We start from the raw sequence: 55,921 nt of genomic DNA on the forward strand, positions 1-55,921 counted from the left end.
TTCTTCGGTCACCTTCGTTCGCAAGGGTCTGATTGTGTTTCAGTTCGTGGTTTCGGTCTTTATGATTTTCAGCACGCTGGTCGTCTACCGGCAGATGCAGTTTTTTCAACGTAAAAACCTGGGCTTCGACCAGGAGCAACTGGTATCCGTCAGGCTCTACAACCAGGAAATGGGCGAAAAAGCGAACACGATCCGGAATGAATGGCTGAAGAACTCCGCCATTACCGACCTGGCGCTGATTTCCAATCTGCCGGGTGACCGGTTCAGCAATGAGGGCGTAACGCCGTTGGGGGCGCAGGAGAACAGCAGCACGATGCGTCATTTGTGGAGCGACGAAAACCTGTTGCGTACGCTCAGGATGAGCCTGAAAGAAGGCCATGATTTTACCGCCCAGTCCCTTGATGCCCCCCCTAAATTCCTGTTGAATCAGGAAGCTGTCAAGGCCCTCAAGCTGGAAGATCCCGTCGGCAAGCGGCTTATCGTCCGGGGCGATACCGGCGAGGTCGTGGGCATCGTCAACGATTTCAACTTTGCCTCCCTGCATTCGGTTATCGAACCGCTGATCATCATTCAGAATCCCCGTGAAACCGGCCATTTCCTGTTGAAGATCAAAGGCGATCAGATCCCCGACATTTTAGAATCAGCCCGTGCAACGCTCACGCGGATTTCGCCGGAAAGCCTGTTCATCCACACCTTTGTTGATGAAAAACTGGCGCTGCTCTACGAGTCGGAACAGCGGATGAGCGATGTCCTGAAGGTCTTCGCGGTTTTCGGGATACTCATCTCCTGCCTGGGGTTGTTCGGCCTGTCCAGCTACGCGGCTCAGATCCGCACCAAAGAGGTTGGCATTCGGAAAGTACTGGGGGCTACGATTCGGGGCATTGTCGTCTTGCTCTCCCGGGATTTTGTGGGGCTGGTCGTCCTGGCCGTTGGACTGGCTTCACCCCTGGCGTGGTGGGTGATGAACCATTGGCTCCAGGCTTTCGCCTATAAGATCGACATCGAGTGGTGGATGTTCGCCCTGACGGGCGTGATGTCGGTTGCCGTGGCCGTCCTAACCATCAGTTTCCAAAGCATCAAAGCGGCTTTGATGAACCCGGTGAAGAGCCTGCGCTCGGAATAAATTGCAGAGGGCATGGGGCAGAAGGTTTCTTTTGTCCCATGCCCCGCGCCCTCTGCCCAACACCCCTATGCAAAACAATACCCCACCCCGTTTCGCCGACCGACTGCTCCGTTTTTTTTGCGCTCCCCACCGGCTGGAGGAGGTGCAGGGCGATTTGCACGAGGAGTTTACGTATCAGGTTCGGCGGATGGGCGAACGGCGGGCCAAATGGTGGTACTGGTGGGAGGTGCTCTTGTTTTTAAAACCGTTCGCCATCAAACGCAAGTCAACAACGTATTATTCGTACTCTTCATTAAGCCCGGTTATGCTACGTAATTATTTCAAAACCGCCTGGCGGAATCTCCTGAACAACAAGGGCTATTCGGCCATCAACATCGGCGGGTTATCGGTCGGGATGGCCGTGGCGCTGCTCATTGGATTGTGGGTCTTCGACGAATTGTCGTTCAATCAATACCATCAAAATCACGACCGGATTGCGCAGGTACTGGAAAACCAAACCTTGGAGCAGGGCATCGAGACGTATGGCTCACTGCCCTTTCCGCTAAGCCGCGAACTGCGGACCAAATATCCGGACGACTTCAAATCCGTCGTGGCAAATTCCTGGTCGGAACAGATTCTGGCGTACAAGGACCAGAAATTTACCCGGCTCGGGAGTTTTGCCGAATCGGGTTTTCCGGAACTATTCACGCTGAAAATGCGCAGCGGCACGCGTTCGGGCCTGAACGATCCCGCTTCGGTTTTACTTTCCGAATCGGCCGCGAGAGCCCTTTTCGGCGACGTTGATCCGCTTCATAAGGTCATTAAAATCGGCAACAAGTACTCGGTGCAGGTGACGGGCGTCTACGAAGATTTGCCCCACAATACGTTGTTCAAAGACATGGCTTTTGTTGCGCCGATCGACCTGATTTTCTCCGAAGACAAAGAACGGGTGTATGTGAATAACTGGCGCAGCAGTTCCTTCGAGATTTATGCGCAACTCCAGCCGAACAGCCGTTTTGACGATGTTTCCCGGAAAATCGAGGACGTTTTTCGCCAACATACGGACAGTAAAGCGAAACCGGCGCTCTTCCTGCATCCGATGAGCCGTTGGCATCTGTATTCCGACTGGAAAAACGGCGTGAACACTGGCGGGCGCATTCAGTTTGTCTGGCTCTTTGGCATCATTGGCGTTTTTGTGCTGTTGCTGGCCTGCATCAATTTCATGAATCTGAGCACCGCGCGCTCGCAGAAACGGGCCAAAGAAGTCGGTATCCGGAAGGCCATGGGGTCACAGCGAAGCCAGATTATCGGTCAGTTTTTCAGCGAATCGTTCCTGGTCGTGGCGCTGTCGTTTGTGATCTCCTTACTGCTGGTGCAACTCACGCTGCCGGTTTTCAACGAAGTGGCCGATAAGCAGATGACAATGCTGTGGTCTGACGCCCGGTTCTGGTTGTTGAGCGTCGGTTTTAGCCTTTTCACGGGCCTCGTTGCGGGCAGTTATCCGGCGCTCTATCTGTCTTCGTTTCAGCCCATTAAAGTACTGAAGGGAACGTTCCGAATCGGCCGGCTGGCGTCCCTTCCGCGCAAAGTGCTGGTGGTGGTGCAATTTACAGTATCGGTGACGCTCATCGTCGGAACGATCATTGTTTTCCGGCAGATTCAATTCGCCAAAAACCGCCCGATTGGTTACAACTACGACGGGTTGGTCAACATCATGATGAATACGCCCGAACTGCAGGGGCGGTATGATGCGCTCCGCAACGAATTGCTGGCTACCGGGGCCGTGGCTAACATGGCCGAAGCGTCGAGCCCGGCTACGAACATTTGGTCGTCGGCCAATAACCTGGAATGGCGGGGCAAAGACCCGAACGGAACAGCCGCTTTTGGAACCATCTGCGTCACCCCGGAATTTGGAAAAGTCGTAGGCTGGAAAATCAAAGAAGGCCGCGAATTCTCCCGGCAGTTTTCGACGGATTCGATGACGTTTGTCTTAAACGAAGCGGCCGTGAAACTGACCGGACTCCAAAATCCGGTCGGCGAAACCATCCGCTGGCACGATCAGAACTGGAAAGTAATCGGAGTCGTGAAAGACATGGTCATGAAATCGCCTTTTGACCCGCCGATGCCGACGGTTTTTATGATGAACACCCACGAACGGACGCTCAATTACATATATATCAAACTGAATCCGGCGATGAGCGCCGGGAGGGCCCTGGAAAAGCTGGAGACGGTTTTCAAAAAAATCAACCCCGATGCGCCGTTCGAGTACAAATTTGCCGATCAGGAATTTGCGGCCAAGTTTGCGGCTGAAGAACGCATCGGCCAATTGGCGAGTTTCTTTGCGGGCTTAGCGATCTTTATCAGTTGTCTGGGGATTTTCGGTCTGGCTTCGTTCATGGCCGAACAGCGCACGAAAGAAATCGGTGTTCGGAAGGTGCTGGGTGCATCGGTTGCCAACATTTGGAGCCTGCTTTCGAAAGATTTTGTGGGGCTGGTCGTCGTTTCGTGTCTGCTTTCATCGCCCATCGCCTGGTATTTCCTAAACGACTGGTTGCAGAAATACGAATACCGGACCGAAATAAGCTGGTGGATTTTCCCGGCTGCCGGTTTGGGATCACTGTTCATCACCCTGTTAACCGTCAGTTTCCAGAGCATCAAAGCGGCTTTGATGAACCCGGTGAAATCACTTCGTTCGGAATGAACAATTGATATTGAATAATGAACGCTGAATAACGAATAACGAAGTGAGTGGCTTGAATTTTGGCTTTTGCCTTTCAGTATTCGATCGTGGAAAATATGGCATCTCCTCCTCATTTGGCCGACCGTCTGCTCAAATTCTTCTGCGCTCCGCACCGGCTGGAGGAGGTGCAGGGGGATTTGCACGAAGAATTTGCGCATCAAGTTCGGCGGGTGGGCGAACGGCGGGCGAAGTGGCGGTATTGGCGGGATGTACTGGGCTTTCTGAAACCCCGGTTTGTGGCCCGACCGAAACCAGCCGACGATTCGATAACCTTTCTATCAAACTCTTTTATGCTCCGGAATCATTTCAAAATCGCCTGGCGGAATCTCCAGAAAGACCGCCAATTCACGGCCCTCAACCTGATTGGTTTGTCGACGGGGCTGGCCTGTACGCTGCTGATTTACCTTTGGGTGAACGATGAACTACACATCGATACCTACAACGAGAAAGACGAGCAGCTTTATCAGGTCATGGCCCATCATTTCCGGGAAGACGGCGTGGAAACGATCAACCATACGCCCGGTCTGCTGGCGGATGCCCTGGCGGCCGATCTGCCGGAAGTGGAGCAGGCCGTGTCGGTGGTTCCGGCTTCCTGGTTTTCCAATCAGGGCGTGGTGTCGTTCGGGGAAACGAAGCTAAAGGCGGGTGGTCAGTTCGTTGGTAAAAATTTTTTCAAGGTTTTCACCTGTCCGTTTCTACAGGGAAATCCCACTAGTCTGTTCGCCGATCATCACACCATCGCGGTTTCGGAAGAGTTTGCGACCCGGCTTTTTGGCCATCCGTCCAACGCACTCGGGAAAGTGGTAAAATGGGATCTCGGTGAGTTTAGCGGCTTTTATCGGGTGGGCGGTATTTTTCAGAATAGTCCGGCTAATGCAACGGAGCCCTTTGATCTATTGTTCAACTTCGGCCTGTTTGTCGAAAAACGCCCCAGCATGAAGTCCTGGGGCAACAGCGATCCGAGCACGTTCCTGATTGTGCGCAAGGGTACCGATTTAAATCGCTTCAACGCCAAAATCAGGGATTATCTCAAGTCGAAAGATCGAAACCTGACTGCGCAGTTGTTCGCCATCCGGTTTTCGGACAAATACCTGCACGGGCAGTTTGAGAACGGTGTTCAGACCGGGGGGCGGATTGCGTACGTACAGCTTTTTTCCGTGATTGCCATCTTTATCCTGTTCATTGCCTGCATCAATTTCATGAACCTGTCGACGGCCAAGGCATCCGGTCGCATCAAGGAAGTTGGCATCAAGAAGGTAGTCGGGGCGCTGCGCAGTTCGCTCATTGTCCAATACCTGAGCGAATCCGTTCTCATGGCGTTTCTATCGCTGATCGGGGCGGTTTTGCTGGTCATGCTGCTGTTGCCGCAGTTCAATACCCTTACCGGAAAACAGATTCAGGTCGAAGTCAGCGGAACGCTGCTGGGGGCGGTTTTGGGCATCACCCTGCTGACGGGTCTGATTGCGGGCAGTTACCCGGCCCTGTACCTCTCCGGCTTCAACCCAACCACGGTTTTGAAAGGCAAACTTTTCACGTCGGTGGGCGAATTGCTGGTGCGCAAAGGGCTGGTCGTTTTTCAGTTTACGATATCGATTCTGTTCATTGTCGCGGTGCTGGTTATTTACCGCCAAATTGAATACATCCAGACCAAAAACCTGGGCTACAGCCGGGATCATATCATTCACTTTGAAATTCCGCTGGAAGAGGATTCGGTGAAACTGAAAACGGCAGAAGCGTTCCTGAACGAAATCCGAAACCTGCCGGGCGTGGTCAGCGCATCGAGTTATTACCACAACCTGACGGGAAGCCACGGCGCTATTTCCGGCTTTCAATGGCCGGGGAAACCACCGGGTCGCGACATCGAATTTGCCAATTTGGAGGTAGGCTATAATTTTATCGAAACGCTGGGCATGGAATTGAAGGAAGGCCGGAGTTTTTCCGGCAATGCAAACGCCCAAAACGAGATTATCTTCAACGAAGCAGCCATCAAGAGTATGGGCCTGAAGAATCCGATTGGCAAAACCGTCAAGTTCTGGGATCGGGAGCGGCAGATTGTGGGCGTGGTGAAAAACTTCAATTTTGAATCGCTGTACGAAACTGTCAAGCCCTGCTTTTTTCAGATTTACCCGATCATGCCCAACATTATGGTGAAGATGCAGGCCGGAACCGAGTCGCAAACGCTGGCCCGGATTCAGCAGACCTACGCAGCTTATCACCCCGGTTTGGTCTTCGATTACCAGTTTCTTGACGAAAACTACAAAGCTCTCTATGCGGCTGAACGCCGGATTGGTGTTCTGTCCCGGTATTTTGCGGGGCTGGCCATTCTGATTTGCTGCCTGGGCTTGTTCGGGCTGGCGGCTTTTACGGCCCAACGTCGCCAAAAGGAAATTGGCATCCGGAAGGTGGTGGGAGCTACGGTGGGCCACGTCGCCCTGCTGCTGTCGATGGATTTCCTGAAACTGTTGCTGATTGCGCTGGCGATTGCTTTTCCTATTATTGGCTGGCTGCTGAGCCGCTGGCTCGACAACTTTGCCTACCATGTGGAACTGGGCGTATCGGTTTTTGCCATCGCGGGCTTTTCGATCACCCTAATCACTTTACTGACCGTAGGGTACCAGGCCATCAAAGCCGCGTTGATGAATCCGGTGAAGAGCCTGCGGAGTGAGTAATGGTGTGAACTTGGATTACACGGATGAAAGGATTAAACTGGATTGCTACCGCAATATTTTACATCCTGTTTAATCCGTGTAATCCGGGTTCAGACTGTCCGGTTTTGGTACGTCAATTGTCCAAAAGCGGACACGTTATTCATCCTGTATTTTCTTAAACCTGCATTTTTACGCCATTCAGAGCCTTATTGGCTACTTGGCACCTCATTTGTTCGGCATTATCGTATAAAATCAATTGCGCCATGAAAAGGGCTTTTTTGGGGGAGTTTGAAGAAGTCGTTCTGTTGACGGTGGCCGTGCTGGACGAAAGCGCCTACGGGGTGACGGTTACACAGGAAATCGAGCAGAAAACCGGGCGGGCGGTAGGCTTTAGCACGGTTCATACGACGCTGCAGCGGCTGGAAGAGAAAGGCTATCTGTCGTCCCGCATGAGCGGAGCGACGGCCGAGCGCGGTGGTCGGCGGAAGCGGTTTTTTACCGTTACAGCCGCCGGACGCAGGGCTCTGGTCGAGGTCAAAAACATCCGGGAGCAACTGTGGGATGCGCTACCTCCGCAAACGCTCCAACTGATGGGCGGGTGAGGGGAGTTAAGAATTAAGAGTTATTTAACCCTGTTCACTATGGCAACTGATCATTTCCCGAACCTGACTGCTACCGATCAACTCATAATTCATAATTCATAACTCTAATGAAACCGCCCCGCTGGGTCACGTGGCTCCTGGAAACCTTCGGCCATCCCGACACGCGGGAGGAGGTGCTGGGCGATTTGCTGGAGTTATATGCTCATTGGGTTGAAACCGTGGGCGAGCGGGAGGCCCGCTGGCGGTATTGTTGGAGTGCCTTGAAATTGCTAAGACCATTTGCCAAACGAACAACCCCATACAATTCGAGACCCTTTTTTCTGAGTCCTGATATGATCCGAAATTACCTCAAAATTACCCTGCGAAACCTGGTGAAACACAAGGGCTATTCAGCCATCAACATCGGCGGGCTGGCCACCGGGATGGCCGTTGCCATGCTTATCGGTTTATGGATCTACGATGAATTGTCGTTCAATAAATACCACAAAAACTACGACCGCCTGGCGCAGGTGATGCAACGCCAGAGTTTCAACGGAAAAATTTATACCGGAACGGCTATGCCGTTTCCCCTGGGGAAAGAGCTTCAGGCGCAGTATGGCAGCAGCTTCAAATACATCGTTATGTCGTCCTGGGAGGGCGGTCACTTTCTGTCATTGGGCGAGAAAAAGGTTACCAAATCCGGGGCTTTTATGGATGTGGATGCGCCCCGGCTGCTCTCGCTGCACATGCTGAAGGGAACGTACGACGGGTTGAAAGAACCCAACTCCATTCTGCTTTCCGAATCCACCGCCCGGGCGCTTTTTGGCGACCGCGATCCGCTGAATCAACTGATCCGGATTGACAACAAACTGGACGTGAAAATAACCGGTGTGTACGAAGATGTGCCCTACAACGCCCAATTCCGCGATCTGATGTTCATTGCGCCCTGGGCGTTGTATGTTTCCTCGGAAAACTGGGTTAAACGGGCCCAGGACGAGTGGGGCAATAATTCGTTTCAGATTTTTGCGCAGTTGGCCGACAACACCGATTTTGAGGACGCTAATAGGCATATTCTTCTCTCGAAATTCAACCGGGTTCCGCCGGAAGACAAGAAATACAAGTCGGAAGTTTTCCTTCACCCCATGCGCGACTGGCGCCTGCGGTCGAATTGGGAGAACGGCGTACAAACCGGCGGGCTGATCGAATACGTCTGGTTGTTTGGGTTTATCGGCATTTTCGTGCTGCTGCTGGCCTGCATCAACTTCATGAACCTGAGCACGGCCCGCTCCGAAAAACGGGCCAAGGAAGTCGGCATTCGCAAGGCCATCGGCTCCGTCCGCAGCCAGTTGATCAGCCAGTTTTTCAACGAATCGTTGCTGGTGGTGACCTTTGCATTTGGGTTGGCGCTGTTGCTGGTGTGGCTCGTTTTGCCCTGGTTCAATGAGGTAGCCGCCAAGCGGATCACGATGATCTGGTATAGCCCGCTGTTCTGGCTGATTGGGATTGGCTTTACGTTGTTGACCGGTTTCATTGCCGGCAGTTACCCCGCCCTGTATCTGTCGTCGTTCCAGCCCGTCAAGGTTCTGAAAGGAACTTTCCGGGCGGGCCGGTTTGCTTCGTTACCCCGGCAAGTGCTGGTGGTGGTGCAGTTTACGGTGTCGCTGGCCCTGATCATCGGCACGATTATCGTCTACAACCAGATTCAGTACTCGAAAAACCGGCCCGTTGGCTACGACCGGGCCGGGCTGGTGATGATTCAAATGAAGTCGCCGGATTTTTACGGGAAGTTTGATTTGCTCCGGACAGAACTGAAAAACGCGGGTGCGATTCAGGAACTGGCCGAATCGTCCAGCCCGCTCACCGGGGTGTGGTCGAACAACGGCGGATTCCACTGGGCGGGCAAAGATCCCAACCTGGATGCCGACTTCGCGACGATCTGGGTCACCCACGACTTCGGTAAAACCGTCGGCTGGCAGTTTAAAGACGGGCGGGATTTTTCGCGGGAATTTACGACCGATTCTTCCTCGGTCGTCCTGAATGAAGCAGCGGTCAAATTCATGGGCATCAAGAACCCCATTGGTAGCATCCTTCGCTGGGGCGAAGGCAAAGACATGGATGAGTTCAAGGTGGTGGGGGTGATCAAAGACATGCTGATGCAGTCGCCGTATGAACCAGTCAAGCAGACCGTCTACCTGTTGAATTACGAACAGGTCAACTGGATCAACCTGAAACTGAATCCGGCCAAAAGTGCCAGCGAGTGTCTGACCACCATCGAAGCGGTTTTCAAAAAATACATTCCTTCCGCTCCGTTCGAATACGAATTTGCCGATGTCGAATTCGGGAAAAAGTTTGCGGCCGAAGAACGGGTCGGCAAGCTGGCGACCTTCTTTGCGGGCCTGGCGATCTTCATCAGTTGTCTGGGGTTATTCGGGCTGGCGTCGTTCGTGGCCGAGCAGCGCACCAAGGAAATCGGAATCCGAAAGGTGCTGGGTGCCAGTGTCTTAAACCTCTGGGGCTTACTATCGAAAGATTTCGTCATCCTGGTGGTCATCGCCTTTTGCATTGCGACACCGGCGGCCTGGTATTTTATGAACAACTGGCTGCAACAGTACGAGTACCGGTCCGACATCGGTTGGTGGGTGTTTGCGGTTTCGGGGGTCGGCGCTCTGCTCGTCACCCTGCTGACGGTGAGTTTTCAGAGCATCAAAGCGGCTCTGATCAACCCGGTGAAGAGTCTGCGGAGTGAGTAAAAAGGAATAATGAACACTGAATAGCGAATAACGAAGGGGTTGCTGATCAGCAAGGAGCAGGGATAGGCAGAGCTACTTCGCTATTCATTATTCGCTATTCAGTGTTCGCTATTAAAAAAACATGATGACCACCCCCCGACCGCCCCGCTGGGCTGAAACCTTGCTTTCGTGGTGGGGTCATCCCGACACGCTGGAAGAGGTGCAGGGCGACTTGCTCGAACTGTACGGCTATTGGGTCGAAACCGTCGGGGAGCGCAAGGCCCGCTGGCGGTATGGTCTGAGTGTGCTGAAGCTGCTGCGGCCCCTGGCCCGGCGAAAACAACCTGAGTATTCAACGCCTTTGTTTCTGAGTCCAGCCATGCTACAAAACTATCTTAAAATCGCTCTTCGGAATCTGATTCGCAACAAGGCGTACGCAGGCATTAACGTGCTGGGTCTGGCGCTGGGCATGACTGGCGGGATTCTGATTTTTACGCTGGTGAAATACCACCTGAGTTTCGATAATTTTCACGCGAACTCCGACCGGATTTACCGCTTCGTAACGGAACAGCACCGCGAAACCGTCAGTTATTCCGACAATGTGCCGAGTCCGCTGGGAAAGGCCTTCCGAAACGACTACATGTTTGGGGAGAAAGTAGCCCGCATTGCTACGTTTACGGACGTACTGATCACGGTTGAAAAAGGCCGGGAAATCCAGAAATTCAAGGAGGAAGAAGGCCTTGCTTTTACAGAACCGGAGTTCTTCGACATTTTCAATTTCCCGCTGCTGAAAGGTGATAAAGCAACGGCCTTGACGGAACCCAATACCGCGATTCTTACCGAGGATATGGCCCGGAAATTGTTTGGCGACGCCAATCCGATCAATCGAACGTTTCGGCTGGACAACAAAATTACATTTCGCATTACTGGTGTTCTTCGGAATTTACCCGCGAATACCGAACGCCAGACGCCCATCTACGTTTCGTACGCGACCCTGAAACAATACAATGAGTGGTTAGCCAGTGACGATAACTGGGGCGGTATTGTCAGCGCCATGCAATGCTTTGTTCGTCTTCAACCGGGGGTGTCGCCTGCACTGGTGGAAAAACTGTTACCGGCTTACGTCAGGAAATACCGCCCGACCAGCAAAAATATCCACCACTACAAGTTGCAACCCCTGGCCGACGTTCACTTTAATCCTCAATACGAAGGGCGAATGCCGAAGTCTATTTTGTGGGTATTGAGCCTGATTGGGGCCTTTTTGATCATTACCGCCTGTGTTAACTTCATCAATCTGGCGACGGCACAGGCCCTCAGGCGGTCGAAAGAAGTGGGCGTCCGCAAAGCGCTGGGGAGCGTTCGCGGGCAACTTTTCTGGCAATTCATCACCGAAACCGGACTCATTACCGTGACAGCCGTTGCCGTGGCCTTCGGCTGCGCGCTGCTTTTCCTGCCGGCGGTCAACGAATTATTCCGGATCAAGCTGACGATCAACCCGGTTACGGACGGTCAGTTAACGGTTTTTGTGGTTCTGTTGACCCTGTTGGTGACTTTGTTTGCCGGTTCGTATCCCGGGTTTATTCTGGCTCGGTTTCAGCCGGTTCTGGCCCTGAAAGGCAAAGTTTCGCAGCAAAATGTCGGCGGTTTCAACACCCGCCGGGCTCTGATCGTGGTGCAGTTCGCGATTTCGCAGATCCTGATCATTGGCGTGATTGTGATTGCCAGCCAGGTGCGGTATGCCACGCAGTCGGATTTGGGTTTTACGAAAGAGGCCGTGGTGATGGTTCCAATGGGGTCCGATTCGGAGGTTCAAACCATGAAGACCCTGCGGGAGCGGCTGCTGAAAGTGCCCGGCGTCAATCAGGTGTCGCTTTGCCGGGCGGCTCCAGCCACCGATAACAACTGGACGACGTCGTTTTGGTACGATAACCGGGCCGAAAGTGAGAATTTTGCCATCAATGTGAAATCCGCCGACGACCAGTACATGGACCTGTTTGGGCTGGAATTGGTCGCGGGTCGGAATCTATACCCGGCGGACACGGTGCGGGAGTTTGTCGTGAACGAAACCCTGGCCAAAAAACTCAATCTCAAGTCGCCCCAGGAACTCCTTGGGAAAACACTGAGCATGAATGGCGGCACCCTAAAGGGCCCGATTGTGGGGGTGGTTCGGGATTTTCACAACCGGTCGTTCCATGAAGCAATCAATCCCATTTGCATTTCTACCCGGAGCAGCGACTACAATGACTACGCCGTAAAAATCAACCTGGCGAACGCCCAAACGACCCTGGGAGCGTTGGAAAAAACCTGGAGTGAGATGCACCCTGATCAGATTTTTGAGTACCAGTTTCTGGATGAACAGATTGCCGAATTGTACCAGACTGAATCGCTCATGCTCCGGCTCATCGAGGCTTTTGCGGGCATTGCGATCTTCATTGGCTGTTTGGGGCTGTACGGTCTGGTGTCATTCATGGCGGCCCAGAAAACGAAAGAGATCGGGATTCGGAAGGTCCTGGGCAGCAGCGTTGGTCAGATTATCTGGATTTTCGCCAAAGAGTTTTCGCGCCTGATTGTGATTGCCTTCGTGGTGGCTGCGCCCGTGGCCTGGTACGCAATGTCGGCCTGGCTAAAAGGGTTTCAGTATCAGATCAGCCTGGGTGCGGGGGTTTTTGCCCTGACGGTTGCCGGTACCTTCCTGATCGCCCTGTTGACTGTCGGCTACCAATCCATCAAAGCCGCGTTGATGAACCCGGTTCGCTCGCTGCGCTCGGAATAGTCTTGAACTCGGATTATGCGGATTTAAGGATTAAGAGGACATAAAATAGATTGCAATAATCCTTTAATCCATGTAATCAGAGACACATCGGCAAACATATCCTCTTAATCTTTAAATCCGTGTAATCTCAGTTCAGATGATGAAACCGCCCCGCTTTGCCACCTGGCTCCTGGAACGCTTCGGCCATCCCGACACGCGGGAGGAAGTGCAGGGCGACTTGCTCGAACTGTACGCCTATTGGGTCCAAACTGTCGGGGAGCCTAAAGCCCGCTGGCGGTATAGCCTGAGTGTGCTGAAACTGCTGCGGCCGCTGGCCCGGCGAAAACAAACGGAATATTCAACCCCTTTTTTTCTGAGTTCTGACATGATTCAAAATTATCTTAAAATCGTTTTTCGGAATCTGATCCGCCACAAAGCCTACAGTACCCTCAACCTGCTGGGGTTGGCCGTCGGAATGAGCTGTGCCATCCTGCTGGGGCTGTACGTTTGGGACGAAACCACCTTCGACCGGTATCATCCCAACGCTGACCGGATTTACCGGGTCAACCTGCACATTAAATGGGCGGACAACGAATACCGGCTTGGCATCGCTTCTGCCCCGATGGGACCGGCGCTGCAACAGGAATACCCGGAGATTCAAAACGTGCTTCGGGTCAAAACCGCCAATGAAACCTTGTTTCGGGCCGGTGAAAAATCGCTGTACGCCAACGAGGTGATCTACGCCGATTCGACCTTGTTTGCGTTTTTCGCGTATGATTTTATCGAAGGAAGCGCCGAAACGGCGCTCGTGAATTCCAGCCGGATCGTGTTGACGGAAAAGCTGGCGATGAGCCTGTTTGGACAAACTGACGGCCTGATCGGCAAAACCGTGCTGGTGAAAGAAAACCTGCCGCTCACCATTGCGGGCATTATTCGGAATGCGCCGACCAATCATCACCTGGCGTTCGACGCCATTCTGCCGTACTCGAATCAGCAGGCCAGTGGTGTCAACCTGAGCAAATGGGATGGCTTCAACTCGAACGTGTATGTGCTGATGACGCCCGGAAGCGATCCGCAAAAGCTGGCAGGGAAGATGCCGGTTTTCTACAAAAAATACATCGCCAAGGCGATTGGCGACGATGGCGGCTCGAAGGTGAATTTTGACATTACGTTTCAGCCGTTGGTGGATATGCACCTGCGGTCGACGCACCTCATGGGCGAGGAAAACGGCGGCAACCTGGCGTATGTCTACACCTTTTCGGCCATCGGATTATTCATTCTCCTGATTGCGGTGGTCAATTACATCAACCTGGCCACGGCCCGCTCAGCCAGCCGGGCGAAGGAAATCGGCGTTCGAAAAGCCATCGGTTCGCTGCGGGTTCAGTTGATAGGACAGTTTTTGGCCGAGTCGCTGCTGCTGGCGGTTCTGGCTTTAGGGGTGAGTGTGGGGCTGCTGGTCGGTTTTCTGCCGGTTTTCAATCGGGTGGCCGACAAGAACGTAGGTCTTGAGTTGATGAGTTGGCCCACCGCCGGGTTACTGACCGGTTTTGCCCTCCTGATCGGCTTGATCAGCGGCTTGTATCCGGCCTTCGTGTTGTCGCGTTTCAAACCGGTCGCCGTGCTAAAGGGAGCCTTTTCGGTCAGCCGCAAAGGCGTTTTCCTGCGAAAGTCGCTGGTCGTGTTCCAGTTCACGATTTCGATGATTATGATCGTGGGGACGCTGGTCGTGTACCGACAACTGGACTACATGCGGCATAATCAGTTGGGTTTCAATCATGAACAGGTTCTGACCGTTCCACTCAAAGCACCGTCGGCCCAGAAAGCCGCGGCCGTGTTGAAAAACCGCTTGCTGCAAAATCCGGTTATCAAGGGCGTTAGCCTGACCGACGGCACCGTGGGGGGCGGAATGAACGACAAAACCACGTTCAGTTTTTACACCGGCGGCACCGAACAGCCCGTCAGTACGGAGTACTTCTCGGTGGATCATGACTTTCTGAATGTCCTGCAAATCAACCTGAAAGAAGGCCGTAATTTTTCGCCCGACCTCGCCAGCGACTCGGCCGGTGCGGTATTGGTCAACGAAGCGATGCTCCGGCGGCTGGGCTGGAAAAACCGCACCACCGGACTGGTGGAATTCGATACGAAAAAAATCCGGATCGCCGGGGTGATTCGGGATTTCCACCTGCGGTCGCTGCACAACAAAATCGAGCCGCTGGTGCTGGTTTTGCATCCCGACCGGGGCGATAACCTGCTCATTCGGGTGGCCCCCAAAAACATCCCGGCTGCACTGGCTTACGTGAAAACCGTTTATGAAGACGTTAATCCGAACCAGCCCTTCGAATACAATTTCCTGGACGAAACGTTTGCTGAACAATACCGGTCCGACGAACGAAAAAGCAACCTTTTCCTGGGTTTTTCGGGCATGGCGATCTTCATCGCCTGCCTGGGCCTGTTCGGGTTAGCCACCTTTACGGCCGAACAGCGGACGAAGGAAATCGGCGTTCGCAAGGTGCTGGGGGCATCGGTCACAAGCGTGGTCGGACTACTGTCCAAAGACTTCCTGAAACTGGTTGGCATTGCCATTTTGGTTGCCTCACCGATTGCGTGGTACCTCATGAACCGCTGGCTCCGGGACTTTGCCTATAAAATTGAACTGGAATGGTGGGTATTCGCCCTGGCCGGTTTGCTGTCGGTCGGGATTGCCTTGCTGACGGTCAGCTTCCAGAGCATCAAAGCGGCTTTGGTCAATCCGGTCAAGAGTCTGCGCAGTGAATAAAAAGGAATAATGAATAATGAACACTGAATAGCGAATAACGAAGGGTTTGCTGATCAGCAAGGAATCAGGGATAGGCAGAGCTACTTCGTTATTCAGTGTTCGTTATTGAAAAACGATCCGATGACTTCGACTCCTCAACCGCCCCGCTGGGCCACCTGGCTCCTGGAACGCTTCGGCCATCCCGACACGCGGGAGGAAGTGCAGGGCGACCTGCTGGAACTGTACGCCCATTGGGTCCAAACTGTCGGGGAGCCTAAAGCCCGCTGGCGGTATAGCCTGAGTGTGCTGAAACTGCTGCGGCCACTGGCCAGGCGAAAACAAACGGAATATTCTTCACCCTTATTATTGAGTCCCGTTATGATGTGGAATTATGTCAAAATCGCCTGGCGAAACCTGAGTCGAAATGCGGTTTTTGGAGCTATTAATCTTCTTGGCCTGGTGCTGGGTCTAACCTGTGCGCTCGTAATTTTTCTGGTTATCGCACACGAAACGAGCTACGATCGCTACCATTCGAAAGGAGACCGGATTTACCGGGTCGAAAACGAGAAACTGGCGGAAAATTACACCTATCCGGGGACGTACACCGGGATGGTAAACGTGTTACGGAACGAAGTGCCCGAAGCCGAACTGGTCGTGCCGATGCTCCGGACTTCGGGCAGCATTCTGTCCCTTCCGTCGTCTGACCAGCGGTTCAAGGAATCGTTGGTGTTTGCCGGAAACGAGCTGTTCCGGCTGCTTGATTACCGCTGGCTGGCCGGTGATGCCCGGACGGCGCTAGCGCAACCCAATACCGTTGTCCTGACCCGCGCGTATGCTGAGAAATATTTCGGCACCATCAATGTGGTTGGAAAAACCCTCCGGCTCGACAACAAGCAGGAGTTGCAAGTGGCGGGTGTGCTGGAGGATTTTCCGAAAACGACCAGTTTCTCGTTCAATCTGCTCGTTTCGTTGCCGACCCTCAAAAGCGTCAATCCCGATTACGACCTGAACCGGTGGAACGGTTGGAGCGATAATTTTCAGGTATTTGTTCTGCTGAAAAAAGGTGCAGAACCGGAACAGATTACCCAACGCTCGGCGTCCATTCTGGCCAAATACAAGGACAAAGAGTCGGCTCTCGGACAGCGTTTTGTTTTGAACCCGCTGGAAAAACTGCACTATTCCGGCAACCTGGGCGGGCGAACCGCCAACCTTAAATTGCTTAATGTGCTAGCGCTGATCGGCCTGTTCGTGCTGATGATCGGCTGCATAAATTTTATTAACCTGACCACGGCGCAGGCTTTCAAACGGGCCAAAGAAATTGGGATTCGGAAAGCCGTTGGCAGCAACCGCTGGTCGCTGGTCTACCAGTTTCTGACCGAAGCCGGGCTGGTTACGCTCACGGCAACCGGGCTGTCGGTGTTGGTGGTGTGGTTGGCCCTGCCGCTGGTGGTCGAGACGCTCGGAATACCCCTGAGTGCAAACGATCTTTTTTCGGGAAAAACCGCTGCGTTCCTGGCGACTCTTTTCGCCGGAACCACCTTGCTGGCGGGCGTGTATCCGGCCTTCCGCTTGTCGGGCCTGGCACCGATCTGGACTTTGAAGACCAACAAAATTCCGCAAAACCGGCGCGCCATTTCGTTGCGCCAGGGGCTGGTGGTGGTACAGTTTACGGTTTCGATGGTATTAATCAGCAGTACGTTACTGATCAATCAGCAACTGCGGTTTTTCCAAAATGCCGATCTGGGCTTTACGAAGTCCGCCATTGTCACGGTGGGAGTACCAGATAATAGTCCGTCGAAGCTACACGCCTTGCGTGAGCGGCTGTTGCAGTCGACCCAGGTGAAAGACGTCAGCTTCTCGTTCAACAGCGCATCGGCCGAGAGCAACTGGATGCAGGCGATGCAATTTCGGAACGGCGCGAAAGTGAGCGACATTAAAACTCAGCTAAAAATGGGGGATTCGCATTACCTGAATGTGTACGGGATTCAACTTCTGGCGGGCGAAGCGTTCCGGGAAGGGGATACCTTGCCCAAAGTGATTGCCAACGAGGTGTTTATCAGCCGGATGGGACTGACGCGCCCCGAAGATGCGATTGGGCAGCGGGTCTTCTTCGGCGACAGCCAGGAGTCGGTACCCATTGTGGGGGTGGTGAAGAACTTTCACGTGAACTCGCTGCATCAGAAAATTGATCCGACGCTGATTCAGGTCGTGCCCAAACACTTCTACCAGGCCGGTATCAAGCTGCAAGACGAGAAGCTGACTACCGAGTCTGTACAAGTAGCCCTGGCGGACCTTGAAAAAGCCTGGACAACCACGTACCCCGATCAGGTTTTCGAATACAATTTTCTGGATGACACCCTGGCGCAGGCCTACCAGGCCGAAACCCGAACCTCTAAGCTCATCACCACGGCCACGGTTTTAGCCATTTTGATTGCCTGCCTGGGCCTTTTTGGCTTAGCCACTTTTACGGCCGAGCAGCGCACGAAGGAAATCGGTGTCCGCAAGGTGCTGGGGGATTCGATCACGGGTGTTGTGCTGTTGCTTTCCAAAGATTTTCTGAAACCGGTCCTGATCGCTTTGTTGATTGCGTCGCCCATTGCCTGGTACGCAATGAACGAATGGCTCCAGAACTTTGAGTTTAAGGTGGGGCTGTCGTGGTGGGTTTTCGCGCTGGCGGGTGGCCTGGCGATTCTGATCGCCTTCCTAACCGTCAGTTTCCAAAGCATCAAAGCCGCTTTGATGAATCCGGTGAAAAGCCTGCGCAGTGAGTAATGAACAATCAATAATGAATAGCGAACACTGAATAGCGAATAACGAAAGGGCTGCTGTCGGCAAGGAATGGGATAGGCGAGGTGCCTTCGTTATTCAGTATTCGCTATTCAATGTTCGCTATTAAGACAATATGGCTTCGACCCCTCAACCGCCCCGCTGGGCTGAACGACTGCTCCGCTGGTGGGGCCATCCCGACACGCGGGAGGAAGTGCAGGGCGATTTGCTCGAACTGTACGCCCATTGGGTCCAAACCGTCGGGGAGCGCAAGGCCCGCTGGCGGTATAGCCTCAGTGTGCTGAAGCTGCTGCGGCCACTGGCCCGGCAGAAACAAACGGAATATTCAACGCCTTTCTTTCTGAGTCCTCCCATGCTACACAATTATCTCAAAATCGCGTTTCGGAATCTGGTCCGGCAAAAAGCCTATTCGCTGATCAACATTGGCGGACTGGCGGTCGGGATGGCCGTGGCCCTGCTGATCGGTCTGTGGATTTACGATGAACTATCGTTCAATACCTACCACCGGAACTACGACCGGATTGCGCAAATTGTGCTCAATCAATCCGTTAACGGCGAACTGCACACATCGAAGTCGCTGCCGTATCCCTTTGTTCACGAACTGAAAAGCAAGTACAGCAGTCCCTTCAAGCACATCGTAACGTCGACCCACCCCGACGATTGCATTTTAACGGCGGGTGAAACAAAGCTGTCGAAACGAGGACAATTCATGGACGCAAAAGCCCCGGAAATGCTGACCCTGAAGATGGTAAAAGGAACCTGGGCCGGTTTGCAGGACCCCCAGTCCATTCTGCTGTCAGCTTCAACGGCGAAAGCCCTGTTTGGTGACGCCGATCCGATGGGCAAGCCGCTGAAAATCAACACGGACAAGCTGCTGAAAGTGACGGGCGTGTACGAAGATTTTCCCCAAAATACCGAATTTCATGATACCCAGTTTGTGGCTTCCTGGGAATATTTTGTGGCAACGAACCAGTACATGAGGGAGAAAAAATGGGATAACCATGCCCTGTACATGTACGTGGAACTCAACCCAAATACCGATTTTGACAAAGCCACTGCGACCATCAAAGACGCCGAATTGAATGCGATCAGGAACCTGGAGAGTATGAAAGAAGAGGCCGCAACTCACCCACAACTATGGCTGCATCCGATGCGGGACTGGCATTTGTATTCTGATTTTAAAAATGGTGTGGTCGGAAAAGGACCGGTTCAATACGTCTGGATGGTGGGCCTGATTGGCTTTTTCGTCCTGCTGCTGGCCTGCATCAACTTCATGAATCTCTCGACGGCCCGCTCCGAAAAACGGGCCAAGGAAGTCGGTATCCGAAAAACCGTCGGTTCGCAGCGTTCCCAGCTTGTCGGGCAGTTTTTCAGTGAATCATTGCTGGTGGTGTTCCTGGCGTTTCTGATTGCTCTGTTGCTGGCAACGGTGTCGTTATCGTGGTTCAACGACCTGGCCGCCAAACAGATGCGGATGCCGTGGGACAAGGGGTATTTCTGGCTGTTTAGCCTCGGATTTATTGCACTGACCAGCGTGCTGGCGGGCAGCTACCCGGCTTTATACCTCACGTCTTTTCAACCCGTTAAGGTCCTGAAAGGAGCCGGACTCGGGCGGCTACCAATGGGGCGTCTGGCTTCTGTTCCCCGTAAGGTTTTGGTCGTTACGCAATTTACGGTTTCCATCTCGCTAATCATTTGCACGCTGGTCGTGTATCGTCAGATTCAGTTTGCCCGGAATCGCCCGGTCGGCTATAGTCGGGATGGTTTGTTGATGGTGCCGATGCAGTCAGGCGATTTTTACGAAAAAACCGCCTTGTTGCGACAGGAACTGAAAAACACCGGCGTCGTACTGGAAGTAGCCGAATCGCAAAGTCCGGTTACCGGCGTCTGGTCTTCCAATGAAGGTTTTAGCTGGAAGGGAATGCCGCCGGGTTTTACCGAGCGGTTTGCTACGCTGACGGTTTCGCCCGAATATGCCGAAACGGTTGGTTGGCAATTTATTGACGGCCGGAACTTCTCGAAAGAACTGGCGTCGGATTCGGCCGGGTTTGTCATCAACGAAACTGCCGCCAAACTGATGGGTTTCCGCCATCCCGTGGGCGAAACGGTTCGCTGGAAAAGCAAATGGATGACGGACAACATTGAGAAACAGTACCGGATTCTGGGTGTGGTAAAAGACATGGTGATGGAGTCGCCGTTTAAGCCGATCAAACCCACCGTTTTTTTCCTGTTTGGCTCGCCCAACTGGATCAACATCAAAATCAAGCCCGGCGTCGATGCGGGCAACGCGCTGTCTCAACTAGAAACCGTCTTCAAAAAGCTGATTCCGGCGGCACCGTTTGAGTACAAGTTTGCAGATCAGGAATACGACGCCAAGTTTCGGGCCGAAGAACGGATTGGTAAGCTGGCGACGTTCTTTGCGGTTCTGGCCGTTTTTATTTCCTGCCTGGGCTTGTTCGGGCTGGCGTCGTTCGTGGCCGAGCAGCGCACGAAAGAAATTGGCGTTCGGAAGGTGCTGGGCGCGTCGGTGCTCAATCTGTGGGGATTATTGTCGAAAGATTTTGTGGTTTTGGTTCTGATTGCCTTCGGAGTTGCCACGCCGATCGCTCACTATTTTCTCAGCAACTGGCTTCAGCAGTACCAATACCGAACCGAAATTTCCTGGTGGATTTTTGCCGCTGTCGGTTTTGCCGCGCTGTTGATCACATTGCTGACCGTCAGCTTCCAAAGCATCAAAGCCGCTTTGATGAATCCGGTTTGCTCGCTGCGCTCGGAATGAATGGCAGAGGGCTAAGGGCAGAGGGTTACTTTTTGACCCCATGCCCTTAGCCCTCTGCCATTCATTCAAAAATCCCTGCCAAGGACAGTTCGATGTTCAGATTGGGGTCTTTAAGAACATCGTCGTGGTGAAAAAACTGGTAGGAATTCGGCCGATCAAATACAAAAATGCCTTTGATACGAGGTTGCACAATCCAGCATGACTTGACTCCGAATGCAAAGTAACTATTGGCTTTATTAATCATTTCGTCAAGGCTCTGCGAAGGGGACTGAATTTCAATAGTAACCAACGGGGCATCAGACCGTTTCGCCGGATATTCAATGGTAAAGTCAACTTCAAAAAACGGATAAATCACAACGTCTGGCGTTGAGCCATTCGGAGGAGTATCCAGAGTGAGTTCCGATAAAATCCGGTATGCCTGACGATAGCGACTTTTTAATTCCACCACAAGATTAGCCTGGATAGCGGCATGGATGGTATCTGGCATGGGTTTGCCTCGTTCGAGTTCGTAGCTGGACGGTTGATCGACAGTTGCTTCCATAACAGTTGGTTGGCCGGAGCGAATACGGTTTTTTCCGGAACAGATCAAAGATAAAAAATTGGCGGTGAAATACATACGCCGGAAGTCGTTGGCCAGCCACACCAACGGGTGATCAACGCCGGAGGCCGAAAACCAACCGTTCAGACGGCTTCCCAAAAATAGCAGCGATTGACTCATTTATGACAGGCTTTCTCGGTCCTGAAGTTGACCTTTGATGCATCCAAAACGGAGAATCAAACTAAACTTTTAGCACCATGAAAACGATTCTGAATGTCCTGCTCGTTGTGTTTACGCTGACTCTGGCCTGTGTTTCGGTTTCTCAGGCTGACCCCCATAAACCCATCGGCCGACCCAAAAAAGTGGCGGCTTTCCAGAGTGGCATTTATACCACGGCCGAAGGAAAGCTTCAGATTGCGCTCGATAAAGAAAATGGCGGAACGGTTCTGGTGCAGTTGACCGACGAGGCTGGCAACGAACTTTTTGCCCAGAAATTCCACAAACGGCGGCAGGTGGTCCGGCTGCGGCTGGATGTTCGTGATCTGCCCGACGGCGTGTATCAGGTGGTCATTTCAAACGGACAGGAATCGACCGTTCAAACGTTTGCGATCAACACCCGGCAATCGGTGATCTCACCCCGCTCCCTCGTCATTCACTGACGCGGCTGGTCAAAACTGGCTTCGAAAACAGGCTGACTCCGGCGGGGTCAGCCTGTTTTTTTTAGAGGATAAAACCGCTGACGACCCGACAACCGGGTTAACAAAATCGTAATCAACAGAATCCCGCCAGTTTCCATACTTTTGAGCCATCTACCGTTTAACTCGCTATTAATCACTCACTATGAAGGACCTTTACTCGCGGAGTTGCTTGCTGTGTTTGCTGTTGATTTTGGTTGCCGGAACCAGCCGGGCACAAAACCGTACGACTTCTCACCAAACGGAGAATGTCATCCTGATTACGCTGGATGGGGTACGCTGGCAGGAAGTCTTTGCCGGAGCTGATTCGACGCTACTGTTCGACCCGGTTTACTCACCCGACACGGCCGACGCCCGCCGAAAGTTCTGGGCCCGGACGCCCACTGAACGGCGCAAACGGCTGATGCCTTTTTTCTGGAACATCCTAGTCACCCAGGGGCAACTGTACGGAAACCGGCTGAAAGACAGCAAAGTCAATGTGTCGAATCCGTACTGGTTCAGCTATCCGGGCTATAACGAGATATTGGCGGGTTATGCCGACGAGCGGATTAATTCGAACGACAAGAAAAACAACCCGAACACCACCGTGCTGGAGTTTCTGAACCAGCAGCCGGGGTTGAAAGGCAAAGTGGCGGTTTTTTCATCCTGGAACGTAATCGAAGCGGCTGTGAATGAGGAGCGAAGCGGGATTTATGCCAATTCAGCCCTGGAGCCCATTGCGCCCGTTCGGTCGGAAACGGATTCGCTGCTGAACCACATGATGAAAAATATTGAGTCGGATTTCGCCGGGGTCCGGCCCGATTTTCTGACCTATTACGCAGCCCTGAATTACCTCAAGCGGCAGCAACCCCGCGCCTTGTTTATCTCCTTCGATGAAACCGACGACCTGGCCCATGCCGGGCGCTACGCCGACCACCTGCGGATGCTCCAGACGCTCGACCGGCTGATGGGCGACCTCTGGACAACGCTTCAGCAACTGCCCCAGTACCGGAACAAAACTTCGCTGCTCATTACGACTGACCACGGCCGGGGGCATACGCCGAAAGCCCGCTGGAAAGACCACGGTACCAAAACACCGGATTCGTACCAGATGTGGCTGGCGGCTCTGGGGCCGGACACCCCGCCGACGGGCGAACAATCCGGTGGCCCGGTTCTTTTTCAGAACCAGATTGCCGCTACTTTAGCGCGGCTGATGGGCTACGAGTTCCGCTGTGAGCATCCGGTGGGCCCACCCATCCCGGCGGTTTTGAAACCGTAAAGGAATATTGAGCAAGTTGGTCGGCTAGGGGTTAGCCGCACACCGGACAAGGCTGACCCAATCGGTGATTTATCAGCCGAACGAACGAAATTTGCCGGAATGAATTGTTGTCCATTCATGGACAACAATTCGTCCGTTTCTGGACAGCTAAACTTACTTTTTAGGGCTTTGAGTACGCAAAAGCCAATTTTTCAGATCTGGCACCAGATTTGATTTAAGATATTGTATCTAATCAATCGGGTAGGCACGCATGAAAAAAACCGTATTGGGCGAATTGGAAGAGTTGGTCCTCTTGGTGGTGGCGTCCAGCCTTGAGGAGGTTTATGGCGTACCGGTGATGGAGCAACTTCGGGAGCAAATCGGTCGCGACTTTACCATCAGCGCGGTGCAAACTACGCTGTATCGACTCGAAGAAAAAGGCTTTTTGTCGTCCTCGGTGAGCGGAGCAACGGCTGAACGGGGCGGCCGACGGAAGCACCTGTTTGCCCTGACGGCGGCCGGGGGCCAGGCCTTGTTAGACATTCAGCAGATGCGCAACCGGCTCTGGCAGTCTATTCCGCAAAACAAGCTTCAGCAACTGGGCCTATCCACCCATTCCCTTTGAAATCCCATGAAACAACAACACCGCGGGCAATCGGACCGGCCAATCCAAAACCGCCCCGAATCGCCGGATTTCAACGACGGTTTATCCCAGCCGCCCCGCTGGGCCGATCGACTTCTGGAGTGGTTTGTGAATGCTGACCTGCTGGAGTATGTACAGGGCGACTTACACGAAACCTTTCACAAGCGGGTGGCCCAGGTAGGAGCGAGCCGTGCCCGGCGCGAGTATGTCTGGGCAGTTTTGCAGTGCCTGACGCCCTTTTTTGCGAAACGACGCATGCCTGCGCCTGGTTATGGCCAGGATCGCAACTCCCCCAAACCCTTATTTACTGCTATGCTCTCCAACTACCTGACGATTGCCTTCCGGAACCTTTGGCGTCAGAAAGCCTTTACAGCCATCAACATTGTCGGTCTGGCCGTGGGGCTGGCTACCTGCCTGCTGATAGTCCTTTTCGTGCTGCATGAACGGAGCTACGACCGCTACCACATCCATGCCGATCGGTTGTACCGAATGACCCTGCACAGCCGATTGGGTGAATCGGATTTCGACTATGCCTACACCAGCGAACCGGCCGCGCAGGCCCTGCTGGATGAATGTCCGGCGGTGGAGACGGTAACTCGACTGCGCAAAGAAGGTGACATGCTGGTGAAGAACGGTTCTGAAACCTTTAAAGAAGGAAAGGTGGCTTTTGTGGATTCCAATTTCTTCTCGGTTTTCAATATACCTCTGCTAAAAGGCCACCGGGTCGGGGCGCTTGCTGAACCCAATACGCTGGTACTGACGGAAACTACCGCCCGGAAATATTTTGGCGAAACCGACCCCATCGGAAAAACGCTGTCGATGGGCAATCTGGGCCTTTTCCGGGTGACCGGCGTCTGTGCCGATGTCCCTTCCAATACCCACTTTCATTTCGACTTTTTCGGCTCGATTCGGTCGCTGAAGCCGGGCGTGACCTGGGTGGCCAGCGGTGCTTACGTCTACCTTCGGCTTCGGGAGGGTACTTCCATTCAGCAGGTCGAAGCGCAAAGCCGGGGGTTCCTCAGCAAGTATGTGGCTCCGGAAATCAGGAAGTTTCTCGGGCTTACGCTGCCCGAATTTCTGCAAAAGGGAAACCGGCTGGGCTTTGGTTTTCAATCCGTTACGGATATTCATTTGCATTCCGATCTGGATGATGAATTAGAGGCCAACAGCGACAGCAAATACGTGTATATCTTTTCGGCGATTGCCCTGTTTATCCTCCTGCTGGCCTGCATCAATTTCATGAACCTATCCACCGCCGGATCCGTCGGACGCTCAAAAGAGGTAGGCATCCGAAAGGTATTGGGCTCCGTCCGAACGCAGTTGGTCAGTCAGTTCCTGACCGAATCGGTGCTGCTGACGGTGCTGGCGCTGGGTCTGGCGCTGGGGCTTGTCGTACTGCTGTTACCCAGCTTTAATGCCTTATCGGGTAAGCACTTTACGATGAGTGTCGTGTTCAATGGGCCGATGCTTGCCGGTGCGTTGATGATCTGTTTGGTAATTGGTTTACTGGCAGGAAGTTATCCGGCTTTTGTGCTATCCTCGTTCAAACCCATTACGGTTTTGAAAGGCCGGATGCAGGCCGGATTGCGCAGCGGGGGGCTGCGCAATGCGTTGGTGACGGGTCAGTTTGTGGTGTCGATTGGGATCATTATCGCGACCATCGTGGCCAATCAGCAGGTTCGTTTCATGCAAAACAAGAAAGTCGGTTTTGATAAAGAACAGGTACTGGTTTTACACGACACGCAGGGGCTGGGGGCAAAACTAAACGGGTTTCAGGCCGAACTGGCTAAGCTGGCATCCGTGGTCCGGGTGTCGCGGGCCGGTTTTTTACCCGCCGGAACCTCCCGCCAGAGTCAGGATGCTATTCAATTCCGGAACGGAGCCCGAACCGGTAATCACCTGTCGAAAAGCTATTTTGTAGACGAAGATTACCTGCCGACACTCGGAATTCGGCTGGTGCAGGGGCGCAATTTTTCGAAGACGTTTCCTTCCGATAGTTCGGCGGTTCTGCTCAACGAAGCGGCCGTTCGGGCGTATGGCTTCAAGAAACCGTTGGGTCAACAATTTTCCACAGTGGTTGATCCTTCCAAAACCTACACCGTCGTTGGGGTGGTGCAGGATTTTCATTTCGAAACCATGCACCAGCGCATCGCTCCGTTGATCATGTTTTATGGGGGCGACAATACGCAACTGGCCTTGCGCATCCGGACGGACGATATTCCCAGCCTGCTGACCATCCTCGAACAGCGATGGAAAGCCCAGACCGACAACCCGTTTGCGTATTCTTTTCTGAACGAGCGATTCAATACCATGTACCAATCTGAACAGCGAATCGGGCAACTGTTTGGGGTTTTCGCCGGTCTGGCCGTGCTGGTTTCCTGTCTGGGCCTGCTGGGGCTGGCGGCTTTTACGACCCATCAGCGAACCAAGGAAATTGGCGTCCGAAAGGTACTGGGCGGATCGGTCACCAGTATTGTTGCACTGTTACTGACCCATTATCTGAAGCTAATTCTGATTGCCCTCGTGATTGCTTCGCCCATTGCCGGTTACATCATGAGCCAGTGGCTGGGGGATTTTGCTTACCGGATCGACATTGCCTGGTGGGTTTTTGCCCTGGCAGGTGGCCTGGCTACCACAGTCGCGATTCTGACCGTCAGCTTTCAGGCCATGAAAGCCGCTTTGCTGAATCCCGTCAAAAGTTTACGAACCGAATGACAACAATCATAACCGTAAGTCGAAAAGCACCGCAGGAATTCGGTGCTTTTGTGAACAATCCGTTTTGTTCATCCACGGACAATCGGTTGTACGATTTCGGACAGATGATTTGTTATCTTCTAATTAACTGATTGATTGTCAGTGTGATATTAGGGTCGGCATGAAAATTGGTTAGGTGATTACACCTAACCGCTATCTTGTTGACCCTATGCTGCGCAACTACCTGACCATCGCCTGGCGGAATATTCGGAAGGACAAATTCTACAGCCTGATCAACATTCTGGGGTTGACCATTGGCGTCACCTGCGGGCTGTTGCTGCTGCTCTATGTGACCGACGAACTGAGTTTCGACCGGCATCATCAGAAAGCCGATCAGATTTACCGCATCGTCTCGTACATCACCGAACCCGACAAGATCAACAATTGGGCGAGTACGCAGCCCCCGCTGGCCAAATCGCTGAAACAGGACTACCCGTTCGTGGAAAACTACGTGCGGTTTTTTCCTAACGGCCGGGTGGCCTTTCGGCAGGGCGAGAAGCGGTTTTACGAAGAAGATGTCTACGCAGCCGACTCGACGGTGTTCGATGTTTTTACCCACAAGTTCCTTGAGGGTGATCCCAAAACGGCGCTGGCCCGGCCCGGCAGCGTGGTGCTGACCGAGAAAACCGCCCGGAAATTTTTCGGAGAAGGCAAGGCGCTGGGTCAGATGTTGCGAACCAACGACACGACCTCCTACCAGGTGACGGGCGTGATTGAAGACGTGCCCCGCAACTCGCATTTTACGTTTAATGCGCTCTTGTCGCTCAGTCCGAATGAGCGCCAGGCCAACGGCTGGGGCGGTTTTTACATCCTGAGCTACCTGGTTCTGCCGAAAGATTTCGATACAAACATTCTGGAGAGCAAGTTTCCGCAACTGTACGACAAAAACATGGCGTCCATCTTCAAACGGATGGGCATCAAGATCACCTACCGCTTGCAGCCGTTGACGAGCATTCACCTGCATTCGAAAATGGACGGTGAATCGGGTGGCGACATCAGTTACGTCTACATATTCAGCGCCGTCGCCTTCTTTATGTTGCTGATTGCCAGTATCAATTATATGAATCTCTCGACCGCGCGCTCGGCCAAACGGGCGAAGGAAGTCGGCCTGCGGAAAGTAATGGGCTCGCTCCGGAATGCGCTGATGGCCCAGTTTCTGACCGAATCGGTGCTGATGACGGTGCTGGCCCTCACGGCGAGTTTTGTGCTGGTAGCTCTGGCATTGCCGTTTTTCAATACGGTTTCGGGCAAAGAAATCTCGTTTTGGGAATTACTCCGGCCCCAGTTTCTGCTCATTGCGCTGGTGATTGTGGTCTTTACCGGTTTCATCAGCGGTAGCTACCCAGCTTTTTACCTATCGTCGTTTGAGCCCGCTACGGTTCTGAAAGGCTCATTCAACGCCAAAGGTGGAAGCTTTTTTCGGAAAACCCTGGTGGTGATCCAGTTTGCCATTTCGCTGATCATGCTGATTTGCACCTGGATTGTGTACGACCAATTGAATTACATGCGGGACAAGGATCTGGGGTATAACCGGGAGCAGGTGCTGACGATTGATTACCAGGATCGCCAGCCTCGCGATCGCTATAACCTGCTGCGCAACACGCTGTTGGCCAATCCGAACATCCGGAGCGTGGCCACGGCTTCGTCGCCCACCAGCAACATCGGTGGCCGGATCATTTTTGGCGTCGAATCCAATACCGGCCTGAAAGAAATGGGCTTCAAACCGATGGGCATCGACCACGATTACCTGCAAACGATGGGCATGAAGGTGGTGACCGGGCGCGATTTTTCGGATAAAATTCCCGCCGATACGGCCAACGGCGTGCTGGTGAACCAGGCCGCCGTCAAACGCATGGGCTGGAAAGAACCGCTGGGCAAAAAAGTGTTGCTGGGCGGGTTGCCGCAGGCCGGTCAGCCCGCTCCGCCGGAGGCCAAGGTGGTGGGCGTCGTCAAGGATTTTCACCAGCAGTCGCTCTACAGCCCCATCGAACCGATGATCATGCTGTATCGTCCGCATAATGGCGTGATTCACATTAAGATCGATGCGAAAAACGCTGACAAAACCGTGGAGTTCATTGGCCAGAAATGGCGCGAAACCTACCCCGACCGGCTATTTGAATACCGGTTTCTGGACCAGGACTTCGAGTCGGCTTACCGCGCCGATGAGCTTCGGGGCCGGATTTTTACGGCATTCTCGGCCCTGACGATTCTGATTGCCTGCCTGGGCCTGTTCGGGCTGGCGACGTTTACGACCGAGCAACGCGTAAAAGAAATCGGCGTGAGGAAGGTGCTGGGCGCATCGGTGTCGAGCGTAGTACTGTTGCTGTCGAAAGATTTTACCAAGCTGGTGTTGTTCTCGTTTCCGATTGCCATTCCGGTTGCCTGGTATTCGATGGACCGCTGGCTGCAGCATTTTCCGTACAAAACCGACATCGGCCTGGGCGTGTTCGTCGTGGCCTGTGTGCTCACGCTCCTGATCTGCTGGGCAACCGTCGTGTACCAATCCGTCAAAGCCGCCATTGCGAACCCGGTGAAAAGTCTCCGAAGTGAATAAAAGCCATCTGAACTGGGATTACGCAGATTAAAGGATTAACAGGATGTAAAAGGTTTTACAGTAGAATCGCGGCAGCAATCCCAGTTAATCCCGCTCCGGCGACCCGGTTTAATCTGCGTAATCCCAGTTCAGACAGTTTAGAAAGCGATCTTTATGCTTCACAATTACCTCAAAATTGCTTTCCGCACCTTGCTGCGGCACCGGACGTACAGTTTGCTCAACGTGATTGGGCTGGCGGTGGGGCTGGGCTGCGGCATTCTGATTTTTCTGGTGGTCGGGTTTCAACTCCGGTTTGATACGCACCACCGGAAAGCTGACCGGATTTACCGCATCGTGACGGAACTCACGCACGAAAACAGGACGTACTCGCGCGGAACGCCGAAAGCGTTGGCCGAGGTGTTGCGCCGGGAGTATCCATTCATCGAGACGGCCGCGCGGATCAAGCGGCTGCGGGGAAATATGCTGAGTGTTCCGAAGGCCGACGGCGGTTTTCTGCGAAAATTTCAGGAAGAGCGCACCATCTGTTTTGCCGATCCGGAATTGTTCGAAGTGTTTGATTTCCAGTGGAAAACCGGAACGCCCCAAACCGCCCTGACTGCGCCAAACGCGGTGGTGCTGACGGAAAAATACGCCCGCAAGTATTTCGGGGACGCCAACCCGGTGGGACAAACGCTGCGGCTGGATAACCAACTGAATCTGACGGTGACCGGTGTGCTGAACGATCATCCCGTAACCACCAACCTGAGCGATGAAGTCTACATTTCCTACAGTACCGTTGCGGGGTTGGATGAATCGGTCGCCCGGTCGTTTCAGGATTGGGAAAACCTCAACAGCGAGGAAATGACCTACGTAACGCTGCCGGAAGGAACGCCGGTCGGGCCATTGAATGCGGTTTTTCCGGCTATTATCCACAAGCATTATTCGGGCGAAAGCACTGGAATCTACCATTTTCAAGCCCAGCCCCTGCGCGACGTGCATTTTAACGTCAAGTACGGCGGGCGAATGCAGAAAAAGCTGCTGTACGCGATGGGCTTTGTCGGGCTGTTTCTGGTGCTGGCGGCCTGCATCAATTTTGTCAACATGGCCACGGCGCAGGCGCTCCGGCGTTCGAAAGAAGTGGGCGTCCGAAAAGCGATGGGCAGTACGCGGAGCCAGTTGTTCGGGCAGTTTATGACCGAAACCGCCCTGATTACACTGACGGCGGTGGTTGTAGCGCTGGGGATGGCGCAGGCCGGGCTTCCGGCGGTGAACCAGGCGATGGCGGTTTTCAGTTCGAACCTCTCGTTAACCGATTTATGGCAGCCCAAACCCCTGGCGTTGTTCGTCGGGCTGGTTGGCTGCGTGATTGCGCTGGCCGGTTTTTATCCGTCGCTGGTGTTGTCAGGCTTTAACCCCATCACGGCTTTGCGCCGGAACATGACGACGGCCCAGGTGGGCGGTATTTCGGTGCGCCGGGGGCTCGTCGTTGTGCAATTCTTTATCACCCAGCTCTTTGTGATCGGCGTATTGGTCATGATGTCGCAACTGCGCTACATCCGGAATGCGGATCTGGGTTTTACGAAAGAAACCGTGCTGACCATTCCGGTGCCGACGCCGGACCCGCTCAAGCAGGCAACGCTGCGAAACCGGCTCTTGCAAATCGGTGCCGTGCAGGACGTGGCTTTCGGGAATGCTCCGCCGGCGTCCTCCCAAATCAACGAAACGACGTTCACCTTTGACAACCGGGCTGAACCGGAGAAATTTGAAACCAGAACGAAGATTGGCGACCAGCGTTACGTGCCCCTGTTTGACCTGAAACTGCTGGCCGGGCGCAACTTCCTGACCAGCGATACGAGCGCGAAGGAAATCCTGGTCAACGAGACGATGGTGAAGCGGCTCGGACTAAAATCGCCGAACGCCATTCTCGGCAAACGCATCAACGTCTGGGAAGCCGACCGGACGGTGGTGGGCGTGGTCAAGGATTTCCACGTCAATTCGCTGCGGATGGCCGTAACGCCCACGGTTCTTTTCAAGGATCTTACCGAAAACCGCCTGGCTGCTCTGAAAGTGAGTCCGGCCCGATTGCCCGAAACGGTGAAGCAGGTCGAGGAAACCTGGAACGGTTTATTTCCCGAACTAGTCTTTCATTATCAGTTTATAGACGAAATTCTGGACCGGTTTTACACCGCCGAAACCATCATGCTGGGCTTTGCGCAGGTGTTTTCGGTGATTGCCATCCTGATCGGTTGTCTGGGACTCTATGGTTTGGTGTCGTATATGGCGGAATCCAGAATGAAGGAAATTGGCGTCCGGAAAGTGCTGGGGGCCAGCGTCGGGCAGATTCTCTGGCTGTTTGGCCGGGAGTTCGGTCGGCTGGTGTTGTGGGGTTTTGCGGTGGCCGCGCCGTTGGGCGGGTGGCTGATGAGTCTGTGGTTGCAGGATTATACGTATCGGATTCAGATCGAGTGGTGGGTATTTGCCGCCACCGCCGGACTGGCGACCCTCATCACCCTGGTCACGGTTTCGGTTCAATCCGCCAAAGCCGCGTTGATGAATCCGGTTACCTCACTTCGGTCGGAATGAAGAGTTAAGAGTTAAGAATTTAGAGTTGGCTGACGCATTAACTCTTCATTCATAACTCTTAGCTCTTAACTAAAAAGGTTATGTTCAACAACTACCTCAAAATCGCGCTCCGGAATCTGGCTAAAAACCGGTTTTATTCCGTCCTTAAGATTGCCGGGCTGGCGGTGGGGCTGGCGGCTGGCATTCTGATTGCCCTGTTTGTGTACGAGGATTTCTCGTACGACGGTTTTAACGAAAAGAAAGATCGGATTGTGCGCGTCCTGACCATCGATCAGGCCGAGGGCGTCAAGAGCAAGCTGGTCGGTGTGAGCTACCCCGGTTTGGCCCCGGCGATCCGGCGGGATCTGCCCGAAGTGGTCAACAGCGTCCGGATTTCGGAGCAGGGGCGGGTGCCGCTGAAGGTGGGGGAGACGCTCATCAGTTCGGAAGGGACGTTTCGGACCGAAAGCTCGTTCTTCGAGATTTTCGATTACAAAGTCCTGAGCGGGCCGTCGAAAGGCATTCTGGACGAGCCACAAACTGTCGTATTGACCGAAACGCTGGCGAAAAAACTGTTTGGCAACGCCGATCCGCTCGGCAAAACCGTTCAATCGGGAACGCAAAACTTCAAAGTCAAAGCCGTCATGGCCGATCCGCCGACCAACTCGCATTTGCGGTTCGACATGCTGCGGTCGATGGTGCCCGCGCCGGGCGATTCGAGTTACGCCCAGTTTCTGAATTCGTTCAGCGGCATCAGTGTCTACAGCTACCTCCTGCTGGACCGCGCCCGCGATCTGAACACGATCATTCCGAAGCTGAAACAGGTGGCAGATAAAAACCAGGGTTACGCCTTTTTTGTCCCGACCTTGCAGTACCTGAACGATGTGCACCTTAATTCCGGCGACATTCTTTTTGAACACAACACCAACAAAACCGATGCCGCCAACCTGTACGTGCTGGCCACGATTGCTCTGCTGGTGGTGTTGCTGGCTGCGGTCAACTTCATGAATCTGGTGACGGCGCACGCAACCGGGCGGGCCAAGGAAGTGGGGTTACGGAAAGTGGCCGGAGCGGTCCGAACGCAACTGATTGGCCAGCATTTGCTGGAATCGATCGTGGTGACGGTTCTTTCGGCCTTGCTGGCGATTGGGCTGGCGGTCGTGATGTTGCCGGTTCTAAACAACATTTACCAGCGAAACGCCCGGTTGGATACGCTGTTGAATCCCGTCGTGCTGCTGGGCATGGCCGCTTTCGTGCTCGTGCTTGGTTTGCTGGCGGGGAGTTACCCGGCTTTTGTGCTGTCGAAATTCCGGCCCGTCACGGTTTTGAAAGGCGCGTTCAAAAATACCGACAGCGGCATCCGGCTTCGGCAGTCGCTGGTGGTGATTCAGTTTACGATTTCCATTGCGCTGATGGTCGGCACCGGGGTGGTGTTTCGGCAGATGCGCTATATTCAGAGCAAAGACCTCGGTTTCAGCCGCGAGCAGATCATTTCGATTCCGTTCAAAGGACAGGCTGCGATTGGCCGCGCCCGGACATTTCAGGCCGAACTGAAACAAAATCCGAACATCCTGGGCACCGGCACGACCACGAATAAAATGGGGCAGCAACTGGGCCGCACGACCTTTGTGCCGGAAGGAAAACCGACCACCACGAATTACATTGCCAGCATCATGGCGGTCGATGAGTCGTTTGTACCGACGATGGGCATGAAAATCCTGAAAGGCCGGAATTTCTCGCTGGATTTCCCGGCGGATTCGGCCTCGTCCATGCTGATCAACGAGGAGATGGTGAAGTTGCTCAACTGGAAAGAACCCGTCGGAAAAATCATTCGGTTGCCGTCGGGCCCCAATCCGACCGATGCGACGGCGTATACCGTCGTGGGGCTGATCAAGGATTTTAATTTTGCCACGATCCGGCACAAAGTGGAGCCGTTGTTTATGCTGTACAACAAGAACAACAACCAGCTCGCCGTCAAAATCAATACTGCCAACGCGCCCGAAACGCTGGCGTTTATCGAAAAAACCTGGAAGCAGATCAATCCCGAGACGCCCTACGAATACAGTTTTCTGGATGCGGATTTTGGCAAGCTCTATCGCAGTGAACAGGCGTTTGCGACGATGTTCAGCCACTTTACGGTGTTGGCATTGTTCATTGCCGTGTTGGGCCTGTTCGGGCTGGCGGCTTTCACCGCCGAGCAGCGTCGGAAAGAAATCGGAATTCGCCGGGTGCTGGGCGCCGAAACCGGGTCGTTGCTGTACCTGTTGTCCCGCGAGTTCATCAAGCTGGTGCTGGTGGCGTTCGTGATTGCATCCCCGCTGGCGTGGTACCTGATGAACCGCTGGCTCGACGGGTTTGCCTACCGCACCGACCAGAGCGCCATTCTCTTCGTCGTTGCGGGTGTCGCAGCCGTTCTGGTGACGTTGATTACGGTCAATCTCCAGGTGTTTAAAGCCGTCAATGCCAATCCGGTGAAATCCCTTCGTTCGGAATAATCCTAGTTCAAGCTATGCTAACCAACTATCTAAAAATCGCCCTTCGGAACCTGCGCAAACAGCGCGGATTTACGTTTATCAACATCTTCGGGCTGGCGACTGGGCTGGCCTGCTGCCTGCTGATCACGCTCTACGTCATCGACGAACTGAGCTACGACCGGTTTCACGAAAAAGCCGACCGGATTTACCGAATCAATTCCGATATTAAGTTTGGCGGGAACGATATGCACATGGCCGTGGCACCCGACCCGATGGGGCCGACTTTGCTGAAAGATTACCCGCAGGTGGAGAACTTTGTGCGGCTGCACGGGCGCGGCACCTGGCTCGTCAAACGGGCTGATCAGCCGAGTAGCCTGCGGGAGCGGGATGTCATGTTTGCGGATTCGACACTGTTCGAGGTGTTTACGTTTCCGCTCGTCACCGGTGATCCGAAGCGGGCGCTCAGCGAGCCTAACGCCGTCGTAATCAGTGAATCGGCGGCCAAACGCCACTTTGGTCGCCAGAATCCGATGGGACAGACGCTGGTATTTGACAACACCCAGAAATACCGGGTGACGGGCGTCATGCGCGACATTCCGGCCAACGCGCACTTCCGAACGGACTTCTTCGTCTCGATGCTCAGCGACAACTACCCGTGGGGCAACTGGCTCAGCAATAATCACCACACGTACATTCTGTTAAAACCGGGTGTCGATTACAAAACGTTTAGCCCGAATTTCGAGACGGTTATCGAGAAATATGTCGGCCCACAGGCCTTTCAGTTTATCGGGGCAACAATGGATCAACTCCGCAAGGCCGGAAACCGCATCGAGTACTCGCTCATTCCGATGACGGATATTCACCTGCATTCGAAACAGAACATCGAGCTGGCTCCGAACAGCGATATTCAGTATGTTTACACGTTTGCGGCCGTGGCGGTTTTTATTTTGCTCATCGCCTGTATCAATTTCATGAACCTTTCGACAGCCCGCTCGGCCAACCGGGCCAAAGAAGTGGGCGTCCGGAAAGTGCTGGGGTCGGTGCAGCGGCAACTGATCGGGCAGTTTATGACCGAATCGGTGGTGATGGCGGTTCTGGCGATGGGGCTGGCGCTGGCGATTGTGGGCCTGGTTTTGCCCTTTTTTAACGAAATGGCGACCAAGCAACTCAATGCCGACAGCTTGTTTAGCCTGCGCCTGTTGCCCATTCTGCTGCTGTTGCCGCTGGCCGTGGGTTTGCTGGCGGGCAGTTACCCGGCTTTCTTCCTGTCGTCGTTCCGGCCCATCAGCGTGTTGAAAGGACGGATCAACGTGGGGCTGAAAAGCGCCGGTTTGCGAAGCGGTTTAGTGGTGTTTCAGTTTATGATGTCGGTCATTCTGATTGTGGGTACGTTGGTCGTGTATCGACAGTTGAACTTTATTCAGACGACCAAACTGGGTTTCAACCGCAACCAGGTGCTGACCATCAGCGAAGCCTACGCGCTGGGCAGTCAAGTGCAGGCGTTTAAGGAAGAAGTGCTGAAACTGCCGGGCGTCAAAACCGGGTCGGTGTCGGGCTTCCTGCCGGTGCCGTCCAACCGCAGCGACAGTCCGCTCTTTCCGGAAGGGCAACTGGAGCAAAGCAAGGCGGTTTCGACCCAAAACTGGGCCGTCGATTACGATTACATTCCGACGCTGGGCATGGAACTGGCCCAGGGACGCAACTTCTCCCGCGCGTTTGGCTCGGATTCGGCGGCTGTGATTCTGAACGAAGCCGCCGTGAAAATTTTTGGATTTAAAGATCCGATTGGCAAGCGGGTTGTTCGGATGATGGACAGCCAGGCCAAGGTATTTAAAACGTACATGGTTATCGGCGTGGTGAAAAACTTCCACTACGAATCGCTGCGACAGAACATCGGTGCTGTGGCCCTGATCATGGAGCCTAATCCGGGCGCGGTTTCGTTCCGGATCGACAGTCCGGATATGCCGGGCCTGGTCAAACAGATCGAGGCAAAATGGAAGCAGATGGCCCCGGGGATGCCGTTTGATTATTACTTCCTGGAAGATAGTTTTGACACGATGTACCGCGCCGAGCAGCGCGTCGGGCAGATTGTACTGACGTTCTCCGTGCTGGCTATTCTGATTGCCTGCCTGGGGCTGTTCGGGCTGGCGGCATTCATGGCCGAGCAACGGACGAAGGAGATCGGCGTTCGGAAGGTTCTGGGAGCCAGCACGAGCAGCATTGTCGGGCTGCTTTCCAAAGATTTCCTGAAACTCGTGCTCATTGCCATCCTGGTTGCCACGCCCATCGCCTGGTACGGCATGAACCAGTGGCTGAACGACTTTGCTTATAAAATAGACGTGCCCTGGTGGGTCTTTGCCGTTGCCGGACTGGTGGCAATCGTCATCGCCTTTGCTACGGTTTCGTTCCAGTCGATCAAAGCCGCCCTGATGAATCCCGTGAAGAGTTTGAGGGCGGAGTAAGTCGTCTTGAACCCGGATTACGCGGATTAAAGGATTAACAGGATATAAAAGATTGCGGTAGCTAATCCTAGTTAATCTTTTAATCCGTGTAATCCGGGTTCAGGACGATGCAACCTTTTTATTTCTTTCTGCATCCTTATCGCATAACCACGCACGCTAAACACAAATACCATGAAACGCTCATCTTTCCTGTTGACGACACTTTGCGCACTTCCCCTGGCTTTGACTGCCCTGGCGCAGGATCGGGACGAAACGCCCTACGAAACAAAAAACTTTAGCGGTAACCTCAACAACGTCCGGGTTGAAACCTCCGGCGGCAGCATTTCTGTCGAAGGCGGGTCGTTGAACGGGGTGAAAGTCGAGATGTATGTACGGCCGAATAACTGGCCAAGTAACAAGCTTTCCAAAGAGGAAATCGAAGAGCGGTTGAAGGAGTACGACATTAAACTGGGCGTGGAAGGAAATACCGTCCTCGCGACAGCTAAGCGCAAAAATAGGGATAACTGGGACTGGAAGCGTTCCATCAATATTGCGTTTAAAGTATATACCCCGAAAAATTTCGCGACCGATCTGCACACGAGCGGAGGCAGCATTCGGCTCAGCAACCTGGTGGGTAGCCAGAACTTTGCTACCAGTGGCGGTAGCCTGCACCTGGCCGGCGTCGAAGGCCTGATCAAAGGACGTACCTCGGGCGGCAGCATTCACCTGGAGCGGTGCCGGAAAGACATCGACCTGGCGACGAGTGGTGGCTCCATCCACGCCAACGATTCGGACGGCAATCTGGACCTGCGGACGTCGGGCGGCAGCGTTCACCTGACCAACCTGAGCGGTCGGATCAACGCGCGCACCAGTGGCGGTAGCGTGAAAGGCGACGGCATCAAGGGCGAGTTCGTAGCCGGAACCTCGGGCGGCTCGGTTCGGCTGTCGGACATTTCGGGTAGTCTCGAAGCCAGCACCAGTGGGGGCGGTATGGATGTCGAGATTACGAAACTGGGTGAATACGTCCGGCTGTCGGGTGGACCGGGCAGCGTTCACGTCCGGATGCCGCTCGACCAGGGCATCGATCTCGATCTGTCGGGAAATCGGGTGGATATTCCGTTGAGCAAATTCGACGGTACCGTCGAAAAAGACCGCGTTCGGGGGCGTCTGAACGGGGGCGGTGTCCCGGTCCGCATCTCCGCTGGCAGCGGCACCGTCTACGTCAACAGATAGTTAAGAGTTAAGAGTTATGAATTAAGAGTTATGAGTTGGCTGACGCATTCAATTGAGGCAGCGCAACTCTTAACTCTTAATTCATAACTCTTAACTCCCCCTTGTCCGTTTGTGAACAAAAGAGTGTCCGGTGACGGACACTCTTTTGTTTTTGATGGGCTTATTCGATTAGTTTTCAGGTTGTTGGTTTTCTGGCATAAGCATTGAGCCGGTATTGGCAATCCGTTCATCCGATACACTATGTTTCGCAATTACGTCCTCATCGCTTTTCGGAATCTGTGGAAACACCGGCTGTTTTCCCTGATCAATGTGTTCGGGCTGGCATCGGGCATCATGGTGTGTTTGCTGGCGCTGATCGACATCAAGGGGGCGTTTGATTACGGTAATTACCATCCGCACCCGGAACGAACCTACCGGATTTTGACGGACGTAACAACGCAGGTCAATCAGACCGTTGCTTACGCCACCACGCCCTTGCCGCTGGCCGATGTGTTAAAGCGGGAATACGGTTCTGTCGAACAAACGACGCGGGTGATTCGCAGTTATGCCAAACTGACCGTCGACCGGAAAACCCTTTCGGTTTCGTACTGCGCCGTCGATCCCGGTTTTTTTACGGTATTGGGGTATAAATTGGCCGCCGGGCAACCCGCTACCGAACCCGGGACGGCGGTTTTAACCCCAGAGACGGCTGAGAAATTCTTTGGTCTTGCGAATCCGATTGGAAAAACATTCCATCATAAAGAGTTTGGCACCCTGACCGTTACGGGTGTTTTTCAACCGTTACCGATTCGCTCGCACCTGCGGTTCGAGATGGTGCTTTCTATGTCGACGGTGGCCCGTGAAGGGAACCCAGCGCAAACCGATTGGCGGAACTATGGGGCCGGGTATACCTACGTGTTGCTGAAAGACGGAACATCCGCCGAGTCGTTTGAAAAAAATCTGCCCTCCCTGGCTGAACGAAACACGCAGGGGGTGCGGTTTCAGTCGGAAAAAGGCTATACGTTCCGAGCGCAGCCGCTAACGGATCTTTCGCCTTCCCACGAAGAACTGGTGAACGGAACCTGGGAGCAAACCTGGGGCAAACTGGCCACCGAAATGAGCGTTGGCCTGCTAACGCTGCTGCTGGCGGTTTTCAACTACGTGAATCTAACACTGGCCCGGTCGTTGAGCCGGGCGCGGGAGGTGGGCATCCGAAAAGTATCCGGGGCCGTGCGGTGGCAGTTGATGGCCCAGTTTATGGCCGAATCGGTGGTGCTGTCGGTGCTGGCGCTGGGCGGAGCCTACGCGATGCTGTTGCTGATCGAACCCATGCCGTTTGTGCAGCAGTGGCTGATTGGTGGGGTTACGCTGACGCCAACCTTGTGGGCGGTTTTCGTCGGATTCAGTGTTCTGGCGGGCCTACTGGCCGGATTTGTTCCGGCGCGGGTGTTGTCTGGTTTTCGCCCGGCGCAGGTATTGCGCAGCCAGACCGGATTGAAAGTTTTCAAAGGAATCACTCTCCGCAAGTCGTTGATTATCGCCCAGTTTGCTATTGCGCTGGTCGCGATGATTGCGCTGCTGTCGATGGCGCGCCAACAGCATTATATGGCAACCGCCGACTACGGTTTTCGGCGTGAACACATCCTGAACCTGCCGCTAAACGACGTGCCCTACCAACGGCTGGCCGACGAATTGAGCCGCATACCAGGCGTTGAGCGGGTGTCGGCCACGTCGGAACTGTTTGGCGGTCACGGGGGTGACTGGCAGCGGGTGCGTCGACAGCGAACCGGGGGAGATTCAGCCCTGGCTTTCATTTTCTCGGTCGACCGGAATTTTATTGCCAACATGAATTTAACCGTATTGGCCGGACAGAATTTGCCCGAAATGGTAGTCGATACCACCGGGCCGGGAGCGCCGGGACGGTTTGTGCTGGTGAATGAAGAAGCCGTTAAGGCGTTCCGGCTGGGCGATCCGCGCGAAATGGTCGGAAAGACGCTCTGGCTCAACGACAGCACTGACGTGCAGGTTGCCGGGGTGCTGAAAGATTTCCGGTTTACCACGTTTAACTGGACCATCAAGCCGTTGCTGTTGAGTTATCAACCGCAGCAGTATCGGTATGCCAATGTTCGAATTACCGGGGAAGCCTCACAAACTACGCTCGCTCAGGTCGAACAGGTCTGGAAAAAGTTAAATCCGCACCAAGCGTTCACGGGGCAATGGTACAGTGATTTTCTTTACCAGCGGCATAGTCACGAATCGGATATTAGTTTTATGGGTCTACTGACCGGTCTGGCTTTTTCCATTGCCTGCCTGGGGCTGCTGGGCATGGTGACGTACACGACGGAAACCCGCGTCAAGGAGGTGGGCATCCGGAAGGTAATGGGAGCGCAGGTAGGACAGATAATCTGGTTGTTGTCGTGGGATTTCGCTAAATTACTGCTCATTGCCGCAGCCATTGCGTTGCCGTTGGGATACCTGGCCGGAATGGCATTTCTGATTAATTTTGCTTATCACGTTTCGGTTGGCTTCGAAACGCTGGGGGGTTGCTTCGGCCTGTTGCTGGGCCTGGGCGGTTTAACCATTGGACTCCGGACGTACCGGGCGGCTCTGGCAAACCCCGCCGACAGCCTAAGGAGCGAATAAGTGGGAGTTAAGAATTAAGAGTTAAAAATACGTGTCGACAAATAACTCTTCACTCATAACTCTTAATTCTTAACTCAAAAAGCCGTTGAGGTCGAGTTGGAGAAGGTCGGAATAAGAGGATTCGGTGGTTAGTCCGCCGTCGCCTTTGGTGTAGCGAAACCACTGTTGGGTTTTATAATTATAGACGAAGGCTTCCTGAATACCGTAATTGTTTTTGTCAGTCAGCCAAATAACTTTATCAATATCATTCTGTAAACCAGCCGTATGGCATATTTCAATAATCAGTGGTGTTTGATCGGATGCATTATTATAAAGAATCAGGTCGGGTGTCGGGCTGCTTTTTCCCTCATCCAACATGGTTTCAACCAGCGGCTCGAATGGAAGAGATTGTGCACGGTAATACAGTGAACCCAATCCCAGCATGAGCTTGCCGATTACCCGTTGGTGTTGCTTTGGGGCATTTGTCCCCATCTCTTCGCGAGCCAGAAACGGCACATCGTCACCTGTGTAGTACATAATGAATTAGATTTACATTTCTCAAATATACCAAATTATGATTTCTCTACGGAACATTTCCAAGTACTACCCCGCCGGTTTTGGGAAGACCTACGTGCTGCGCAACATCACGCTCGACATCAACGAAGGCGAATTCATTTCGATCATGGGACCTTCGGGATCGGGCAAGTCGACGCTGCTGCACATTCTCGGAATGCTGGAAGAACCGTCGGAAGGCGAGTATTTGTTTTTCGACCAGCCGGTGCAGAAGCTGTCGGAAAAACGCCGTACGGAATTACACCGCAACTACATCGGTTTCGTGTTCCAGGCCTACCACTTGATCGATGAACTGACGGTGTACGAAAACATCGAAACCCCCCTGTTGTACAAAGGCATGTCGTCGTCGGAGCGGAAAAGCCGGGTGGCCGAATTGCTCGACCGGTTCAACATGGTGGCCAAAAAAGACCTGTTCCCGACGCAGCTTTCGGGTGGTCAGCAGCAACTCGTCGGGATCGCCCGGGCCGTGGCCTCGCAGCCGAAGGTGATTTTTGCCGACGAACCGACCGGCAACCTGCATTCCGACCAGGCGAAGGAGATTATGGAACTCTTCAAAAAGCTGAACAAGGAAGACGGGGTTACCATCGTGCAGGTCACGCACTCGGAGGTGAACGCGGAATACGGCAACCGGATTCTGCGACTGAAAGACGGCTGGCTCGAATCGTTCCCGGTGTCCCTGGAGAGCGAATCAGGCGCCTAGGTCATAAACCCGAAAGTAAAGCTTTTATCGGCGCAAAGGCCGCTTCGGTAAACGTCCAGTCGCCTAGTTGCCGAATCCACTGGATGCCGGAGACGTTGCTGCAAAAAACCGCATCGGCATCGGCCAGAACCGTCGGTTTGAAAAGCCCTTCCTGAACGCTAAAACCGTGTTGCGGAGCCAGCCGCAGCAGCTGCCGACGCAGGATGCCGTCCAGACAACCGCTGTCGAGTGAGGGCGTAAAGAGGGTTTTGTCCCGCAGCCAGAACAGGTTGGAGGCAATGCATTCGGCCAGATTGCCCTGGGTGTCGAGCAAAAGCATATCGTCGGTATGCTGCTGTTGTTTGGCAATCCCGGCCAGGACGTACGGCAGGGCGTTCAGCGTTTTGAAGGCCGAAACCGGCGAGGGCGACAGCCGGACAGCCTCAAAGAAGCTAACCAGCGGTTTTTCGGTCAAGGCAAACCCCGGACCGGAGCGAGCCGTGATCAGGTAATTGGCCTGGAAGGTGGTTGGCGTGTATAGCCCACCGGGTTGTCGCCAGACCTGGAGTTTGATGCGGGCAGTTTGCGTAGTCAGGTTATTGACTTCCAGGAGTTTTTTAATGTATTCTAAAAGTGAGTTGGAATCGAATTGTGGAGGTCGATCGAGCCAGAGAGCGTCCATCCCGCGCATCAGCCGGTCATAGTGATCCGGCCAGAACCGGACCTGCCCGGCGTCGTACCGAATGGTTTCAAACAGTCCGTCGCCGTATTGGAACGCCCGGTCGCCGGGTGGGAGCGAAACCAGGGCTTCCGGCAGTACATCCCCGTTTAAAACCACGTTCATTTGCATTTTCACCGTTTATCTAAAATCTGTAATCTGTACGCAAGATACTTTGTAACATTGAACAACCATGAAGCGATTTACATTCAACAACGGCCCGGTGAACCGGTTTAAAGTGACGATCCTGGCATCGCTATTGGGGCTTACCATATCCACTGCCGACGCCCAGACGACAGTTCAGACCGGCCAGGCGGCTCCGGCATCCAACCGGTTTTCGCTGCGGCAATGCATCGACATTGCCTTGCAAAACAACCTCCAGGTCAAGCAGGGACAATTGAACGTGCAAGGCAGCGAGTTGCAGCTACGCCAGTCGAAACTCAATCTGTTGCCAAGCGTTAACGGGTTTGCCAGCCAGTCTTTCAGCTCAGGACGGAACATTAACCCAACGACAAACGCCTTCGTTACCTCGTCGGTAAGCTCGAATAACTACCAGTTATCGGGTCAGGTAACGGTTTTCAACGGGTTTGCGCTGCAAAGGACGATCAAGCAAAATGACCTGTTCCTGCAATCGACGCAGCAAAATTTACTGGCGACCCAAAATAATGTAGCCCTTTTGGTTGTTCAGAATTACCTGAATGTACTGACCTATCAGGAGCAACTCGATATTGCCCGGCGGCAGGTAGTTACCAGCCAGGGGCAACTCGACCGCACCACCAAGCTGGTCAATGCCGGAACCCTGGCGGAAGCGCAGCTTTACGACCTGCGCGCTCAGGTGGCCAACGATGAACTAGCCGTTGTTAATGCCCAGAACAACCTGGATCTGGCTAAACTGGCGTTGTTACAGGCCATGAACCTCCCTGCCGGCAACAGTGGCGCACCGACGCCCAACACGCTGGAGATCGAGAAATACCAGTTGGACGATCCGACGCTGGAGCCGTATTCGGCTTCTGCCCAGCAAGTTTACGAAGCTGCCCTACAATTTATGCCGGATGTGAAAGCGGCTGAATTACGCGTTCGGAGTGATGCTGCCGGGGTAGAGGTCGCCAAAGCGGGTTTATACCCGACGTTAACGGTGAGCGGAAGCCTAAGCACCTTATATTCGAATGTAGGTTTGCAAAAACAGTTTGAAAACGGATCTGTAGTAAGCCCTGATCCACTAACTGTCGTGCTTCCAAATGGACAGCAACAGCAGTTTTATATTGTACAGACCGCTTACCGGTACGAGGATTATCGATACGGCGAACAACTGAATAACAACCTGAACCGGGGCCTATCAATTAACCTGAACATCCCGATTTTCGGCCGCTTCCAGGCTCGCAACCGGATTACGAATGCCACAATTACGCAGAAAACGTCGGAAATTACCGCCGAAAATACGAAATTGACGCTCCGTCAGAATATTGAATCGGCGTATACGAGCATGCTGGCGGCTGCCAACCGCTACCGGGCCACGCTAGTTCAGGTTGAATCACTGGAAAAAGCGTTCCAGGCAGCCGAAAGCCGGTTCAATGCCGGGGCCTTGAATTCCGTTGACTATAACATTGCCAAAAATAATCTTGACACGGCCCGTGCTAATCTGGTGCAGGCCAAGTTCGATTACGTATTCCGGACCAAGATTCTTGATTTTTATCAAAATAAACCGTTGTCCTTTTAATGAATAATGAACCGCGCGGGCGGCCCCGAATGAATAATGAATAATTTGCAGCTTACCGTGTAGTTTAAACGCTGCTTATTCATCCGGGTTGCCGGTACGTTCATTATTCATTGTTCATTGTTCATCTCTATGAAACGCAAGTCGAACCGCATCTGGTGGATTTTAGGTGGTATCGTTATTCTGCTGGTAGGCGGGTTGGTGGCAGCAAAGCAGGCTGGTCTGATCGGCCAGGTAAAGCCTACCGAAGTTGATTTTACGGCCGTTAAACAGGTAGACATCATCGAGCGCGTCAGCGCATCGGGGCGGGTCCAGCCGGAAGTCGAAGTGAAAATCAGCCCGGACGTTTCGGGGGAAATCATTGCCTTATACGTTGCCGAGGGCGATTCGGTCAAAAAAGGCCAGTTGCTACTGAAAATCCGGCCCGACAACTACGAATCGCTGCTGGCCCGGGCGCGGGCAACGGTTAATTCCAGCCAGGCGCAATTCCTGCAAACGCAGGCGATGGCCGCTCAGGCGCAGGCCCGATTGATTCGGGCGAAGGCCAACTACGAGCGTAACAAAAAATTACTAGCCGACAAAGTAATTTCGGCTTCCGATTTTGAACAGATCGAAGCGGATTACAATGTGGCCAAACAGGAAATAGAGTCGGCCCAGGCCAACGTCAAGGCTGCCAAGTTCAACGTAGCTGGAGCCGAGGCTGGATTGCGGGATGCCACCGAAAACCTCCGGAAAACGACCATTTATGCCCCCGTCAACGGCACGGTTTCCAAGCTGAACGTTGAGCTCGGTGAGCGTGTGGTCGGAACATCGCAAATGGCCGGTACCGAGATGCTCCGGATTGCCAACCTGAACAATATGGAAGTGCGGGTCAATGTCAACGAGAACGACATTGTGCGGGTAAGCCTGGGTGATACGGCCGATATTGATGTGGATTCGTACTCAACCACCGGTCGGAAGTTCAAAGGTGTGGTGACGGAGATTGCCAATACCGCCAACGGGCTGGCTGCGTCCGGGGCAACAGGGTCGTCATCGAGCCTGTCGACCGATGCCGTCACGGAATTTGAAGTACGGATCAAGGTTCTGAACAATTCTTACAAGGATTTGATGGCGCAACGGGCCAAGCGCAGCTACCCGCTGAAACCCGGTATGACCGCTTCCGTCGAGATCATCACCGACCGCCGATCGGGTGTGCTGGCCGTTCCGATTGCCGCCGTTACGACGCGCGGGGCCGCCCAGGAAGTCATGAACCGGAAGGTCAATGACGATGATGACAATCAGGAACAAAAACCGGGTAATCAGAGTACGGCCAAGAAAGAAGAGGTAAAAGAAGTGGTTTTTGTTCACCAGAATGGCAAAGTCGTGCAGCGGGAAGTTAAAACCGGCATCAGCGATTTTGACAACATCGAAGTGAAATCCGGGTTGAAGGCTGGTGATGAAGTCGTATCGGGGCCTTTCATTGCGGTTTCCAAGCAACTCAAAGACGGTGATCCGGTGGCAAAACGCGATCCGAATAAGGACAAAAAACCGGAAAAAGCCGGCGAATAATAGTAGGTTGAGAAAAGCGAAAACGTCTGCCCGGTTGAGCGGTGCAGGCGTTTTTTGTTATTTTGCGCCGTTAATTATTAGAAGAAAGAGGCCAGACTAAAGACCAGAGACGTTGCGGATTGATGGAGTTACCGATCTGGCTTCTCATCGCACTTACTACAAACCTATGATTCAACCCGCTCGGATTACCGTCGTGGGCGGTGGCAGTTGGGCCACGGCACTGATCAAAATCCTGTCAGAAGGCAATAACCACATCCGCTGGTGGCTTCGTAGTTCACACGATGCCGCACACATCAAGCAGTTTCACCACAATCCGAGCTACCTGAGCGATGTCCAGATCAATCCGCGCAAGGTGCGGGTTTGTACCAAAATCAAAGACGCCCTGCGCGACAGTGAGCATATCATTCTGGCCGTTCCGGCCGCATTTGTGAGTGATGCGCTGCAAGGTATAAAACCGGAAAATCTGGCGGAGAAACACCTTATTTCGGCAATCAAAGGCATGATTCCCGGTCGAAATCAGTTGGTAACCGACTGGGTCGAAGAGGAGTATCGCGTTCCGGCGGATCGGATTGCCGTCATTGCCGGGCCGTGCCATGCCGAGGAGGTGGCGCTCGAAAAACAATCGTACCTGACCATTGCCTCCCAGAATCTGGCATTTGCAACGGCGTTTGCCCAACTGCTTAACGGTCGGTTTGTGCAAACCACCCCACTTGATGATATTTACGGGGTGGAATACAGTGCCGTGATGAAAAATATCATCGCCTTGGCCTGTGGCATTACCCACGGTCTGGGCTATGGTGATAATTTTCAGGCGGTTTTGGTGTCGAATGCCATGCAGGAAATCCGGCGGTTTGTTGATACGGTTTACCCGATGCTCCGTGACCTGAGCGCTTCGGCCTACCTGGGCGACTTGCTCGTGACAGCCTATTCTCCGTTCAGCCGAAACCGCACGTTCGGGCATCTGATCGGCCGGGGCTACAGCGTGCAGTCGGCGCAGATGGAGATGAATATGATTGCCGAAGGGTACTATGCCGTGAAAAGTATTCACGAAATCAATCGGCAACATGAAGTCGATATGCCGATTATGGAAATGGTTTACAGTATTTTATACGAAAAAACGTCGCCAGCGCTGGCGACGAATGCGCTAAAATCACTCCTGAAATAACGTACCCACGGGCTTTAGCCCGTGTGAGCTAGTACGACCATCTAGATGATATAAACTCCCAAAACACGGACTAAAGTCCGTGGATACGTTAGAGGAAATTCCGGATGCGGGCGGCTACTTCGGCCAGCTCGTCTGAGCTCATTTTGAGCTTGTTATTGAAATTCATGTCCGCCATGCTGTTCATCGGAATCAGGTGGACGTGGGCGTGCGGCACTTCCAGACCGATTACGGAAACACCAATCCGTTTGCACGGAATCGCTTTTTCAATCGCCGGGGCAATCCGCTTGGCGAATTGCATCAAACCGGTATATAGTTCGTCGTCCAGATCGAAGATGTAATCGATTTCCTGCTTCGGAATCACCAGGGTGTGCCCTTTGACAACCGGAAACACATCCAGAAACGCCAGGTAATCGTCGGTTTCGGCAATTTTATGCGCGGGTATTTCACCGGCGACGATGCGGGAAAATATAGAAGGCATAGGCTTTAAATGAATAATGAACAATTAATAATGAAAAGGCAGCCGCGAATTATTTCATTATTAATTGTTCATTAAAAAAACTAGCGTCCAATCTCGAGTACTTCGAATTCCAGCGTACCGGCGGGCACTTTGATTTCGGTGGTATCGCCTACTTTTTTGCCCAGCAAGCCTTTGCCAATGGGCGAACCGACGGAGATTTTTCCCTGTTTCAGATCGGCTTCTTCCTCCGAAACCAGCGTGTAGGTAACCGTTGCACCGTTCTTCCGGTTTTTGATCTTGACGGTCGACAACACCGATACCTGCGAGGTGTCAATCGACGACTCATCCAGCAGCCGGGCGTTGGACAGAATTTCTTCCATCTTTGAAATCTTCATTTCCAGCAGGCCCTGAGCATCTTTGGCGGCATCGTACTCGGCGTTTTCGCTCAGGTCTCCTTTGTCGCGGGCTTCGGCAATCTGGCGGGCTATATCGCTCCGGCCTTTCGTTTTGAGGTCATTCAGTTCGGCTTTTAGCCGCGTAAGTCCTTCTTCGGTGTAATACGAAATTTTACCCATGTTACATCTACTCTCTAAATTTCTGTTGCCTTTGGTTTACATGTCCCCAAGACCTACAAACTCCAGTATTGTTTCTTTTTTGTGGTAAAAGGCTACAAAAAAGAAAAGAACGGTTCGCTGACCGTTCTCCATACAAAATCTTGTTTCTTTGTAGGAAGCGTCAGGAGCCTTTCTGCGGAATTGTCTGTATCGTTGTCCGACTACTCATAGTGGAACTCAGGAAGACAAAAATAACAATTCCGTGGCATTCTCCCAATGCTGCGAAAGCAATTCGAGCAAATAACAGCTAACGGTTTTGAGAAGTGATTCGTTGCGCATCGTGTTTATGGGCACGCCCGATTTTGCGGTGGCCAGTTTACAGAAGTTACTCGACAACGGTTGTCAGGTCGTCGCCGTAGTGACGGCTCCCGACCGACCATCCGGACGTGGTCAACAACTCACCGAGTCGCCGGTGAAGCGGACGGCTGTGGCGGCCGGTATCCCGGTGTTGCAGCCCGAAAAGCTGCGGGATCCGGTTTTTCTGGAGCAACTCCGGAGCTATCAGGCTGACTTACAGGTTGTAGTGGCGTTTCGGATGCTGCCCGAAGTCGTTTGGTCCATGCCCCGGATCGGGACGTTTAACCTGCACGGCTCGCTGCTGCCGCACTACCGGGGAGCCGCTCCGATCAACTGGGCGGTGATCAACGGCGAAACCGAAACCGGCGTCACGACTTTTCTGATCGAGAAAGAAATCGATACCGGCCAGCTAATTTTTCAGGAAACCGAACCCATTCATGCCCACGACACCGCCGGAACCTTGCACGACCGGCTGATGGTCAAAGGGGCCGAACTGGTGCTGAAAACTGTCCGGGCGATTGAATCGGGTGTCTATCCGCGCATCCCGCAGCCGCAGTCCGACACGCTGAAACCGGCTCCGAAAATCCACCGGGAAACCTGCGAAATCAACTGGTTTCAGCCTGCCATAGCCGTTCGGAATTTTGTCCGCGGACTGTCGCCTTACCCAACAGCCTGGACAAAAATTAACGGTAAGGTGTATAAGATCTACGCGGTTTCGGTGGCCGACCAATCTCCATTTCCGGCCGAACCGGGCGAAGCGTACAGCGACGGCAAGAAAACGCTGCTCATCAAAGCTGCCGATGGCTGGCTGTCGGTCGATGAACTTCAGGCTGAAGGAAAGCGTAAAATGACGGTAGAAGAGTATTTTCGCGGAAATAAAATTTGAATGATGCTGATTAGCCTGATTGCTGCCGTGGCGGAAAACGGTGTTATTGGACAGGACAACGATCTGGTTTGGAGCTTGCCCGATGATTTTAAGTACTTCAAACAAACCACCTCGGCCCATCCGATTCTGATGGGCCGAAAAACGTTCGAGTCGTTGGGGAAACCGTTGAAAAACCGACTTAACGTGGTCATTACCCGCAACGCTGAGTATCGTCCGGACGAGGTCGTCGTAGTGGATTCTCTGGAGAACGCACTGGCCGAAGCCCGGAAAACTGGTACGGACGAAGCGTTCGTCATTGGCGGGGCCGAGGTTTATAAACAGGCGCTGCCACTGGCCGACCGGCTGTATCTGACGGAAGTAAAGGCCTCGTTCGAAGGTGACACTCGGTTTCCGGATTTTGACAGAACCGACTGGCAGGAAGTCAGCCGCCAGCATCACCCGGCCGACGACCGGCACGCCATTTCCTTCGATTTTGTGGTCTGGGAGCGGAAACGGGCTTAGCGCAGCAACGCCAGGTTGAACTGAAAACCGGGCAGGACCTCCTCCCCGGACAAGATGTTGTCAAATCCCTGAACGACCTGCACCGAGCCATCGGGGCGGTAAACGCGGGCGGTTTCGGTTTTCGGATCAATGAGCCAGCCCAGCCGACAGCCGTTGTCGAGGTATTCGCGCATTTTGTCTTCAGCCAGGCGTCGGCTGTCGGATTCGCTCATTAACTCCACAACGAAATCCGGGCAAAGGGGTGGAAATTTCCGGCGTTCGTCGGCGCTGAGTACGTTCCAGTAGTCGGCCAAGACCCAGGCTACATCTGGTGAACGGACGGCGCCGTTCGGCAAAACAAAGCCGGTGGAAGAATCGAACACGAAACCCAGCCGGGTGCTTCGGTTCCAGATTGTTAAATCAGCATTCAGTTCGCTGTTGCGTTTACCGGTTTCTCCACCTGTTTGTCCCATGACAATGATTGTTCCGTCGGCGTCGCGCTCAAATTTATGGTCCGGATTTTCCTGACAATAGTAGAAAAACTCATCATCGGTCATGGGACGAAAATCCCGGGGCATCTTCAGGATCGAAAAGCCGTTGGTGAGTAGCATGTTCATGGTCTGCTGAGTTGACTACCAAGATACGAATTCCGACTATCCTTTCATAAACCGAATCACGGCGACTTCGGCCAGCAAAAAGACCAGCGCGGCAATGACAAAGTATTTCCAGAGGTTGGTGCCCAGGTTCTGCTGCCGAAGTTCTTCCACAAAATCATCGTCCTGAATGCTGTTGAAGACCTGCACATTGGGCTGGTTGGCGAAAATGCGCCGGAGTTCGTCGGGTGTATAAAACTCCATCTGCGACTCCCGGTTGCCGTGGTTGAAAGCCAGCAGCTTTTCGGTTTTGCCGTTGAGTTGCAGTTCGTAATAGCCCGAGGCCAGTTGCTGCCCGTCGTTCAACTGGTTACTTTTCGGCAATTCCATCAGCAACTGGTTGCCGTTGATGCGCTGCACCGGAATCAGCTCCAGTTTGTCGCGCTTTAATTTATAGACGGCATTGGGCGTGGCATTGCTGACGGTCATTTCGATGGTGTTATCGTCAAAGGAATAGGCCGTGCGCTCGGGCCGGACGCTCAGGGCGGCCACTTTATACATAATCGGCACAAACAGCGCATGTTGTGCCAGATTCCCGTATTCCGTGTTTAACGGGCTGGCGAAAACGTAGACCTGCCCCGTTGAGCCACCCGCGCGCGATTGGGTCAGGAAAGGCGTTCCGTTGCGCAGGGTCAGCAGCCGTTCGCCCACCACCCGCCACTGCCAGACCGGCACCGCATTCGGCACGTTTTCGATGCCCTGCTGGTTCGATTGCTCGAAAATGTCCCGAAAAAACGGATTCTGCCGGTTAGGGGGCGACATCGGTTGGAGGGGTGGCAGAGGAGGAGCCTGCGTTTGTAAACCGGCAATACCCAGGCTGGCCAGAAACGACGACCAGGAGGCCGCATCCGGCTGGGTCGGCGGAATGATGACCAGACTGCCACCCTGGCGAACAAACCGTTCCAGTTCGCTCCGCAACGTGCCGCCCACCTGATTCAAGCCTTCCAGAACCACTAGATCGGTGTTTTTCAACTGGCCCACATCGACGTTTTGCGCGTTAAAACTCCGGCGCACAAACAGACTGTCATTGCCAAAGACATTCTCGATGTAGTTGGCTTCGCTTTTCTGCTCGAACAAATGCAAAACCCGAATGGACGGTGATGCCTGAATGACGAAATAGTATTCGTTGTCGAAGGTAATTGGGTAATCTTCAAACGTGATGCGTCCGCGCCGGAAGCCTTTCTCCGTCACATTAAAATTAAGGGTCGCTGTAGCGGTTCCTTTCCCGGCCAGCGTTACGGAAGCCGTCGAAACCTGGGTTTGATCGATGAATAATTTGATGGGTAAGCTCCGAACCGACTCTTCCCCACTGTTGCGGACACGGACGTTCAAGGTGTTGTTTTGTAATTCGCGAATGAACGGCGTACTGAGCCAAACCGAATCGACGAAGACATTTTTGGTCGGCTGAGTTTCGACCGGCACCAGAAAAAGCCGGTTGGTCGTATCGATTTTCAGTCGGGACAAATCACCGGACGTGCTTTTCTGGAAATCGGAAAACCAGAATAACTGGTTGGGGCCGGTCGGGTTGTTGGTCGCCAGCAGATTGAGTTGACGGCGGTACACATCGGGCAAGGTGCGGGGCGTGTGGGCAAACCGGATGGTTGTCACGCGGTCGCGCAGGGCGTCGGCGGTTCCGACGGTTTGTTCCTGGCTGCTGAAATCGTTGGTCACCAGTTGCAGCGATGTCGCATTCCGGAACAGGCCCAGCAACTGATCGAGTTTGCCGGTGGCGATGTCGAGGTACCGCTTCTCGTTCAGTTCGTTCTGCATGCTGTACGAATTATCGAGGTACAGGCTCGTCAGGCCCGTCCGGGTCAGGCCCAAACGGCTTTTACTCGGGATAAACGGCTGCGCAAACGCCAGCACCAGGCAGATCACAAACAGCGACCGGAAGAGCAGAATCAGGTAGTGCTTCAAGCGCCGAAACGATTTGGTTTCGGTTTGCACGGTTTTCAGCAGGGCGACGTTGGTAAAAAAGACCCGGCGCGTTCGGCGAAAATTAAACAAGTGAATGGCAACGGGAACCGAGACAGCCAGGAGCCCAAACAGGAACGAAGGATATAGGAAACTCATTCAAACAGTCCGCCGGAGCGATTTATTTAGGTATAACGGCCAAACCAACCCTTGTTGGTGTGTCCGGAACGAATTTAACAAGAATCCGACTCGGATAATACCCGTTCGTCAGATTTCGACTCCGAAACCAGCGAACGACCAGCTTTTACTCAATCAATTTCCAGTGTATAAAAGGCATCCTTCGTTTGCAGGACATCGGTGTACGTAATGGAACCGCTTTCGTCGCCGAAAGTTAGAAAATCCGGTACCGGCGTGTGCCCCACCACTTGGTGCAAACCCGTCACAAAATCGGTTGCGGTTTCGCGTTTATCGGCCCAGACGGGCCCTCCGGCGGCACCGTACCCTCCCCGCAAATAACTGACGGCAAACAGCGATGGGTGCAGGAAGGTGTGCTCGTGCATCCGATTTAAGGCTGAGCCTAACTGTTCCAGATTCCGCAAATCCAGGTTCAACTTGGCCTTAATGCTTTCTTCCGGCAACTGATTCAGCCAGTTCATCGACACGCCCGCGTGCGTAAACAGGTACGCTCCCTGTTGGTAAGCCAATTGAAAAACCGCCCGGTTTTCCGCAAATAGCTTTGTCAGTGCCGGTTGCATTGAAGGACGAAACCCTGAACAGCGGTGATTTGGAAAATGCAGGTATTGCGCATCATGGTTACCGATCAACAAAACGACCTTGTCAGGATACTGCTGCTTGAGCTGAACGATTTGGCGCAGATTCTCCAGAATAACCGCATCACTCAGTTCGTAACTGTCGGTATAATCGCCCAGAAAAATTACTTTATCGTACTGCCTGACATCGACCTGCTGCCAGTTGTTTCGACCATGAAGGTCGGAAATGGTCACAATGTTCATACCCGGTCAATATATGGAAAAAGCCTTTACCGCCGAGGCAGTAAAGGCTTTTTTGTCAACCAAGTGGTGACTTACAGCGTCCGCTTCACTTCTTTCAGTTCGAAGCTTTCGATGGTATCGCCCACCTGTATATCGTTGAAGTTCTTGATGCTCAAACCGCATTCGTAGCCGTTCCGAACTTCGTTTACATCATCTTTAAACCGTTTCAGGGCGCTGATTTCGCCGGTATGGACTACGATGAAATCACGAACGACCCGGACTTTGTTGTTCCGGCGGATGATTCCTTCGGTTACCATACAACCGGCAACGGTTCCGACGCGGCTGATCTTGAAGACATCGCGTACGTCGATCGTACCCACGATAACTTCTTCGGTGGTCGGAGCCAACATGCCTTCCATAGCATCCCGGACTTCGTTGATCGCGTCGTAAATGATGGAGTACAGACGAATCTCGATCTGCTCCTGCTCCGCCAGACGGCGAGCGCTGGCCGAGGGCCGCACCTGGAAGCCGACGATGATCGCATCCGAGGCCGAGGCCAGCAGGATATCCGATTCGGAAATCTGCCCGACGGCTTTGTGGATGATGTTGACCTGTACTTCTTCGGTCGACAGTTGCAACAGCGAATCGGACAAGGCTTCGACCGAACCGTCCACGTCACCTTTTACAATAACGTTCAGTTCTTTGAAGTTACCAATGGCCTTCCGGCGACCGATTTCTTCCAGCGTAATGTGCTTACGGGTCCGCAGGTTTTGTTCACGCAGCAGTTGCTCACGTTTGTTGGCAATCTCGCGGGCTTCGCGTTCCGTCTCCATCACGTTGAACTTGTCACCCGATTGCGGAGCGCCGGGCAGACCCAAAATCTGGACTGGCGTGGAAGGTCCGGCTTCTTTCAGGCGCTGGCCGGTATCGCCGGTCATGGCCCGAATCCGGCCGAAGTGAGCGCCCACCAGCACGATGTCGCCCTGACGGAGCGTCCCGTTCTGCACGAGCATGGTGGTTACATATCCACGCCCTTTATCCAGCTCGGCTTCGATGACCGTACCGGTCGCCCGTTTGTTCGGGTTTGCTTTCAGTTCGAGCAATTCGGCTTCCAGCAACACTTTTTCGAGCAGTTCGGAAATACCCAAACCGGATTTCGAAGAGATTTCCTGGGTTTGGTATTTACCGCCCCACTCTTCGACGAGCATGTTCATGGCCGAGAGTTCCTCCCGAATCTTATCGGTATTGGCACCTGCTTTATCGACTTTACTAAAGGCAAAGACAATCGGTACCCCGGCTACCTGGGCGTGGTTGATGGCTTCGCGCGTCTGCGGCATGACACTATCGTCGGCCGCGATCACAATAATAACGACGTCGGTCACCTTCGCACCCCGTGCCCGCATGGCCGTAAAGGCTTCGTGACCCGGCGTGTCGAGGAAGGTAATCATACGATCATCATCGGTTTTTACGCTGTAAGCACCGATGTGCTGCGTGATCCCCCCGGCTTCACCGGCGGCTACCCGTGTCCGGCGGATGTAGTCGAGCAAGGATGTTTTACCGTGGTCGACGTGACCCATGATGGTCACAATCGGAGCGCGGTGCTCGAGGTCTTCCTCGGCGTCCGGTTCTTCCACCAGACCCGATTCGATCTCTTCCTCAGCCGAGACAAACTGTACTTCATACCCAAATTCATCGGCGATGACCGTAATGGCTTCCGCGTCGAGCCGCTGGTTGATCGAGACGAACATCCCCAGACTCATACAGGTCGCAATCACCTCGTTGACCGACACATCCATCAGGGAGGCCAGGTCGTTGGCCGACACGAATTCGGTCACTTTCAGGATTTTTGCTTCTTCGTTTTCCAGGTCAAGGCGTTCGCGTTCGCGCTCGGCCCGTTCCTGCCGACGATCCCGGCGACGGTCGGCACCCCGATTGGGTTTGTTGCCGGTCATCCGGGCCTGGGTAGCCTTGATGGAATCTTTCACCTCGCGTTGCGAAGGCTCTTCCCGCCGATCCCGGGTATTCCGGTTACCGGCTTTATTTTTGGCATTGCCTGTGTTACCACCCTGCGCCGGTTTATTCTGGCCCGGTTGATTCCGATTGGGCTGATTGGCGTCGCGGTTACGCGGAGCCTGGCCCGGTTGAGCAGGGGCCGTGCCAGTGCCTGTACCGGGGGCGGCAGAACCACTGACCGGATCACGACGCAGGCGTTTGCGCTTCCGTTTTTTATCCCGGTCGTCCGTCGATGCGACCGGACCTCCCGACTTTTTATTCCGTTCCGAAGGCAATTCAATAGTTCCCAGAACCGTCAGACCGCGTAGTTGTTCCCCACGGGCACGGATGGTTTCGATGGGTACATCGATTTCGGCTTCTGCTTCCGGTAAAGCCGGTTCTTCCCGACGCGGGGCTGGACGTGGATCAACGGGACGGGGTGGTTGCTGACCGCGCTCGTCCTGTGGACGGGGCTGGTCAGAGCGGTTGCCCGGAGTCTGGAAACCGGGACGGTCGGGGCGCCGATCGCGGTCGCGCGAGCCCTCATTCCGGTCGTTGCGGTTTTGTTGCTGGCCATGCCGGTTATCCGGGCGACCACCATCTTGCCGGGGCCCATCCGGGCGGGGGCCATTAAAGCGTTGATTATCGCCCCGGT

At 53.7% G+C, this 55,921-nt stretch carries 34 protein-coding genes (1 of these 34 running past the window's edge); 25 read left to right on the forward strand and 9 right to left on the reverse strand.

Features of this window, described 5'->3' with window-relative positions:
* The 9 genes from ACO2Q8_RS27020 to ACO2Q8_RS27060 all read left to right on the forward strand — a co-directional run.
* A protein-coding gene (locus ACO2Q8_RS27020; protein WP_423348015.1) for an ABC transporter permease crosses the window boundary here: on the forward strand, positions 1–1,123 show its end. It extends 1,541 nt beyond the left edge of the window; the window shows 1,123 of its 2,664 coding nt (coding positions 1,542–2,664); its start codon lies beyond the left edge, outside the window; it ends in the stop codon at positions 1,121–1,123.
* 67 nt (positions 1,124–1,190) lie between these two features.
* Positions 1,191–3,803, forward strand: coding sequence for an ABC transporter permease (locus ACO2Q8_RS27025; RefSeq protein ID WP_423348016.1), 2,613 nt, complete (start codon positions 1,191–1,193; stop codon positions 3,801–3,803).
* Between the two features lie 95 nt (positions 3,804–3,898).
* Complete coding sequence (locus tag ACO2Q8_RS27030) at positions 3,899–6,511, forward strand: permease prefix domain 2-containing transporter (RefSeq protein WP_423348017.1); 2,613 nt, start codon at positions 3,899–3,901, stop codon at positions 6,509–6,511.
* 242 nt (positions 6,512–6,753) lie between these two features.
* Positions 6,754–7,092, forward strand: coding sequence for a PadR family transcriptional regulator (locus ACO2Q8_RS27035; protein ID WP_423348018.1), 339 nt, complete (start codon positions 6,754–6,756; stop codon positions 7,090–7,092).
* A 107-nt stretch (positions 7,093–7,199) separates the two neighbouring features.
* Complete coding sequence (locus ACO2Q8_RS27040) at positions 7,200–9,821, forward strand: ABC transporter permease (RefSeq protein WP_423348019.1); 2,622 nt, start codon at positions 7,200–7,202, stop codon at positions 9,819–9,821.
* A 121-nt stretch (positions 9,822–9,942) separates the two neighbouring features.
* Positions 9,943–12,573, forward strand: a complete 2,631-nt coding sequence (locus ACO2Q8_RS27045) for an ABC transporter permease (protein WP_423348020.1) — start codon at positions 9,943–9,945, stop codon at positions 12,571–12,573.
* 136 nt (positions 12,574–12,709) lie between these two features.
* On the forward strand, positions 12,710–15,328 hold the full coding sequence (locus tag ACO2Q8_RS27050) for an ABC transporter permease (protein ID WP_423348021.1): 2,619 nt from the start codon (positions 12,710–12,712) through the stop codon (positions 15,326–15,328).
* 120 nt (positions 15,329–15,448) lie between these two features.
* Positions 15,449–18,079 carry an ABC transporter permease gene (locus ACO2Q8_RS27055; protein WP_423348022.1) on the forward strand — a complete coding sequence of 877 codons (2,631 nt, stop codon included), beginning with the start codon at positions 15,449–15,451 and terminating at the stop codon, positions 18,077–18,079.
* Positions 18,080–18,209: 130 nt separating this feature from the next.
* Positions 18,210–20,873, forward strand: a complete 2,664-nt coding sequence (locus ACO2Q8_RS27060) for an ABC transporter permease (protein WP_423348023.1) — start codon at positions 18,210–18,212, stop codon at positions 20,871–20,873.
* A gap of 61 nt (positions 20,874–20,934) precedes the next feature.
* Here the strand turns inward: ACO2Q8_RS27060 and ACO2Q8_RS27065 are convergent, their stop codons facing one another.
* Positions 20,935–21,591 carry a Uma2 family endonuclease gene (locus ACO2Q8_RS27065; RefSeq protein WP_423348024.1) on the reverse strand — a complete coding sequence of 219 codons (657 nt, stop codon included), beginning with the start codon at positions 21,589–21,591 and terminating at the stop codon, positions 20,935–20,937.
* Between the two features lie 77 nt (positions 21,592–21,668).
* Here ACO2Q8_RS27065 and ACO2Q8_RS27070 point away from each other — a divergent pair, with 77 nt between their 5' ends.
* The 10 genes from ACO2Q8_RS27070 (at position 21,669) to ACO2Q8_RS27115 (ending at position 40,605) form a co-directional block, all read left to right on the forward strand.
* Entirely contained in the window at positions 21,669–22,070 is a 402-nt protein-coding gene (locus ACO2Q8_RS27070; RefSeq protein WP_423348025.1) for a hypothetical protein, read from the forward strand.
* Positions 22,071–22,251: 181 nt separating this feature from the next.
* Positions 22,252–23,364, forward strand: a complete 1,113-nt coding sequence (locus ACO2Q8_RS27075) for an alkaline phosphatase family protein (protein WP_423348026.1) — start codon at positions 22,252–22,254, stop codon at positions 23,362–23,364.
* 250 nt (positions 23,365–23,614) lie between these two features.
* On the forward strand, positions 23,615–23,968 hold the full coding sequence (locus ACO2Q8_RS27080) for a PadR family transcriptional regulator (protein ID WP_423348027.1): 354 nt from the start codon (positions 23,615–23,617) through the stop codon (positions 23,966–23,968).
* A 6-nt stretch (positions 23,969–23,974) separates the two neighbouring features.
* Entirely contained in the window at positions 23,975–26,701 is a 2,727-nt protein-coding gene (locus ACO2Q8_RS27085; protein WP_423348028.1) for an ABC transporter permease, read from the forward strand.
* A gap of 208 nt (positions 26,702–26,909) precedes the next feature.
* Entirely contained in the window at positions 26,910–29,294 is a 2,385-nt protein-coding gene (locus tag ACO2Q8_RS27090; RefSeq protein WP_423348029.1) for an ABC transporter permease, read from the forward strand.
* 153 nt (positions 29,295–29,447) lie between these two features.
* Positions 29,448–31,856, forward strand: coding sequence for an ABC transporter permease (locus ACO2Q8_RS27095; RefSeq protein ID WP_423348030.1), 2,409 nt, complete (start codon positions 29,448–29,450; stop codon positions 31,854–31,856).
* An 80-nt stretch (positions 31,857–31,936) separates the two neighbouring features.
* Complete coding sequence (locus tag ACO2Q8_RS27100; protein ID WP_423348031.1) at positions 31,937–34,330, forward strand: FtsX-like permease family protein; 2,394 nt, start codon at positions 31,937–31,939, stop codon at positions 34,328–34,330.
* Between the two features lie 14 nt (positions 34,331–34,344).
* On the forward strand, positions 34,345–36,771 hold the full coding sequence (locus tag ACO2Q8_RS27105) for an ABC transporter permease (RefSeq protein ID WP_423348032.1): 2,427 nt from the start codon (positions 34,345–34,347) through the stop codon (positions 36,769–36,771).
* A 171-nt stretch (positions 36,772–36,942) separates the two neighbouring features.
* On the forward strand, positions 36,943–37,983 hold the full coding sequence (locus ACO2Q8_RS27110; protein ID WP_423348033.1) for a DUF4097 family beta strand repeat-containing protein: 1,041 nt from the start codon (positions 36,943–36,945) through the stop codon (positions 37,981–37,983).
* A 240-nt stretch (positions 37,984–38,223) separates the two neighbouring features.
* Entirely contained in the window at positions 38,224–40,605 is a 2,382-nt protein-coding gene (locus ACO2Q8_RS27115; protein WP_423348034.1) for an ABC transporter permease, read from the forward strand.
* 69 nt (positions 40,606–40,674) lie between these two features.
* Here ACO2Q8_RS27115 and ACO2Q8_RS27120 read toward each other — a convergent pair whose 3' ends face one another.
* Positions 40,675–41,121 (reverse strand): hypothetical protein, encoded by a 447-nt coding sequence (locus ACO2Q8_RS27120; RefSeq protein ID WP_423348035.1) that lies wholly within the window; start codon positions 41,119–41,121, stop codon positions 40,675–40,677.
* 37 nt (positions 41,122–41,158) lie between these two features.
* Between ACO2Q8_RS27120 and ACO2Q8_RS27125 the strand changes: the two genes are divergently transcribed.
* Positions 41,159–41,857 carry an ABC transporter ATP-binding protein gene (locus ACO2Q8_RS27125; protein WP_423348036.1) on the forward strand — a complete coding sequence of 233 codons (699 nt, stop codon included), beginning with the start codon at positions 41,159–41,161 and terminating at the stop codon, positions 41,855–41,857.
* 1 nt (position 41,858) lies between these two features.
* On the opposite strand, the gene ACO2Q8_RS27130 is transcribed toward ACO2Q8_RS27125, so the two are convergent.
* A complete protein-coding gene (locus ACO2Q8_RS27130; protein WP_423348037.1) occupies positions 41,859–42,680 on the reverse strand; it encodes an aminotransferase class IV in 822 nt (273 codons plus the stop codon).
* 67 nt (positions 42,681–42,747) lie between these two features.
* On the opposite strand from ACO2Q8_RS27130, the gene ACO2Q8_RS27135 reads away from it, so the two are divergent.
* From ACO2Q8_RS27135 to ACO2Q8_RS27145, 3 genes are all read left to right on the forward strand, one after another.
* On the forward strand, positions 42,748–44,271 hold the full coding sequence (locus tag ACO2Q8_RS27135) for a TolC family protein (protein WP_423348038.1): 1,524 nt from the start codon (positions 42,748–42,750) through the stop codon (positions 44,269–44,271).
* A gap of 129 nt (positions 44,272–44,400) precedes the next feature.
* Complete coding sequence (locus ACO2Q8_RS27140; RefSeq protein WP_423348039.1) at positions 44,401–45,816, forward strand: efflux RND transporter periplasmic adaptor subunit; 1,416 nt, start codon at positions 44,401–44,403, stop codon at positions 45,814–45,816.
* Between the two features lie 166 nt (positions 45,817–45,982).
* Complete coding sequence (locus ACO2Q8_RS27145) at positions 45,983–46,981, forward strand: NAD(P)H-dependent glycerol-3-phosphate dehydrogenase (protein ID WP_423348040.1); 999 nt, start codon at positions 45,983–45,985, stop codon at positions 46,979–46,981.
* Positions 46,982–47,069: 88 nt separating this feature from the next.
* Here the strand turns inward: ACO2Q8_RS27145 and ACO2Q8_RS27150 are convergent, their stop codons facing one another.
* Complete coding sequence (locus ACO2Q8_RS27150) at positions 47,070–47,459, reverse strand: HIT family protein (RefSeq protein WP_423348041.1); 390 nt, start codon at positions 47,457–47,459, stop codon at positions 47,070–47,072.
* Positions 47,460–47,539: 80 nt separating this feature from the next.
* Entirely contained in the window at positions 47,540–48,013 is a 474-nt protein-coding gene (gene greA, locus ACO2Q8_RS27155) for a transcription elongation factor GreA (protein ID WP_423348042.1), read from the reverse strand.
* A gap of 295 nt (positions 48,014–48,308) precedes the next feature.
* Here greA and fmt point away from each other — a divergent pair, with 295 nt between their 5' ends.
* Both fmt and ACO2Q8_RS27165 read left to right on the forward strand, forming a co-directional pair.
* Complete coding sequence (fmt, locus tag ACO2Q8_RS27160) at positions 48,309–49,235, forward strand: methionyl-tRNA formyltransferase (protein ID WP_423348043.1); 927 nt, start codon at positions 48,309–48,311, stop codon at positions 49,233–49,235.
* Entirely contained in the window at positions 49,236–49,736 is a 501-nt protein-coding gene (locus ACO2Q8_RS27165) for a dihydrofolate reductase (protein WP_423348044.1), read from the forward strand.
* Here the strand turns inward: ACO2Q8_RS27165 and ACO2Q8_RS27170 are convergent.
* From ACO2Q8_RS27170 to infB, 4 genes are all read right to left on the reverse strand, one after another.
* Positions 49,733–50,332 (reverse strand): Uma2 family endonuclease, encoded by a 600-nt coding sequence (locus ACO2Q8_RS27170; protein ID WP_423348045.1) that lies wholly within the window; start codon positions 50,330–50,332, stop codon positions 49,733–49,735. The two genes, ACO2Q8_RS27165 and ACO2Q8_RS27170, sit on opposite strands and share 4 nt — an antisense overlap.
* A gap of 36 nt (positions 50,333–50,368) precedes the next feature.
* Positions 50,369–52,441, reverse strand: coding sequence for a BatA domain-containing protein (locus ACO2Q8_RS27175; RefSeq protein ID WP_423348046.1), 2,073 nt, complete (start codon positions 52,439–52,441; stop codon positions 50,369–50,371).
* Between the two features lie 149 nt (positions 52,442–52,590).
* Positions 52,591–53,295, reverse strand: a complete 705-nt coding sequence (locus ACO2Q8_RS27180; RefSeq protein WP_423348047.1) for a metallophosphoesterase — start codon at positions 53,293–53,295, stop codon at positions 52,591–52,593.
* Between the two features lie 71 nt (positions 53,296–53,366).
* The coding region (gene infB, locus ACO2Q8_RS27185; protein ID WP_423348048.1) for a translation initiation factor IF-2 at positions 53,367–55,921 on the reverse strand (2,555 nt) is incomplete at its 5' end.

Origin of the sequence: Larkinella sp. VNQ87, assembly GCF_049445795.1 — a bacterium.
In the GTDB taxonomy this organism is placed as follows: Bacteria; Bacteroidota; Bacteroidia; order Cytophagales; family Spirosomataceae; genus Larkinella.

Excerpts from the sequence above, each read along its gene's own strand:
- ACO2Q8_RS27025 (WP_423348016.1), top strand. The coding sequence starts at position 1,191 with ATGCAAAACAATACCCCACCCCGTTTCGCCGACCGACTGCTCCGTTTT.
- ACO2Q8_RS27030 (WP_423348017.1), top strand. The coding sequence starts at position 3,899 with ATGGCATCTCCTCCTCATTTGGCCGACCGTCTGCTCAAATTCTTCTGC.
- ACO2Q8_RS27035 (WP_423348018.1), top strand. The coding sequence starts at position 6,754 with ATGAAAAGGGCTTTTTTGGGGGAGTTTGAAGAAGTCGTTCTGTTGACG.
- ACO2Q8_RS27040 (WP_423348019.1), top strand. The coding sequence starts at position 7,200 with ATGAAACCGCCCCGCTGGGTCACGTGGCTCCTGGAAACCTTCGGCCAT.
- ACO2Q8_RS27045 (WP_423348020.1), top strand. The coding sequence starts at position 9,943 with ATGATGACCACCCCCCGACCGCCCCGCTGGGCTGAAACCTTGCTTTCG.
- ACO2Q8_RS27050 (WP_423348021.1), top strand. The coding sequence starts at position 12,710 with ATGATGAAACCGCCCCGCTTTGCCACCTGGCTCCTGGAACGCTTCGGC.
- ACO2Q8_RS27055 (WP_423348022.1), top strand. The coding sequence starts at position 15,449 with ATGACTTCGACTCCTCAACCGCCCCGCTGGGCCACCTGGCTCCTGGAA.
- ACO2Q8_RS27060 (WP_423348023.1), top strand. The coding sequence starts at position 18,210 with ATGGCTTCGACCCCTCAACCGCCCCGCTGGGCTGAACGACTGCTCCGC.
- ACO2Q8_RS27065 (WP_423348024.1), bottom strand. The coding sequence starts at position 21,591 with ATGAGTCAATCGCTGCTATTTTTGGGAAGCCGTCTGAACGGTTGGTTT.
- ACO2Q8_RS27070 (WP_423348025.1), top strand. The coding sequence starts at position 21,669 with ATGAAAACGATTCTGAATGTCCTGCTCGTTGTGTTTACGCTGACTCTG.
- ACO2Q8_RS27075 (WP_423348026.1), top strand. The coding sequence starts at position 22,252 with ATGAAGGACCTTTACTCGCGGAGTTGCTTGCTGTGTTTGCTGTTGATT.
- ACO2Q8_RS27080 (WP_423348027.1), top strand. The coding sequence starts at position 23,615 with ATGAAAAAAACCGTATTGGGCGAATTGGAAGAGTTGGTCCTCTTGGTG.
- ACO2Q8_RS27085 (WP_423348028.1), top strand. The coding sequence starts at position 23,975 with ATGAAACAACAACACCGCGGGCAATCGGACCGGCCAATCCAAAACCGC.
- ACO2Q8_RS27090 (WP_423348029.1), top strand. The coding sequence starts at position 26,910 with ATGCTGCGCAACTACCTGACCATCGCCTGGCGGAATATTCGGAAGGAC.
- ACO2Q8_RS27095 (WP_423348030.1), top strand. The coding sequence starts at position 29,448 with ATGCTTCACAATTACCTCAAAATTGCTTTCCGCACCTTGCTGCGGCAC.
- ACO2Q8_RS27100 (WP_423348031.1), top strand. The coding sequence starts at position 31,937 with ATGTTCAACAACTACCTCAAAATCGCGCTCCGGAATCTGGCTAAAAAC.
- ACO2Q8_RS27105 (WP_423348032.1), top strand. The coding sequence starts at position 34,345 with ATGCTAACCAACTATCTAAAAATCGCCCTTCGGAACCTGCGCAAACAG.
- ACO2Q8_RS27110 (WP_423348033.1), top strand. The coding sequence starts at position 36,943 with ATGAAACGCTCATCTTTCCTGTTGACGACACTTTGCGCACTTCCCCTG.
- ACO2Q8_RS27115 (WP_423348034.1), top strand. The coding sequence starts at position 38,224 with ATGTTTCGCAATTACGTCCTCATCGCTTTTCGGAATCTGTGGAAACAC.
- ACO2Q8_RS27120 (WP_423348035.1), bottom strand. The coding sequence starts at position 41,121 with ATGTACTACACAGGTGACGATGTGCCGTTTCTGGCTCGCGAAGAGATG.
- ACO2Q8_RS27125 (WP_423348036.1), top strand. The coding sequence starts at position 41,159 with ATGATTTCTCTACGGAACATTTCCAAGTACTACCCCGCCGGTTTTGGG.
- ACO2Q8_RS27130 (WP_423348037.1), bottom strand. The coding sequence starts at position 42,680 with ATGAACGTGGTTTTAAACGGGGATGTACTGCCGGAAGCCCTGGTTTCG.
- ACO2Q8_RS27135 (WP_423348038.1), top strand. The coding sequence starts at position 42,748 with ATGAAGCGATTTACATTCAACAACGGCCCGGTGAACCGGTTTAAAGTG.
- ACO2Q8_RS27140 (WP_423348039.1), top strand. The coding sequence starts at position 44,401 with ATGAAACGCAAGTCGAACCGCATCTGGTGGATTTTAGGTGGTATCGTT.
- ACO2Q8_RS27145 (WP_423348040.1), top strand. The coding sequence starts at position 45,983 with ATGATTCAACCCGCTCGGATTACCGTCGTGGGCGGTGGCAGTTGGGCC.
- ACO2Q8_RS27150 (WP_423348041.1), bottom strand. The coding sequence starts at position 47,459 with ATGCCTTCTATATTTTCCCGCATCGTCGCCGGTGAAATACCCGCGCAT.
- greA (WP_423348042.1), bottom strand. The coding sequence starts at position 48,013 with ATGGGTAAAATTTCGTATTACACCGAAGAAGGACTTACGCGGCTAAAA.
- ACO2Q8_RS27165 (WP_423348044.1), top strand. The coding sequence starts at position 49,236 with ATGATGCTGATTAGCCTGATTGCTGCCGTGGCGGAAAACGGTGTTATT.
- ACO2Q8_RS27170 (WP_423348045.1), bottom strand. The coding sequence starts at position 50,332 with ATGAACATGCTACTCACCAACGGCTTTTCGATCCTGAAGATGCCCCGG.
- ACO2Q8_RS27175 (WP_423348046.1), bottom strand. The coding sequence starts at position 52,441 with ATGAGTTTCCTATATCCTTCGTTCCTGTTTGGGCTCCTGGCTGTCTCG.
- ACO2Q8_RS27180 (WP_423348047.1), bottom strand. The coding sequence starts at position 53,295 with ATGAACATTGTGACCATTTCCGACCTTCATGGTCGAAACAACTGGCAG.